This window comes from Vreelandella nanhaiensis (genome assembly GCF_003990185.1).
GTDB classification, from domain to species: domain Bacteria; phylum Pseudomonadota; class Gammaproteobacteria; order Pseudomonadales; family Halomonadaceae; genus Vreelandella; species Vreelandella nanhaiensis.
Window position 1 is genome coordinate 258,734 of record NZ_RZHF01000006.1, and the last position, 50,410, is coordinate 309,143.

Sequence of the window (50,410 nt, forward strand, 5' to 3'; positions counted from 1 at the left end):
CATCGAGAAATGATTCACGAGCGAACGTTTGCTGAATACCCAGCAGGGTATCGCTCAACGGCTGCCCCGAGGGGGCCCCGGTATGCGCCGATAGATACGCGTTTTGGAAGGTATACGGAGAATACAGCGGCTTTTCAGTATCCTCTAAAACGCTCTGCACGGGCGCTCGCCCGCTCAGAAACAGCCCAACGGCCGTTACCTCGCCACTGGCATGCGCCTGCCGGTAGCGATAACGCTCAATGTGATTCTCTTCATCAAAGGCGGCACTTAATGATAGGCGTTGCGCTTGCCCGAGCGCCTTAACATCAACGCTGTATTGCGCATCCAGCCATACAGCGACCGGATGGCCCAGCGCGCGCGCCATCAGGGCAGCATCCACGGCGGCATCGTCACCACAATGGCGGCCAAGCCCAGATGCCATGCGCCGTTCTGCTCCCTCGCTGGTATAAAGCGCTATTTGCTCCATTTCCAATGTCGTTAGGGCACTCAAATCCTGGCGCAGCGCTTCCGGCGTTGTGGTTTGTGTCCAAACCTCAAGGCGGTCGTTTCGATACTCGGCAACCACCCAGCCTTCGGCTTCCCCCCAGCGCATGCGGCTGGGCCAGCCGTAGTCGCGTTCATATCTGTCAGTGTGGCTACCTTCGACATCGGCTACGCCAGTTTTTTTGTTTGCTGGGGTCTTGCGGCTTTCTTCGTTTGTGCGTGTTTGCTGTGCTGGCGTAGCCGATAGCGGGTCGTGTGGCTGCCAGCTTAGGATCAGGCGCTTAGCGGCATCACGCGCGTTTTCAATACTGTTTGCCACGACCCCAACAAAATTGCCCTCAACTACAGCCTTTGCTTCATATGGTAATGCCTTCAGTGCCGACGTATCGATGTGCGCCAGCCGATCACACGTAAAATGTTCGCCGCTCCAGCGGTAGTGAGGCGGACGCACCACAACACCGTAGCGCACGTTCTCGAAACCGGTGGACAAGGCAGTCTGATAGGGCTGCACCGTAGAATGGGACTCAGTCATCAATGCCTCCCAACGCCGCAGCGTTGAGGGCGACAGCGCGATGGGCGGCATCCAGGATTTCCAGGTGCGTGCCACAACGACAAAGATGATGCTCCAGCGCCGCCCCTATCTGTCCAGAAGAGGGGGCGGAGGTGTGATTCAACAACGAACGGATGCTGATAATCATGCCATTCAGGCAATAGCCACATTGTGCTGCCTGCGCATCGATAAACGCCTGTTGGACGGGGTCCAGGCGGTCCTTATCGGCCAGCCCATCCAGCGTCGTCACTTCACGTCCAACCACCGAGGCGACTGTCAGCACGCAGGCTCTGGCAGCCATGCCATCCACCAGCACACTGCACGCACCGCATTCGCCCAGCCCGCAGCCATACTTCGGGCCGTTCAGCGCCAGGTCATTACGCAGTGCGTTGAGCAGAGGTGTTGTGGGCGGAATGGCCAGCTCAACGTTCTGTCCATTCACTTTTAGCTTCAGCGTCATAGGGAATTATCATCGTTATTGTTAAAGCAAATATTTTTAGAGTTTTTTATTAATCGGCAGTACTAAGGTAATTGTTAATTATTTTTAACCATATTTGATCTACCGGGGTCGCTCCACCTCTGATGCACCTGCCCGGTGCAGCCTGGCCCAACCCGCTTAAAAATAGTGCATACATTACAAATACACGACTATAAAACATATACCACTCTACTCTAACATCTCGCAAGTTTTTTATAAAAATAGCCGAAGAACATATAAATACCTATATCTTATAGAAGGTTACATAAAATCAAATAAAGATTAAAATTATCTTATGATTTCGGTTTATTTTTCCTTGACCAGAAAATAAATGGTGTATACGTTGTTTTATAACGTTTCAAATACCCTTCCAAAGGTTTGGCTATTGCCTCCCCTGTGCGTTATGCCAATAAAAACGAGGAAAATAACGTTATGAATAACAAACCCATCATCGCCGTGATTGGCGCAGGCCTTGGCGGCGCCGCTGCTGGCGCCTTGCTCCAGCAGGCCGGTTATCCCACCAAGGTGTACGAACAGGCCCCGGCATTTTCCCGCCTGGGCGCTGGCATCCACTTGGGTCCCAACGTGATGAAGGTAATGCGCCGCATCGGTATCGAGGACAAGCTCAATACTATGGGTTCGCACCCCGATCACTGGTTCAGCCGCAACGGTCTGACCGGCGAATACCAGTCACGCATTCCTCTTGGCGACTTTGCCCGCGAGCATTACGGAGCGGCATACATCACCGTTCACCGTGGCGACCTGCACGAGCTGATGGTCAGTACGCTCGACCAGGAAAATCTTTTTTTCGACAAGCGCCTAGTGGATGTCGACGACCAGGGCGGCAAAGTGCGCATGACCTTTGCCGACGGCACCACCGAGGAAGCGGACCTTGTAATCGGCGCCGATGGCGTCAACTCGCAAATTCGCGAAAAACTGCTGGGGTCCGAAGCGCCAATTTACAGCGGCTGGGTCGCGCACCGGGCGATCATTTCCGCCGAGAAGCTCAAAGCCTACGATCTAGATTTTGAGGCCTGCGTGAAATGGTGGTCGGAAGATCGCCACATGATGGTTTACTTCGTCACCGGCGACGAGAAGGAGTACTACTACGTCACCGGCGTACCAGAGCCCGAGTGGAATCACGGCACGTCCTTCGTTGACAGCTCCCAGGAGGAGATGCGTGAAGCCTTCAAGGGCTACCATCCCACCGTACAGGCATTGATTGATTGCACCGAGACGGTAACCAAGTGGCCGCTTCTGGAGCGCAACCCCTTGCCGCTGTGGCACGACAACCGCCTGGTACTGCTGGGCGATGCCTGCCACCCGATGAAGCCCCACATGGCTCAAGGGGCCGCCATGGCTATCGAGGACGCCGCCATGCTGGTGCGCTGCCTGGAAGAGGTCGGCGCTAACCACTACCGAGAAGCCTTTGAGCTCTACCGCACCAACCGCTTTGAGCGGGCCTCCCGCGTGCAGAAGGTCTCCCACGACAACACCTGGCTGCGCCAGGATGAGGACCCCGCCTGGGTCTTCGGCTACGACGTGTTCGAGACGCCGCTGAAGGCGCCTGAAGCCGTTAGCGAGGAGAGTCCCGCATGACCGATACGACCTTTACCAGTACGTACCGCTACGGCGCCAACGTCCACGCCAATAACATCCGCCAGCACTACCTGCGCTTTGGCGGCGAGGCGGCCTCCACCGGACAGCCGCTGGTGCTGATTCCGGGCATCACAAGCCCCGCCGTCACTTGGGCATTCGTCGCCGAGCGCCTCGGGCAACACTTTGACACGTACGTGCTGGACGTTCGCGGGCGCGGACTCTCCTCCACGGGGCCTGAGCTTGACTACGATATCGACACCTGCGCCGATGATGTCACCGCCTTTATCGAGGCGCTGGGGCTTGAAAACGTAATCCTCGCTGGCCACTCCATGGGGGCACGCTTTGCCCTGCGCGCCATGACCCGTGGCGCACGCGGCATCGACAAACTGGTGCTGATCGATCCGCCTGTCTCCGGCCCCGGCCGCCGGGAGTATCCCAGCAAGCTGCCCTGGTACGTGGATTCCATCCGCGACTGCGCCCAGGGTGCCGACCTCGACACCATGCGCACCTACTGCCCCACCTGGAGCGAAGAGCAGCTGCGCCTGCGCGCCGAGTGGCTGCACACCTGCTATACACCAGCCATCGTGCAGGCGTTTGAAGAGTTCCACAGTGTGGATATCCACCAGGATCTTCCTGCCATTGAGGTACCGACGCTTCTAATCTGCGCCGGCAAGGGAGGCGTCATCCAGGAAGAGGATCGCGAAGAGATCCAAACCCTGCTGCCATCGATTCGTATCACTACCGCCACGAATGCGGGCCACATGATTCCCTGGGATGACTTCGAAGGCTTCTTCACCGCCTTTGAAGACTTCCTCGGCACCCCACTTTGAGAGACCGATTGCCATGACGCTTAAAACCAAGACCTACCGCATCGGCCAGATCGTGCCGAGCTCCAATATCACCATGGAGACGGAAATTCCCGCCATGCTCACCGCACGGCAATTGATACGCCCCGAGCGCTTCACTTTTCACTCCAGCCGCATGCGTATGAAAACCGTGAGCAAAGATGAGCTGGCCGCCATGGATGGGGAATCCGACCGCTGCGCGCTGGAACTTTCCGACGCTGCCGTGGACGTCATGGGGTACGCCTGCCTAGTGGCCATCATGTCTATGGGCCCGGGCTATCACCGTGAGTCCCAGAAGCGCCTACGCAGCCGCACTGAAGAAAATGGCTGCGATACGCCGGTCGTCACCAGCGCCGGCGCCCTGGTAGATGCCCTACACGTAATGAAAGCCAAACGCGTAGTCGTGGTAGCTCCCTATATGAAGCCGCTGACTGAAATGGTGGTGGATTACATTCGTCAGGAAAACATCGAGGTGGTCGACTACCGGGCGCTGGAAATTCCCAACAACCTGGACGTGGCGCGTCATGACCCGGCCAAGCTGCCCGAAATCGTCGCCAGTCTAGACTTGAGCGATATCGATGCCATCGTGCTTTCGGCCTGCGTACAGATGCCCTCACTACCGGCCGTCGCCAAGGTCGAGGCGCTGACCGGCAAGCCGGTGGTGACCGCCGCCATCGCCACTACTTACGCCATGCTCAAAGCACTGGACCTGGAACCGGTGGTGCCCGGCGCTGGCGCCCTGCTCTCCGGCGCTTACTAGGAGCTTACCCATGGCGACTCATGATGCGACTCAAGACAGCTCGGCCCAGGAGAACTCGGCCCAGGAGAACTATCGGGGCGTCTGGGATGGGCGCATCGGCTTCGGGCGCAAGGCGGCGCTTTTGGTGGTGGACTTCATGCAGGGCTACGTGTTGAAGGAGTCGCCGCTCTACGCTCCAGGCGTTGTGGAGGCTGTGGCCAATATGCCACCACTTCTCGATGCTGCCCGCCAGAGCGGGACCCCGGTTATCCACACCAATATCCTCTACCACGCGCCGGATCAAATCGATGGCGGCATCTGGGTGAAGAAATCGCCGGTCATGCGCGCCATGGTGCCAGGCAACCCCTTCGCCGAGTTCTGCACTGAAGTGGTGCCGAGTTCAACGGAGCCGGTCATTACCAAACAGTACGCGAGCGCCTTCTTTGGCACCTCGCTTACCGCCATGCTGGTGGCGATGGGCGTAGACACGATCATCGTCACCGGCTGCTCGACCAGCGGCTGCATTCGTGCCACCGCCGTCGACGGCCTACAGCACGGCTTTCGCGTGATGGTGGTGCGCGACTGCGTGGGCGACCGCCATTCTGATCCGCACGAGGCGAATTTGTTCGATATCGACAGCAAGTACGGCGATGTCATCGACCGCCAGGCAGCGATTGATCATTTGCTGAACCATAGCTCTTAAGTACACAAGCAGGAAGAGCAACTAAGAGCCCCTTTTGCAAATCAAAGGGGCTTTTTGTATCAGGCCATCATATATTTCAGTTATTCACTGTTGGTGAACCAGGGTCTGCATTCATTTTCTCCAGCAGGTGCATCAGCGCGACGCGCTCAGCGGGGTTGAGGTTTTGCATGGTGGCATCACTGATCTTTTGGGCGTTGGGCACCATTGCCTCAACGATGGCGGCCCCGGCTTCGGTAATCACCACCATCACCTTGCGTTGATCATTGGGGTCAGTGGTCAGCGTGACCCATTCGCGGGCTTTGAGACGCTTGATCACACCTCGAACAGTGGCCGGATCAATAGCCGTGGCGTTAACGATGTCGGTCAAGGAGCTGGACCCTCGCTCCATCACAGTGCACAAGGTGACAAACTGAATGGCCGTTAGCTGCTTATCGCAGACGTGGCGCTGGAAAATGGCGATATGGCGCTGATAGGCCTTACGTAGCAAATGGCCGACCTGTTCTGAAAAATCGTACCCCTGCTCAGACGGCGTAGGGTGCTCATTCTTTTGGACGTCGTGGGAACGGTCCGATGTCATTCAAACTCCTTGCTGATGCGCAGTGATGTCATTCAAGTATGGCAGTGGAAAAAAGTTATGGAGAGCTTTACGTATAACGCGAGAATTACCGCTTGTTTCTCCGCTAATTTATGGCGTACACATTATAAATTTATATTAAACTCAAGCAACCTCTCGCTATAAATGAACGATCTGAGCATCTAAAAATAACCAAGGAGGCCACATGAGCGGCAAGAAATCCTATAATCGACAAGCCCTTCTACACGATCCTGACCTTCTTATCGTGTATCGGGACCCGATTACGCCTCCCAAGCCTGCGCCGGGACAACCGGGCACACATTCTAATTTTGTGCCTACTGAGCCTGAAATTTTCATTGCTATTCTGAGCACGGGCCAAGTGCTGGCATTCAACGGTCATGTGGATCTCGGCACTGGCATACGCACCGCGCTTACCCAGATCGTGGCTGAAGAGCTTGAGGTAGCGCTTGAATCCGTCACCATGATCCTGGGAGATCCGTTCGAAGTACCCAACCAGGGGCCAACAATTGCTAGCGCCACTATTCAGATTACTGCCGAGCCGCTTCGTCGTGCTGCCGCTCAGGCGCGTGAATATTTACTCTCCAGAGCCGCCCTTCATTTTGGTCTATCTCAACACCAGCTCTATTGTCGTGCAGGTCATATTACCCCGTTAGACGACACGTTACCCGCCATCAGCTATAGCGAACTGCTCGTCGGCGCCCGACATGCCCTGAAGCTTGCCGATGATGTGCCCCTCAAACCTGCCCATCAATACTGCCTGGTGGGCAAGGCAACGCCTCGCGTGGATATTCCCGGCAAGGTAACGGGCGCACTGACGTTCGTGCATGACATTCGCCTGCCGGATATGCTCTACGGCCAAGTAATTCGGCCTCCTTATAGTGGTTATGACCGGGGCGATTTTGTCGGTAATTCACTAATATCCATTGATGAAAGCTCAGTAGCTGGCATGGCAGGGCTGATCAGCGTTGTGACGATTGGCGATTTTGTCGGCGTTGTGGCTGAACGCGAAGAGCAGGCGGCGGCCATCGCCCGTAAACTCAACATCGTTTGGCGCAGGCCCGATACGCTGCCCCCCATGCATAACATTGAACAAGCACTGGATGAACTGCCGGTGCAACAACGCCTACTGCTTGAAGAAGGGCAGGTCGACAATGCCCTTAAAAGTGCTCAATATCGTGTTCGACGCGCTTATGTCTGGCCTTTTCAGCTGCATGGTTCAATTGGGCCGTCGTGCTCGGTTGCTCACTACTGTGACGATCAACTACACGTCTGGTCGGGCACGCAGAACCCTCACAGCTTGCGTGCCGAGCTGTCGCGCCTGATGCTGCTGGATGAAAGCGCCATTACCGTCACGCGTATGGAGGCCTCCGGCTGTTACGGCCGCAACTGTGCCGATGATGTGGGTGCTGATGCTGCTTTGTTATCAAGGGCTGTTGGTCGCCCTGTGCGCGTCCAGCTCACCCGCGAGCAGGAGCACCTCTGGGAACCCAAGGGAGCTGCCCAGCGGATGGATGTTGAAGCCGGTATCGATGCCGAAGGTAACCTGTCAGGCTGCCGTTTTGTTGCTCGCTACCCTTCCAACAATGCACCTACCCTGGCGCTTTTGCTGACAGGCGTGCAGCAACCCAGCGACGTACCTTTCCAGATGGGGGACCGCACGTCAGTTCCGCCTTATCGCTACCCACATCGGCGCATTGCCTGTGACGATGTGCCCACGCTCGTGCGCGCTTCATGGCTACGTGGCGTTTCCGCCATGCCGAACGCTTTTGCGCATGAAAGTGTCATCGACGAGCTGGCTTACTTGGCCGAGGAAGACCCCGTTGCCTTCCGAATTCGGCACTTGACCGACACGCGTGCCATAGAACTCGTCAAGGCTTTGGCCACACGCGCTCATTGGCAGACTCGAACAGCATACTCTCCCCCTCGTATCGAAGCCGGCTGGCATTACGGGCGGGGCTTTGCCTACGCGCAGTATGTGCATAGCAAATTCCCCGGGTTCGGCGCCGCGCTGGCGGCCTGGGTCGTCGAACTCAAAGTGCATCCCACCAGTGGCCGGATCATTATCGAGCGTCTATATGTGGGTCAGGATGCCGGACTCATGATCAACCCCGACGGCGTACGCCACCAAGTGCATGGTAACGTCATCCAGACGCTTAGCCGAACCCTGAAAGAACGGGTGACCTTCGAAAAGGGCTTACCCATGAATCGTGAGTGGGGCAGCTACCCCATCCTGCGCTTTTCGGAGCTTCCAGATATTCAGCTTCTAATGCTGGACCGAACGGACCAGCCGTCGCTAGGTGTTGGCGAATCCACGTCGCTCCCCGGCGCTCCGGCCATTGCCAATGCGCTGTTCGATGCGACAGGCGTGCGCTTTACACACCCTCCGTTTACCGCCGAAACCGTGCGTCGGCAGCTTGGGCAAGGCGATATACCCACAAAAAAACGCGCAGAGGTGACGCTGTAATGCAGCACCTTGATCTTCAGGTTATCGAGCGGGCCCTTCAGTGGGCTAACCAGGGCCATGTGGTCTGGCTGTGTACGGTACTGACGACCTTTGGCTCGTCACCCAGGGAACCCGGAGCCGTCATGGCTGCGTGCTCAAAGGAGCAGTTCATCGGTTCGCTATCAGGCGGGTGCATTGAAGAGAACTTTCTGGAACGCCTGGAAAAGGAGATTCATTCAGCCTCACCGGTTCAACTGATTCACTACGGTGGAGAAGATGATGACACCGTTCGCTTGCCCTGTGGCGGGCGTCTTAGTGTGCTGGTGGAACGGCTTGAACCCAGCGCCGACACATTGATCCATCTTGAAGTCGTGCATGCCACACTGATGGGACGCCGGCCATTGATACGTCATGTGTTACTGGACGGCTCGCGCAAGCGTTTCATCGTGCCCGAAGGGCCGGGGCCTGCCGTCACGTGCGATGAGCATGCCGCCTATCTTCGTATTGGCCCGTCGTTGCGCCTGATTATCGCAGGCATTTCCACTGTCGCCGTTCCCTGCGCCCAGTTCGCTCAGGCACTGGGGTTTGAAGTTATTGTCTGCGACCCACGCAAGGAGATGCGGCGCGACTTCAATATTCCTGGTGTCGAGGTACAGGCGGTGCTGCCTTCGCTGTTCATAGCCTCAGGAGCCTGCCACGCAGCCACGGCGATTGTCGCCCTTACGCACGACCCGCGTATTGATGATCTGGCGATGATCGAGGCTGTACGCACTGATGCTTTTTATATCGGCGTCATGGGGTCGACGAAAACTTCAGCGCAACGTGCCGAACGCTTACGGCGCTCAGGCGGTTTGACCGATACCGATATTGCACGGATCGTCATGCCGATCGGCCTGAACCTGGGAAGTAAAACACCAGCGGAGATCGCGCTGGCAACCATGGCCGATATCATGCGTACCTATCGAGGAAAGTGACATGGCAAGTGATAACAACACGATGATCAGTAACGTATCCAACGCTTTTGATGAAAGCACCCTTAACGTTTACTGACCTATAACAAAGATAATTCGACTTAAGTTAATCGTAAAACGGTCGTTATTAACTTTTGCACCAGTAATAAAAAAACGATCTCTTCGCCATAAAAAACTGAGTGGATCATGACCAGCCAGTAATGGCCAAATTCTTACCTACCGAGGCCTTCAATGAGCAAGTTTTCTCGTCTGTCGTTAACACAAAAATTACTGAGTGCAGTTGCTCTCCCCTTACTGATTGTTGCCGTCGTTCTCGGCATTATTGTCAGTCAACAACTCAACCGGGCCATCCCCTCACTGATCGACAATGCTGGTACACGACAGGTTGAGGCACGCGCTGACGAGATAAGCCGCTGGATCAACGGCTACCGTAGCTGGAATGCGGTGCTGGCGGAAGATGAGCGTCTCGCCGAAGATCTGCCTGTCGCTACGCATCTTGGCTGGCTCGCCAAACGCTACCCTCCGGGCGGCACCATCGAGTCGCTTTTCTTCTCTAATGCATCGGGCGACACGATAACCCATGCTGGCGTGCCGCTAGACATCTCGGAACGTTCCTACTTCAAGACACTCGTTACTGAAGGCAGCCAGGACAGCCTGCTTGTCGACCCGGTTATCTCCATGGTCAGTGGACTGCCGACAGCGCTGGTGGTCGATACCGTTTTCGATGAACGCGGCAACCGCGCAGGGCTTCTAGGCATCACCGTCTCCATGGCCGCGGTGTCTGACATCACCTCGGCTATCAATATCGGCGAGGGAAGTTACGGCTGGCTAATTGACAGTCAAGGTCAGGTTATTGCCCACCCGGTGGAAGAGTATCGTATGTCGCTGAACTATACCGATGCCGACCGCACTCAGGGGTATCAGGGGCTGGATGCGCTGAGTCAGTCGATTCTCGGCGGCGCCCCCGGTTCCGGTGAAATTACCATGCCTAGTGGCGAACGTACTCGACTTATGTGGAGTCCTGTGAAGGGTACCTCCTGGGTTGTCGGCGTAACCGTTCCCATGACCGCCTTTACCGCCGTGACCAACAGCTTGCTGAAGTCTCTTTTACTGGCAGGCGGGTTGCTGCTGGTATTGCTCCTGGTGGTAGTTGCCTACGCGGCACGCCGCTCTCTTGCGCCCATCAAGCATACGGCTAACGCCATGGCCGATATCGCTCAAGGCAAGGGCGATCTCACCCGCCGTCTGGAAGTCAAATCACAAGACGAAATCGGTGATCTTGCGCGTGGTTTCAATGCGTTCGTTGAGCGTATGCAGGCCACCCTTCAGGAAGTGCGCCATAACGCCCAAACGGTACTCGCCGGTGCCAGCGACATGGCGGATGGTACCCATGAGCTTTCCTCACGTACCGATCAGGCCGCCGCGAATATCCAGGAAACCTCCGCCTCCATGGAGGAGATCCACTCAACCGTAGCGCATACGTCGCAAGCATCCGAACAGGCCAATGGCCTGGCGATTGAAGCCGCAGGCGCCTCCAAGCGCGGCACTGAATCCATGACCCAGATGGAAAGCAAGATGGGCGCGATCAGTGAATCATCCAATAAGATCAGCGATATTATCGGCCTGATCGACTCCATCGCCTTTCAAACCAATATTCTGGCGCTTAACGCATCGGTCGAAGCCGCGAGAGCCGGCGAGCAAGGGCGCGGGTTTGCAGTAGTGGCCAACGAGGTGCGTACGCTAGCCAGCCGCTCGGCCACCGCGGCACAGGATATACGTGCGCTGATTGATGTGTCGGTCAATCATGCCAAAGAAGGCAACCATATCGTTAAATCCGCTGCCCAGCAGATGCAGGAAATCCATCGCAGCATCACTCAAGTGTCTGACGTGATTGGTGAAATCACCGCTGGCGCTCGTGAGCAAACCGCGGGTATTGAACAGGTGAATACTGCCGTTGCCGAAATGGATACCATGACGCAGCAGAATGCTTCCATGGTAAGCCAGAATGCTTCCCTTGCCGCGCAGATGCGTAAAAACGCCGAGCGCCTGGACCAGCTGATGAGCGAATTCGTGCTGGGCGACTCGCAGCCGCTGCCCATCTCCGCAAACGCTACCCCGCCAGCCCCCAGTAACCCGCGTTTACCGGCCGCATCCCCTGCGCCTTCAGCCCCCAAGGCTAGAAAGGCCGTCGCCGAGCCCGAATGGGAAGCGTTTTAAACCTTTCCTTCTGCCCTAAAAAAGCCCGCATCTTTCGATGCGGGCAAGGCTGGGTACATTAATATGTTCTTACTGCTTAAGCGCCCCTCCTGGGGCGCGTGGCGTTACGCCAGGTCAAAACGGTCGGCGTTCATCACTTTAGTCCAGGCGGCGATGAAGTCGTGGGTAAACTTCTCGGCGTGGTCGTCCTGGGCGTAGATTTCTGCATACGCGCGCAGGATCGAGTTGGAGCCAAACACCAAATCCACACGGGTAGCCGTCCATTTCACCTCGCCGGTTTTGCGATCACGAATCTCATAGTGATCCCTTGCAGGGTGCCAGGTATTGGCCATATCCACCAAGTTGACGAAGAAGTCGTTAGTTAATACACCTTCGCGCTCGGTAAATACGCCGTGCTTGGTGCCCGCGTGGTTAGTACCCAGTACACGCATGCCGCCTACCAATACAGTCATTTCCGCTGCGGTCAGGCCGAGCAGTTGGGTGCGGTCCAAGAGCATCTCTTCCGGGCTAACCACATAGGTCTCTTTCTGCCAGTTGCGGTAGCCGTCTGCCAGAGGCTCAAGCGCGTCGAACGACTCGGCGTCGGTCATTTCATCGGTTGCATCACCGCGGCCCGGGGCAAAGGGCACCGTCACGTTGAGGCCAGCGGCTTTTATCGCCTGCTCGATACCCACGTTGCCCGCCAGCACGATGGTATCGGCAAGGCTTGCGCCGCTTTCCTGAGCGATGGGTTCAAGCACTGCCAACACGCGAGCGAGGCGCTCAGGCTCGTTACCTTCCCACTGGTTCTGGGGTGCTAAGCGAATGCGTGCGCCGTTGGCGCCGCCGCGCATGTCAGAACCGCGGAAGGTACGCGCGCTGTCCCAGGCGGTGTTGACCATGTCGCTAATGGTCAGGCCGCTGGTGGCAATGCGAGCTTTCAGCGCGTCAACATCGTAGTCGGTGCGGCCTGCCGGCACCGGGTCCTGCCAGATCAGGTCTTCCTGAGGTACATCCGGGCCTACGTAACGAACTTTCGGGCCCATATCGCGGTGGGTCAGCTTGAACCAGGCCCGGGCGAACACATCATCAAAGTACGCCGGGTCCGCCATGAAGCGCTGGCAGATCTCGTTGTAAATCGGGTCGACCTTCATGGCCATATCGGCATCGGTCATGATCGGCATGCAGCGAATGGAAGGGTCTTCCACGTCTACCGGCATGTCCTCTTCTTTAATGTCGACAGGTTCCCACTGCGAAGCACCGGCGGGGGATTTTCTCAGCTCCCATTCATGGCCAAACAGCATCTCGAAGTAGCCCATGTCCCACTGCGTCGGGTTTTTGGTCCAAGCGCCTTCAATACCGCTTACCAGGGTGTCACGGCCAATGCCACGACCCTTGGTTTTCATCCAGCCAAGGCCCTGAAGCTCGGGGCCAGCCGCTTCGGGCTCCGGGCTTAGATCGCCGGGTGTGCCGTTACCATGGCACTTGCCGATAGTGTGGCCACCAGCAGTCAGGGCAACCGTCTCTTCATCGTTCATCGCCATGCGCTTGAAGGTTTCGCGCACTTGGGCGGCGGTCTTGAGCGGGTCGGACTGGCCGTTCACACCTTCCGGGTTCACGTAGATTAGACCCATCTGCACGGCGGCCAGCGGGTTATGCATGGTGTCGGGCTTTGCCACGTCGCCGTAGCGGCCGTCGGAAGGTGCCAGCCACTCTTTTTCAGCGCCCCAGTAGGTGTCCTTTTCCGGGTGCCAGATATCCTCGCGACCAAACGCAAAGCCGAAAGTTTTCAAACCCGCGACTTCATAGGCCATGGTGCCGGAGAGAATCATCAAATCGGCCCAGGAGATCTTGTTACCGTACTTTTTCTTGATCGGCCACAGCAGGCGGCGGCCTTTATCGGTATTGGCGTTATCCGGCCAGGAGTTCAGCGGCGCAAAGCGCTGGTTGCCGGTACCGCCGCCTCCACGACCGTCGGCCAGACGATAGGAGCCCGCCGCGTGCCAGGCTACCCGGGCAAACATACCCACGTAGCTGCCCCAATCGGCTGGCCACCACTCCTGGCTTTGGGTAATCAGTTGGCGAAGGTCCGCTTTCAGTGCTTCAACATCCAGCGTTTCCAGCGCTTCACGATAGCTAAAATCTTCACCCAACGGGTTCGTCTTGGTATCGTGCTGGTGCAGGATGTCTAGGTTCAGGGCGTTAGGCCACCAGTCAGTGTTGGACTTGCTGGCTGCTGTGTTACCGCCGTGCATTACCGGACATTTACCACTCATGCTGCATTTCCCCTTATAGTTCTTTACCTTGGCATCGCCAAGGAACCAACGGTGAGCGCCACTGACCCCGAAAGCCTGAACCCTGGCTGACCGGCGCTTCACTAACATGGCGTATTTTTAAAGCACTTTTTCGATAGTAACAATTTGCATTTAACGACTAAATTGATAGGAAATTACAATTAAAGAAAAGCAGTATTCAAAAAATACCGATGGCGGGCAAAAAATAGGGAAGGGAAGCAGAAGTCTGAAAAGCCAACAGGGCGCCGGGGCGCCCTGTTGGAAGTTACAACGGTCTTGGCAGGATTAGTCCACCAATGGTAGTAGTGCGTTCAGGCTATCGCGGGCATCGCCGTAGAACATCCGACTATTCTCCTTGAAGAACAACGGGTTTTCGATACCCGAATAGCCGGTGCCCTGGCCGCGTTTGCAGATAAACACCTGCTTGGCCTCCCACACCTTCAGCACTGGCATGCCGGCGATGGGGCTGTTGGGGTCCTCCTCGGCAGCCGGATTTACAATGTCGTTGGAGCCAATCACGATCACCACGTCAGTGGTGGCAAAATCGTCGTTGATTTCGTCCATCTCCAACACGATATCGTAAGGCACCTTGGCCTCAGCCAGCAGCACGTTCATGTGGCCGGGCAAGCGCCCCGCCACGGGGTGAATGCCAAAGCGCACGTTCTTGCCTGCCGCGCGCAGCTTGCGCACCAGGTCACTCACTGCGCTCTGGGCCTGGGCCACGGCCATGCCGTAACCCGGCACGATCACCACGCTGTCGGCATCGTTCAGGGCACTGGCCACACCGCTGGCATCAATCGCTACCTGCTCGCCTTCAATTTCCGCTGCTGGCCCAGTGCTTCCGCCAAATCCACCCAAGATCACGTTGACGAAGTTGCGGTTCATCGCCTTGCACATGATGTAAGAGAGAATCGCCCCGGACGAGCCCACAAGCGCCCCGGTCACGATCAAGAGATCGTTTCCGAGCGTGAAGCCGATGGCCGCCGCCGCCCAGCCTGAATAGCTGTTAAGCATCGAGACTACGACCGGCATATCAGCACCGCCAATTCCCATGATCAGGTGATAGCCGATAAAGAAGGCAAGCGCGGCGAGCACAATTAGCGTCCAGAAGCCTGCGCCGTTGAGGTACATGACCGCCAGCAGCAGCGAAAGCACCGCAGCAGCAGCATTGAGCAGGTGTCCACCAGGTAGCTGGCGTGGTTTCCCATCCACCTTGCCCGCCAGCTTGCCAAAGGCGATCACAGAGCCTGTGAAGGTGACCGCGCCGATAAAGATGCCTAACACTACCTCAATCTGCAAAAACGTCAGTTCATCAGGGGCCTTGGTGGCCACCAGGGCGGCAAACGCCGAAAACTCGTGCATGACGCCATCAGCCGCGCGCGCTGCCAGCACACGACGACGTTCCAGGTCCGCACTCCATGCAACAAATACGGCCGCCAGCCCCACAAAGCTGTGAAGGGCTGCCACCAGCTGGGGCATTTCGGTCATTTCGACCTTGCCTGCCATATAGGTACCGATCACTGCCCCGATGATCATCATTGGGATCAGCCACCAGTAGCCGCCAATGCCCGGCCCGAAGGCGGTAAAAAATACCGCAACCGCCATGCCCACAATGCCGTACCAAACAGCACGCTTGGCTTTTTCCTGGTTGCTTAAACCGCCTAACGACAGAATAAACAGCACGCTTGCCGCGATCGCCGCGGCAGATACGAATCCTTGACCTAACATATCGTCTCTCCGCCGCTCAAGATTTCTGGAACATGGCCAGCATCCGGCGTGTCACCAGGAAGCCACCCACAATATTGATGGTCGCGATCAGTACCGAAATAGCCGCCAGCACGCTTACCACTGCACTGCCCGAGCCAATCTGTAGGATTGCCCCCAGAATAATGATGCCCGAGATCGCATTAGTTACCGCCATCAGCGGCGTATGCAGCGAGTGGCTCACCTTCCAGATCACCTGGAAGCCGATAAAGCAAGCCAACACGAAGACGATAAAGTGCTGCATAAAGGACGCGGGCGCGACTTGGCCGAGCAGCAGCATCAGCGCGCCGCCGATGGCCAATATGCCTACCTGGCGTTTGGTCTGGGCCTTGAACGCTGATGCTTCTGTAGCTTTTTTCTCTTCAGGCGTCGGCTCTTTTTCTTTCTTTTTCGGCTTAGCCGCGGCAATCGCTTTTACTTTGGGCGGCGGTGGCGGAAAGGTCACTTCGCCCTGGTGGGTCACCGTCGCGCCACGGATCACGTCATCGTCCATATTATGGTTGATCACGCCATCCTTCTCAGGCGTCAGATCGGTCAACATATGGCGAATATTGGTGGCATACAGTAAGGACGACTGGGTCGCCATGCGCGAAGGGAAGTCGGTATAGCCGATCACTATCACACCGTTATCGGAAACGATACGCTCATCGGGCTGGGTTAAATCGCAGTTACCGCCTTTTTCAGCCGCCAGATCGACGATCACCGAGCCGGGTTTCATGGCCGCGACCATATCTTCCAGCCACAGCTTGGGCGCGGGCCTACCAGGGATCAGGGCGGTGGTGATAACAATATCTACATCGGGCGCCTGCTCGCGGAAGCACTCAAGCTGCTTTTCGCGAAACTCGGGACTTGAGGGCGACGCGTAGCCGCCGCTTTCAGAACCATCCTGGCTGTCCTCGAAATCGAGAAACAAAAACTCCGCGCCCATGGACTCGATCTGTTCGGAGACTTCCGGACGTACATCAAAGGCCCGCACCACGGCACCCAAGCTTGTGGCAGTACCAATGGCAGCAAGCCCGGCAACGCCTGCGCCAATCACCAGCACTTTAGCAGGGGGGACTTTACCTGCGGCAGTTACCTGACCGGTAAAGAAGCGGCCAAAGTTATTGCCTGCCTCTATCACCGCACGGTAACCGGCGATATTGGCCATGGAGGAGAGCGCGTCCATCTTCTGGGCGCGCGAGATACGCGGCACCATGTCCATGGCAATCACGCTGGCGCCCTGTGCCTTGCACTTTTCCAGCAGCGCTTCGTTCTGCGCTGGCCAGAAAAAGGCAATTAGCGTTTGACCTTGGCGTAATCGCGCGGCTTCTGTATCAGAGGGCTCACGGACTTTAATGACCACCTCAGCGTCCTGCCAGAGCGTGTCCGCACTATCCACCACGGTCACGCCAGCGTCACGGTAAGCGTCGTCATTAAAGCCCGCCGCCAGGCCAGCGCCTGTTTCAATCAGGCACTCATGACCCAGCTTCTGGATCTGTTTGGCACTTTCAGGGGTGAGCGCCACACGCGCTTCGCCCCGGCTAGTTTCCTTGGGTGCGCCTATTCTCACACGGGTACTCCCTACGGTTTAGAAGTGGACGATGGGCCTTAATTGTCTGTTTTAATTTAAAACACAGCCCGCTAAAAAGGCGGTTGATTCTCACCACCCCACCTTTCTTCAAACGTTGTAGATTCTCATGATGCTTTTAAGAAAAGCCATTCAACCTTTGATAGGTGATGGCATGGGCTTTCTTACAAGTCATCACACGGGAGGAGCAGTATGAGCAAAAAATAGGCGAGGTAATTATCTCAATGCGACCTGATTGTTAGCTGAACAAGGCGGGCGACCAGGGGACGTACGACCAAAATACATAGAAATGCGCAGGGCATGGCGATGCGGTAAGCCTGCCAAACCTGGCTGAAATAGTGTTCATTGATTCCCGCGTTGACGGCAGTAACCAGCAGCGTCATTAAAAACGCCATAATTGTTGACATGTAGAAAGCAAATACGACCGGCGTAAAGCGAGGATGCAGCTTGCGTGCCGCCAGCATGCGCTGTTCCGGGAATTGTCGTTGTGCCATATAAAGTACCTGTCGCGTGGTCATGAATAGTTAGTTAGCGAGCTACTTTACAATGCCCCCAAACCGCAGAGAAGCGGTCATGCAGAATATCGCCATTGAAAGCGCTGAAAAACTAAAAAATACACCCTCCATTACAAGTTACGTAATAAAGTAATCTTGTGTTATTTATCAACGCTTCAAGTCGCCATAACGCTCTGTAACATTCCTTCGGCATCGCCCTCGCTTACCCCGAGCATTAAAAGGATCTGGCGCTGGGTAGCCAGCAGCACATGCTGACGTTCCTCCTCACCGGGCAGACTTTTAGCAATCGCGACGGCGCCTACCAGGGAGGCTAAAATCACCCGTGACTTATCGGCAATGACACGGCGGTCGCTGGCAAAAGGCAGCTTTTTCAATTTGCTTAACGCTAGAAGGCGCGTTTCGAGCATTTTTTTCATGCTCATGTAAGAAGCCTCGAACATGGTGCGTATTTCGGCTTTCTCGCTGCCTATTTCATTAAACAGCACCGCTTCAGGTCCTGGCTGCTGCTTACGCTCAAGCTCCTGAAGGTTCCAGTAGTTAGACACCAGCTCGGTTAAGTGCTGCAAAGAGAGCGGTCCTTTGACCAATCTTGCCGCGCGGCTGCTATCCAGCGTCTTGCGTACTGAAGCGTCATAAAGCGCTTCTTTGGAGGCGAAGTGGGCATAAAAAGCGCCATGGGTCATCTTGGCAAGCGTCATTACCTGGCCAATGGAAACCTTGTTAAACCCATACCGGCTGAACAACTCAGTGGCTGAGGCCAGAATACGCTCTCGGGTTTTCGCCTTGTGGCTTTTGGGATAAGGCATGTTTACCTCGTCATGGCACTGCTAGATGGTGCCGCTAAATATTATCTTGATCATATAATGCGTGCTGCTAGCGTAGCCGTATTTAAAGCTTCGAGGAGCCGCTATGCACTCACCTATTGTTATCACCGGCATGGGTATGGTCAGCCCACTGGGATGCAACGTCAAGGCAAGCTGGGAAGGTCTGCTGGAAGGCCGCTCGGGTGTTAGCCAGATCACCCGTTTTGATACAGCGCAAATCCCCATCAAAATTGCCGGTGCGGTCCCCCACTCAATAGATGACCCGGTAGCAGGGCTATGCCTGGATGATATAGCGGATGCCAAAGAGCGCCGCAAGATGGACCTGTTCAGCCTTTACGCCATGGCGGCGGCAAAAGAAGCCCTGGAGCAGGCAGGTTGGCAGCCAACGGATGAAGCTCAACGCCGTGCCACGGCAACCATTATTGGTTCCGGCATTGGCGGGTTCCCGACGATTACCGAGGCCCAGCAAACGCTGCAGCAGAAAGGCTATCGCCGTGTATCACCATTTACCGTACCGGCGTTTCTGGCCAATATGGCCGCGGGCAACCTGTCGATTCGTTATGGCTTTCAGGGTCCGTTGGGATGTCCTGTCACGGCGTGTGCGGCAGGCCTTCAAGCCATTGGTGACGGTATGCGCTTAATCCGCAGCGGAGAAGCCGACGTTGCGTTAGTGGGCGGCGCCGAGGCGTGTATTGACCCATTATCTTTAGCGAGTTTCAACGCGCTCAAAGCGCTTTCCACCGAGCATGAGCAGCCTGAAAGTGCATCGCGCCCCTTCGACAGTACCCGTAACGGCTTTGTCATGGGTGAAGGCGCGGGTCTGCTGGTGATTGAGACCTTGGACCATGCGAAAGCGCGCGGCGCCACACCGCTGGCAATCATTAGCGGCTATGGCACCAGTGCGGACGCCTATCATATGACTGCCGGGCCTGACGACGGCAACGGTGCTGCCGCAGCGATTCATTCAGCGCTTAAAATGGCCGGGATATCCGCCGAGGAAATCGACTATATCAATGCCCACGCCACCTCCACCCCGGTGGGCGACCGGGCGGAAATTGCCGCTTTACGACGCGTTTTTGGTAACGCCCTGCCCGGCATCCCGATCTCTTCGACCAAGTCGGCAACGGGCCATTTGCTAGGCGCGGCAGGCGGTGTTGAGAGTATTTTTTCAGTACTTTCGGCCACCACCGGCCAGCTGCCGCCCACGCTTAACCTGACTCAGTGTGATGAAAGTATGCAGGATTTGGACTTTATCCCGCTAACATCACGCACCCAGCCCACCCAGCATGTGCTGTGCAACGGGTTTGGTTTTGGCGGCGTCAATGCAGCACTGATCGTCAGCCGCGTATAACGTCAGCTGTTATGCGCACGCCGATTGGCAAAATCGTCTGCCAATCGGTTTTTGCCAGCCGTTAGCGTATCCTCTTAGCCTGCTTTTTAGCGGCTGATGAACATGAAACGCTACGAACGGTTTGCCGAGGAAATTTCCGAGCTTATTCGCAGCGGCGTGCTGGCGCCGGGGGAGCGTGTGCCCTCCGTTCGCCAGGCAAGCCGCCATTACGCCATTAGTCCTTCGACGGTGTTCCAGGCGTATTACCTGCTGGAAAAGCAGGGGTTAATTGTTGCACGCCCACGCTCTGGCTACTTTGTACGCGAACAGGCGCAGCGGTTTCTCAACGAACCAGAGATGACCCAAGGCCACCCCGAAACGGCGGACATTGCGGTAAGCGAGCTGGCTTTCTCGGTACTGGGATCACTTCAAGATGTGGATACAGTACCCTTTGGCTCGGCCTTTCCAAGCCCTGAGCTGTTCCCACTGCAACGCTTGGCGCGCAGCATGACCAAAGGGCTTCGCGAGCTGTCCCCCAACGCCATTATTACTGACATGACCGCGGGCGATACGGATCTGCGCCGGCAAATTTCCCTGCGCTATCGACTGGCGGGCATGCACTTGCCGCCCCAGGAGCTGGTAGTTACCAATGGCGCCATGGAAGCGCTTAATCTGGGATTTCAGTGCGTGACGCAGCCCGGCGATCTTGTGGCAATTGAGTCCCCCGCTTTCTACGCAAGCCTTCAGGTACTGGAACGCTTGAAGTTAAGGGCAGTGGAAATCCCTGTACACCCGAGGGAAGGAATCGACCTGGACAAGCTGGCCGACAGCCTTGCCAAGCACCCCATCAAAGCCTGCTGGTTCATGAGCCATTTGCAGAACCCGCTAGGGGCAAGTTTGAGTGAGGCCAAAAAACAGGCGCTGTATGGGCTGTTGAAGCAGTATCAGGTACCACTGATTGAAGATGATGTGTATGCCGAGCTCTATTTTGGCGCCAAACCGCCCGTGCCCGTTAAGCACTTTGATGATGAAGGGTTAGTGATTCACTGCGGATCGTTTTCAAAGTGCCTGGCGCCTGGCTACCGGGTGGGCTGGGTAGCCGGTGGGCGCTATGCCGAAAGCATTTCCCGATTGAAACTGATGACGACCATTTCGCCCTCGGTTCCCGCCCAGGTAGCCATTGCCGATTACCTTCAACACGGCGGCTACGACCGGCACCTGCGCAAGCTGCGCCTGGCCTTGGAATCCCAGCAAGCCCAGATGTTGGCGGCAGCAGCACGCTATTTTTCCGCTGATACCCGGGCAACACGCCCTGCTGGCGGTTACTTTCTGTGGTTTGAATTCCCCAGGCAGGTGGACTCGCTGCGCCTGTTTCAGATGGCTTTAGCGCAGGGGATCAGTATCGCCCCCGGCCCTATCTTCTCCGCCACACAGGGCTATCGTCACTGCGCCCGGCTGAGCTGCGGCCACCCGTGGACATCGCGCAGCGAAGAGGCCATGGCGCTGCTCGGCCGGCTGCTGACGTCGTTTTAGTCACTTCTAGACGCCCTGGCCGTGCAAGCGTTGGCTACCGGCCGGTGTCTGGCGGGTGAGCTTTCCAATTTGATACAGATCGTGCAAGTACATATCAAACCGGAAAATGCCGTGAGAGATCACGATCAATACAAAGGTCAACAGCATCAGAATTACAGGCTCATTCAACCAGGCAAACGTCGCTGAGAACGGATACAAGAGTGTATAGATGCTCATGCCACCCAAAAACTGCGCCAGCATGCTGTTAACAATCACCAGCGAAATCATCAGCACGCGGGTATTCCATGTGGGCAGGCGGGTTTTCCAGAACGGCAGGTGGCGAACGCTTATCTCGCCATTAAAATCGAGACGCTCCCGGCGGCGTACCAGAGGAATAGCATAGGTACTTTGCTTCTCTTCAGAAAACGCCCGCAGCGCCAGCTCAGGGTCAAGCCCGGGACCTAAGATACGCGCGACCGCCTGATTGAAGGCGCTAGCGTCATTGGTTTGCCTAGCAACACCGGCCTTCTGGGCTAACTCGCTCAAATGCTCTTTATTAGCATTTGAAAGCTTCAAGTCATTGGCGAAGTTAATGTTGTAATTAACCTCGTAGACTTGGTACAGGGCAATGGTGACGCCCACAAAAATCATGAAATAGATAAAAACAGTTAACATTATCGGCCCCTTAAACGTTTTATCATTCTGCCCACGCGGCCCGACTAACCAGCGGTGCGCACTTAGCCAAGCCGGTACGACTATGCCTTGCCCTGCTTCCCCAGTACAGACACAGAAAGATGCAATAAATACATATCAGTCTAGAGACTGATCTGGCGCAAGCAATGCGCTTTCAGCACGACACTCGGTGGTTTGGCAATATCTTACGGTATTTAGTCGAGGTGAACCGGTGCTCAATAGGAAAGCGGCCCCTGACTAGGCTAACATAGCGCTCCCACGATTCTGCTCGCGCAAAAACAATAATTAGAGTTAAACAAAACCCAGCTCATAAGGAACCTGCCATGCCCCCACAAGAATCCAGTACGCTGATGGCTTCCCCACCGGCCAAGTCAGTGTATGCCAAGTACCTAGCGGCTCTCGGGCCCGGCTTTTTATTTGCAGGTGCGGCCATTGGTACCTCTCATGTTGTTCAATCAACGCGTGCTGGCGCTGAGTATGGTATCGGGCTTTTGGGCTTTATCCTGCTGGCAGTACTGCTTAAGTATCCGTCTTTCTTCTTTGGGCCGTTTTATGTCAGCGTGACAGGCAAATCGCTGGTTGAAGGTTACCGGCAGACGTTTGGTAAATCCGTGGTGGCCCTGTTTGCGTTGGTCCAGATACCCGTCACAGCGATCATCATTGCCGCCATTGCGATTACCACCGCGGGCCTGGCGGGTAGTATTGTGCCCTTGACGCTAAGCCCGCCCACGGTGGCCGTGATATTGATTGCGCTGTGTTGTGCGCTTACCTTTGTCGGTGGTTACAAGCTGCTCGACTGGGTCAATAAGGTTTTTATTGTCATCCTTAGTGTGACCACCGTGTTTGCAGCCATGGCCGCCGTACCCTTGGTCGATTGGACGCTTTATCCGGCAACCGCCGTCTCTCCGCTGTTTAGCACCGCCACGTTTATTACCCTGGTGGCCGTACTGGGCTTGATGCCTTCGGACATTACGCTTGCGATCATGAACTCGTTGTGGTCAGAAGCGCGCAATAAAAACCAGGGAATGCGCAGCGATACCGCCGCTGAAAAGATCGATTTCAACATTGGCTATATCGGGGCAGCAGTACTCGCCGCCTGCTTCGTGATCATGGGTGCGGGGGTAATGCACAGCCAGGGTATTACTCCCGCCGATGGCGCCGTGGGTTTTGCAAGTCAAGTGATTAGTCTTTACACCAACACCTTAGGCGAGTGGAGCGGCGTAGTCGTGGGCATTTCTGCGTTTACCGTCATGCTTACCACGCTGCTGACCGTGCTAGATGGCTTCCCGCGCATGATCACCGCCTCTTACTATACGTTTACACGCGAGGCCGAGGCGGAAGAAACTCGCACGCTTGAAGGCGGTCGAGCATTTTTGGTGTGCATGGTGGGTCTATCGCTGTTGGCGATTGTGATTCTGTATACCCTGATGGGCAGTTTCCGCCTATTCATGGACTTTGTGATGGTGGTGGCATTCTTGATCAGTCCTATTCTTGCCACCCTTAACCATCTGACAGCGAACGGTCCTACCGTGCCTTTGGCACTGCGCCCTTCACGCCTGATCAATGCGTGGAGCTGGCTGGCGATAGCCACCTTAACGCTGCTTTCACTGGGCTATATTTACGTACGCTTTATCTACTGATCTCTAGGTTAGACGTTCACATTAATGGCGTGCTGGATAACAGCACGCCATTTTTTATGCGGCTCTATTATTTTTATTCTGGCGTTTTAGCCTAAAGGGCCACCCAGGATGGTCTTTTTGATTCCCTCGCGCACGCCCTGGCCATCTTCGTGGCTTAATTCGTCATACCAGTTTTGGGTTAGCGCCGGGGTGTGGCCATGAATCATTTCAGCTCGCGTTCGCGCTCTTGCCACAATCTCCCCTACCCGCTTAACACGCGCTGAATTGTAATTATCCAGCGCCTGGCGCAGCGCATCATCTGGCGTTGGCGCATCCTCAAGGGACTTTTGAACCAATTGGGCCAATACCCAAGCGTCTTCCATGGCCTGGCAGCCACCCTGGCCCAAATCGGGCGCCATGCCGTGGGCGGCATCGCCCAGTAAGGCCACACGGGTATCGGTCAGGGTTTCCAGCGGTTCAATATCATGAATCTCGACCCGCGCCATGCGTGCCGGGTCAAAATGTTCGATCAGGGTGTGTACGGCGCCACTCCAGCCCGAAAAATGCTCGCGCAGCTCTTCCCGGTAGCGCGCTGGCTCGTTGGGCATGTCGGCGGGCAGCGGAACGTCAAAGAAGCAGTAAAACTCCTGCTCCGCGTCGGCATTGCCACCGGTGCCCATGGGCATTAGTGAGACGCGCTTACTCTCACCGACATACTGATCCCAGCTATCCAGCGGGGCGAGCTTAGTGGTGGCCGGGACGCGTACGTTCCAGTTCACGTAGCCTACATACTGACGCTCAACAGGACGCCCGATTATCTTGTTACGCAGCTTGGAGTGAGTGCCATCGGCCACAATCAGCAGGTCCGCCGTTACCTGCCTGCCATTGGAAAAAAAGGCGGTCACGCCATCGGCATCGCTTGCGTAATCTACGCAGTGCTGACCTAGCTCAATATGCTCGGCGCCTACGGCGTCAAACAGGATTTTCTGGAGTGCTGCCCGCGCAATGGGGCAGGCACGCTGCTGTACGTCGTCATACAGGGGCATTAAGGAAAAGTCGCTGAGCAGTTCGCCGTCGTGGCGAAGGTAGCGCATGCGCTGCATATCGCCACTCAAACGCTCGATTGTGGCGCCCAACCCCAATTGGTGCATCACCTTGACGCCATTAGACCAGAGAGAAATAGCCGCCCCTACGGGCCGAATATCTTCGACACGCTCCATAACAGTAACGCGATGACCCTGTTGCTGAAACGCCAGCGCAGCGCTCAACCCCCCCATGCCTGCCCCAATGACCAGAACATTTAGCGACATCGGCGAACTCCTTGCTGTTGTTATAAAGAGTAGTAATGAATGCGTTCAGTGTAATCCGATTAAGCGCGGTACCGACAACGCTTCAAAAAGCCCCGGGTTACCGAGCAAGATAGATGCCAGCCTTATCGTGCCGTCCCAATAGTGCACTTATGGTGTGCGTTCCCGCTATGCCTGCTCACTGAATGCTTTGGCAAAGGCGGTTAGCTGCTGATGCAACCAAACTGTGGAAGGCTCATTGGCATACAGCCCATGCTGAATCAGTGTCATATTGAGCGCCGGCAGCTCCTTAGGTGGCTCAACCAAGCGTACCGGCAGCATGGAGATGAATCGCTGGGCCATTTGCCTGGGCAACGTCATGATTGCTCCGGTCAGCGCCACTACCCTCGCCGCGGCGATATAGTTAAGGTTTTTGGAAATCACTCGCCGGGTTAACCCATGCTGCACTAAACAGTTATCAATATTACTTGGGCCCAGTCCGCTAATATCGGCAAGCTCCACATGCAGCGCATCGGCAAACTGTAAAATAGTCAGCGAATCGCCAATGTGGGTATTGTTCAAGGCCGCCAGACACACCAGCTCCTCCTGCATCCAAGGGGCTTTCAGCACGCCGCCAGGCAGCTCGATTTGGGTATCTAGCCCTACCACCATATCGATTTGACGCTGTTCCAGCCCTTCACTTAGTACCTCTGGTGTAATCAGCTCGATAGAAAAGCTGATCCCCGGCGCATAGGTTAATAACTGGCTGAGAAACGTCGGGTACATGACTTCTTCAAAGTAGTCGGTGGTGGCCAGGGTAAAGCGCCGTGTACTGCTTTCAGGTAAGAACGTTGCAGGAGGCGCCAGGCCCTCCTGCAGCATAGCCAACGCCTGCTGAACCACCGGCAATAAGGCAAGCGCTCGAGGTGTGGGTTGCATGCCCTGGTCTGTGCGCACCAGTAGCGGGTCATCCAGCGCTTCACGCAGGCGCTTAAGTGCATGGCTTATGGCAGGCTGGCTTAAATGCAGCTTTTCTGCCGCCCGTGTTACGTGTCGTTCATGCATCAACGTCATGAATACCCGCAGCAGATTTAAATCAAAATGGCGGAATACGTTCATAAATGGTCATCACCAGCCATTATTTATCTTGTGAATGATTTAATTCTAAACATTCATTTAATTTATCACTAAAAAGTATTTATTGTCGGCCTCCTTTCGCCCTAGTGCGATGCGCTTACTCCCTTTGTTTCTAAATTCAGGTTAGTCCCAGGAGACGCCCCACGGTGAGCCACCCACAAATTATGCCCAGCCTGTTTGGTGATGTTATCTCTACCTTTATGGGCGTGGCTAAAGCCAATGACCCCAAGGCAACCGATGCCGAGGTAGTGGTCAGCGGTGTACCGTTTGATCTGGCGTGTTCTGGCCGTGCGGGTACCCGTATGGGGCCGAATGCGATTCGCCAAAGCACCGCCAATCTCATCTGGGAAGGCAAGCGCTGGCCGTGGGATTTCGCCCTGGAAGATCGCTTACGCGTGTGCGATGCGGGCAACCTGGATTACGCTTACGGCGAGCCGGAAAGCCTGGTGGATAATCTGGAAAACCATGCCAATCGTTGGCTCAGTGCGGGTAAAAAGATGCTGACGCTGGGCGGTGACCACTATATTAGCCTGCCGCTGTTACGCGCCCACGCTCGCGAGCATGGCCCGTTGGCACTTATCCATTTTGATGCGCATACCGACACCTACGAGCAAGGCACCCGCTTTGATCACGGCACCATTTTTCACCACGCTCTTAAAGAAGGGCTGGTCGTGCCCGAGCACTCGCTGCAAATCGGCATTCGCACAAGCTATGACCGCCATAACCATCCTTACGAAGTGCTGGATGCCGATTGGGTGAACGACAACGGCCCTAAAGCGGTGCTCGAAAAAATTCGCGCCCGCGTGGGCCATCACCCGGCCTACATCAGCTTGGATATCGACGGCCTGGACCCTGCTTTTGCCCCGGGCACCGGCACGCCGGTATGTGGAGGTATGTCCACCGACCTGCTGCTAAAAGTCGTTCGTGGACTGGTGGGTATGGATCTGGTGGGCATGGATGTTGTTGAGGTTAACCCGGCTTACGATCACGGCGACATTACCTCGCTTGCCGCAGCGACTCTTGGGCTTGAGTTTTTGTATGTGTTGGCGGCGTCCAAGCGCGCTGTATAAACGTAAAATCCACTATTGAAGCAAAGATCACGCTGATATGTTCAGCGTGATCTCACGCCTTGTCAGGCTCCAGGGCCAGACATAGATCTCCCAGAAAGTCCGCAACACCCTTGGGCAGGGTACGCCCGGCAAGAGTTTGCACCTCTATAGTGCGTCCGCTCATCTCCCGATCCCGTATGGGGAGCGAAGTGATCTGGGCGGCATCACTTAAGTGGCGCACCGAAACGTCGCCAATTAGCGTAATTCCTCCCTGACACGCCGCAAAATGTACCAGCGTGGTGACGAAATTGCTTACCATAACAGGCTCAATCAACAGTCCCTGCCGGCTACAGCTCACATTGAACAGCTGTCGAATGGTGGTATTTTCCGTGGGTAACGCCAGCGGGTAGTGACTGAGCTGCGCCAGGGAGACATGCTTTTTGGTAGCCAGCAGATGGCTGCTGTGCATGACCGCATGGATAGGCGCCATGATCCGCTTTTCGACCTGGATGTTCTTCTCCGGTGCGGGCGAAATCGCCAGCCCAATATCCACCAGGCCCTCGCAGACCCGCTGCGTTACCTCGGTTGATGACATGACGGCCAGATCAAAATGGATGCCGTGATGTTTTTCGCGGTATTCGCTGATCACATGCGGCAGTAAGTAACTGGCCAGCCCCTCGATACTGGCAAGCCGCACCGTTCCCCGCTGTATTCCTTCGAGGCCAGTGATCTCTTCAATAACGCGGGCAGTTTCCAGGCGTGTTTTACGCGCATGGGCGGCCAGCAGCTCACCTGAAGGGCTCAGCTTCATACCGGATGAATGACGTTCGAACAGCTGGCTGCCCAGCTCGGCTTCCAGACGTGCAATTTGACGACTGACCGCAGAAGGGGCCACATGCAGCTGTTGTGATGCCTTATTGATCGACCCCTGCCGCACAATTTCCAGAAAATAGCGTAACGCCGAGTCAAGCAGAATGCGCTCGTTCATGCCGTTTCCTTCGCTTTTTGTTCGCAATCTGTATTGCCTAAAAGGCAATACAGCATTCGAAAAATACATCTAACGACACGACGTTGGCCAGCGCTAGTATCAAATACACAAGAATTTAACAGTGCATAGTGATCCGCTCCCTGTCCTGCTGTCATCCCACGTGATGCGGCGATCTAACAATATCAACGGAGATAACAACAATGCCTAAAAAAACGATGCTTAAACAACTAGCCACCCCCCGCTTTCAAAAAACAGCACTGCTCGCGGCACTGGGCATGGCAAGTGCTCTCTCTTTTGCGACTCATGTACAGGCCGACACGACCGTCAGCGCGGTTATGCATTCGGCACTTCGCTCATTGGACCCGGTATCAAGTAGCGCAACGATTGCGCGTAATCATGGTTATATGATTTACGATACGCTCATTGGCCTGGATGCCGACTTAAACCCGCAGCCGCAGATGGCCGACTGGGAAGTTTCTGAGGATGGGCGGATCTACACCTTCACACTGCGTGATGGGCTAACCTGGCATGATGGCAGCCCCGTTACCCCCGCCGACTGTATCGCCTCTTTAAAGCGCTGGGGTACTTTCGATGCCGGTGGCCAGCTGGTATCCAACCACACCGAAAGCTTAACGGCTCTGGATGAAAAGCGCTTTGCGCTGACGCTTTCAAGCCCTCTTGGCGATGTTATAGGCCTGCTTTCCAAACCCTCAGCGGTCCCGGCATTTATAATGCCCGAAAATGTTGCCTCTATTGAGCCAGGACAACCACTGCCTAATCAGATCGGTTCGGGCCCATTCCGTTTTATTGCAAATGAATTCCAGCCCGGCGTTAAGGCCGTTTACGAACGCTTTGATGCCTACCAGCCCCGTTCAGAAGCGCCTTCCGGCACGGCGGGCAGCAAAGAAGTGTTTGTTGATCGCGTTGAATGGATCCACATGCCTGATGTACAGACCACCATTAACGCCATCAACAGCGGCGATATCGACTACATCGAACGAACACCTTTCGACCTTCTGCCGCTTTTGGAAGGTAATCCCGAGATCACCACAGATGTTCTCGACCCCTTAGGCATGCTCACCGTTGCCCGTATGAACTTTCTGAACCCGCCTTTTAATGATGTCAGGATTCGTCGTGCAGCGCTCTTGGCAATGGGCCAGGAAGACGTATTGGCGGCGCTGGTAGGCGACCCGCGCTTCTACCAGACGTGCGCCTCCGTATTTGGATGTAATACAGCGATTTCTACCGAAGCAGGAGACGAGTCACTAACCAGTGGCGGTCGTCCTGATGAGGCACGCGCCCTGCTTGAAGAGGCGGGTTACGACCAGACCCCTGTGGTTTTACTCCAGCCCTCCGATGTTGCCACGCTGACCCCGCAACCGGTCGTTGTCGCTCAGGCCTTACGTAAAGCAGGCTTTAATGTCGAGCTTAAACAAATGGATTGGCAGACTCTGGTAAGCCAGCGCGCCAACCAAAGCCCTTCAAGCGAAGGTGGCTGGGACATGATTTTCACCAACTTCGGTGTCGACAGTTTTTGGTCGCCCACTATCAACATGCTATTGATTGCGACGGGAACGCAAGACAGCTGGTTTGGCTGGCCTTCCGACCCGTATATGGAAGAACTACGCACAGAATACGCCATGGCGGAAAGCGAAGAGCAGCGTAAAGCGCTCGCCGAGGCCGTGCAGGAACAGGCGATGGAGCAAGCAACGTTTATTCCCTTGGGCCAATTTCAAAACGTCGTCTCCTGGCGTAACGAACTAAGTGATGTTGTTGAAGGGCCAATTCCCGTTTTCTGGGGCATGCATAAAGCCGAGTAATGACGCGCCGCCGCTGTCCGCTGAAGCGGGCAGCACATGTCATCGAGGTTTTACATGCATGTTCCCACAACGCTTGGCTCTACTCACCCACCGAGGGACAACCCATGCTTGGCTATTTCATTCGCCGATTGCTGGCCGCCATTCCCGTTATGCTAGTTCTGGCGCTTTCCGTATTTCTACTTTTGCGACTTTCACCTGGCGACCCCGCCGTCATTATCGCCGGCGATATGGCAAGCCCGGAACAGGTAGCGAGTATTCGCACGGCCTTAGGGCTTGATCAGCCCATCTACACCCAGTTTTTTATCTGGATGGGCAATATGCTGCAGGGCGATTTTGGCACGTCGCTTATTTCTCAGACCTCAGTGATGACCATGATTACCCAGCGCCTGGAGCCCACGGTTAGCTTGGCGCTTGCCGCCATCGTATTCACCGTATTGATCTCTGTGCCGCTGGGCGTTATCGCCGCCTGGCGCCAGGGCAGTTGGGTCGACAATCTGGTGATGTCGGTGTCGGTGGTCGGCTTCTCGGTGCCGGTATTTGTGATCGGCTATATCGTGATTCAGGTTTTTGCCATCAAGCTTGGCTGGCTGCCGGTGCAGGGCTATCGCAGCCTGGATAACGGCTTTGGTGAGTTCGCCAGCCGTCTGGTGCTCCCAGCATTAACGCTTTCATCGGTATATATCGCCTTAATTGCACGCATGACCCGCGCCAGCATGCTGGAAGTGCTAAAGGAAGATTATATCCGTACGGCTCGCGCCAAGGGGCTTGGGGAACGTTTGGTGCTGTTTCGTCATGCGCTGCGCAATGCAGGTGTGCCGATTCTAACAGTTATCGGTACCGGGTTCGCGCTGATGGTTTCGGGCGTTGTGGTGACAGAGAGCGTGTTCAACATTCCGGGGTTGGGCCGCCTTATTATTGATGCGGTACTGGCACGCGACTATCCCGTTATTCAAGCCATCATTCTGCTGACGGCCGGTCTTTATGTCTTCATTAACCTGCTGATCGACCTTTCCTACGCAATAACTGATCCCAGGATTCGCTACTAATGCACACACACTCTCAAATGCATGGACTGCCTGCCAGATACAGTATTCACGGCTGGACCACCAAGCTACTCCGCCTGCGGCCGCGCACTACCACAATTATCGCCACTACCACGCTTGCCGCTATTGTCCTGATGGCAATCTTCGCGCCGTTGATCGCTACTCACGACCCCACCGAGCTTTCCCCTGCCAGCCGCCTGCAGGCAATGAGTGCCGAGCACTGGTTGGGTACCGACGCCTATGGCAGGGATCTGTTCTCGCGGGTGGTTTACGGGGCCCGTATTTCATTGACGGTTGGCCTGGGAGTTGCGTTTCTTACCCTATTAATTGGCCTGCCGTTAGGGCTTATCGCGGGTTACTTTCGCGCAATCGATGCCGTGCTGATGCGTTTTATGGATGGCCTGATGGCGATCCCTGGCATTCTCGCCGCTATTGCTATCGTGTCGCTGACGTCTGCCAACCTATGGATGCTGATGATCGCGATTACCGTACCCGAAATACCCCAGATCGTGCGTTTAGTGCGCTCCCAGGTACTAGCCACCCGTGAAGAGGCGTTCGTGGAAGCGGCCGTGTTGATGAGCACCCCAACGCGCACGATTCTGTGGCGCCATTTAATGCCCAATACGTTCGCCCCGCTTATCGTGCAGTGCACTTACGTTTGCGCTGCAGCGATTCTCACCGAGGCCACCCTGTCGTTTCTGGGTGTGGGGCTTAGCTCAGAAATTCCCACCTGGGGCAACATCATGTCGGATGGGCGCATCTATTTTCAGCTCAAGCCTTCGCTGATTTTCTGGGCGGGTGTGTTGCTTTCTCTCTGCATTCTATCGATCAACTTATTAGGCGATGCGGCCCGCGACGCGCTGGACCCTATCATGAAGCGGAAGGAGGGCTAATGAGCACTGACAATATCGTTCTGAGAGTCGAATCGCTGGTGGTTGAAACCGTCGATAAGTCGCCCAAGCCGATTTTGAAGGGCGTCTCTTTTGAGATACAGGCTGGCGAAACGCTTTGTTTAGTCGGTGAAAGCGGTTCGGGCAAATCCGTATCGTCACTAACCACGGTGGGGCTGCTGCCATCGGGTAGCTTGCGAGCCGTGAGCGGGCGGGTTGAGCTGGATGGCGAAAACTTGCTACAGGCCACTCCAAAACGCCTGAATGAGCTGCGCGGTAGCCGCATGGCAATGATTTTTCAAGAGCCCATGACGGCGCTGAACCCGGTGCTCAGCGTAGGCAAACAGCTTGATGAAGTACTTGCCTGCCATACTAAAACATCAACGGCTCAGCGGCGCACGCAGGTACTCGATGCCTTGGAGCAGGTGCATTTGCCGGATATTCAGCGCATGTACTCAAGCTTTCCTCATCAGCTTTCCGGCGGCCAGCGCCAGCGCATCATGATTGCGATGGCGCTGCTGCTGAAACCACGTCTGTTAATTGCCGATGAGCCGACCACGGCTCTGGATGTGACCACCCAACATCAGATACTTAAGTTAATCCGCGAACTGCAGCAAAAGCATGGTACAGCGGTACTGTTTATCACCCACGATATGGGCGTAGTGGTCGATATTGCTGACCGCGTTTGCGTGATGAAGACCGGCAAAATAGTGGAGCAGGGGCCGGTACGCCAGGTGCTTAGCACGCCTAAAGAAGCCTACACCCAGTGCCTGCTGACGGCAGTGCCCAGCTTGACACCACGTCCACCACGCCCTGCGCGTGGGCCGCGTCAGGTGCTTGATGTGACAGGGCTGGAAAAAGAGTTCGTGCCATCGCAAGGCTTATTGAGCTGGTTTCGGCGTGCCCAAGCAGGCACAAAAGCCGTTAACAGTGTGAGCTTTCAGCTTCAGGAAGGCCGCACGCTAGGCATTGTTGGCGAATCTGGCTCAGGAAAATCCACACTGGCACGCTGTGTGATGCGCCTCATCAGCCCTACCGGCGGGATTGTACGCATTAACGGCCAGGACATATCGGTCCTAAATTCTCGTAGCCTTAAGCCGCATCGCGGCTGTATTCAAATGGTTTTCCAGGATCCCTATCGCTCGTTAAATCCGCGTTTGACCATCGGTCAAAGTCTGATCGAGGGGCCGATGAACTACGGAAAACCGCGTAACACTGCCATGCTCAAAGCCAAGGAGCTTTTAGAACTGGTGGGCCTACCGCCGGATGCCATCGACCGGTTTCCGCATCAGTTTTCGGGTGGCCAGCGCCAGCGCATTGCCATCGCGCGGGCGCTGGCCATGGAACCCGACGTAATTGTCGCTGATGAAGCCGTATCCGCGCTGGATGTCTCGGTACAGGCGCAGGTACTCGCTCTATTTGACGACATTCAACAGCGTTTTGGCGTGGCCGTGCTTTTTATCACCCATGACCTGCGCGTGGCGGCACAAATTTGTGACGACGTGCTGGTGATGCAGCGCGGCCAGGTAGTCGAGTATGGGCCAGCACAACAGGTGCTGGGTAACCCGCAGGCAGCCTACACACGCCAGCTAATTGATGTAGCACCCGGCCGCTCCTGGGATTTCGCCGCGTTTGCACCTGCTAGCTAACTCGTTTTTATTAGGGGAATAATTACATGAATGCTTGTGACCTGAGTGCCGTTGAAGCACGCCGCTTAATGGCGTCCAAAAAGCTCTCTGCCGTAGAGCTGACCGACAGCTGTATTGACCGTTTCCATGCCGTTAACCCTGCCGTTAACGCCCTGGTCGCGCATGATTTAGACGCCATGATAAGTGCTGCCCACCATGCGCAGCGAGCCATTGACCGTGGCGATAAGCTGGGCGCGCTGCATGGCCTGCCGCTGTGTGTGAAAGATATGGTCGATGTTACGGGTTTGCCCACCACGTTCGGCAGTCAAATTTACGCGGACAATATCGCCAAGGGTGATGATCCCATGGTGGCCCAGCTACGCCAGGAAGGTGCGGTCATCATGGGCAAGACCAATAACCCGGAGTGGAGTGCGGGCGGTAATACCCGTAATGCGGTCTATGGCGTCACCGCCAATCCATTCGATGTAACCCGTTCGGCGGCGGGTTCGTCCGGTGGTTCGGCCGTCGCGCTTGCCTGCGGCATGGCACCTCTGGCAACCGGCTCGGATACTGGCGGCAGCCTGCGCAACCCGGCGGCGTTTTGTGGCGTGGTAGGCTTTCGCCCCTCACCCGGTGTCGTGCCCGGCCACAGCCGGGCGCTCGGCTGGCTGCCCATGTCACTTAACGGCCCCATGGCGCGCACCGTGGACGACGCTGCGCTGATGCTTTCAGCCATGATTCGCCCCGACCGCCGCGACCCCTGGACACCGGTGGTGGAAGACAAGCCTGTCTATGCGGCCGAGCCGTTTCGCCATTTGCCTCACTATGACCTGTGCAGCGCCCGCGTTGCCTTTACGCCGGACTTCGGCTTTACAATGACCGAGAAACTCATGGCCGATAGTTTTAGCGACAAGCTCAAACGCTTTGGCCATGTGTTTGGGGAATTAAACGACACTCATCCCGACTGCTTAAACGCTGACGATACCTTTGCGATTATCCGTGCCCTGTGTTTTTCTGGGCATCATCGTGACCTGCTTCAGCAGTACCCCGATAAAGTCGGCCCCAATGTACGCGACAACGTCCATGAAGGAGAAAGCTATTCAGCATTGGACGTAGTGCGCGCGCTTACCAACCAGTCCAAGTTGTACCGCCATTGGCAGGCGTTTTTCGAACAGCACGACTTTATTCTGGCGCCGACCACCACGATCAGCCCGCGCGACTGGCATGAGCTGTACCCTACCGAAATCGATGGCGAGGCCACGCACAGTTACTACCACTGGCTTTCCATGGCGTATGCCTCAACGCTTGCTGGGCATCCATCGGTGACGCTGCCTACCGGGCGCGATCAAAACGGTTTGCCGTTTGGCCTGCAGATCATCGGCCGTCGCGGCAGCGACCTGCAAACGCTGGCCTTTGCCCGTGAGCTGGAAACACTGTTTATCGGCGATGAGGCACTGGAACGCCCTCGGGTTGATATTGACTATTTGCGTTCCGAAAAGCCGATACGTGAAGCTGAAGGTTTTATGGGGTTCGCCTAAGGCTTATGGGTACCATCAGCACTTTACTGGTTCCATTTATTTACTCGTTGCCGATAGAAGGTAAACGCCATGACTACTTCTACGCTGTCACATTGGCTGGCAATTGCTGAGGCAGGTACTGATCCTATTATCGATGCGCTGAAACACAGTGAAGAAACACTGTGGCTGAATCCCAAACGCGCGCCTTTCACGAAGGTGCGCGGTGAGCTTCCGTTACAGTTTTCCGATATTGAGGATGCCGCCGCTCGTCTGCAGCGCTTCGCCACCTATTTTGCCAAGACATTTCCGGAAACGGTAGCCCTGGAAGGCATCATCGAGTCCCCGTTAAAACGCGCAGACAAGGCTGTTATAGCAGTGGCTGAATGGCTGGAAGTTCCTGCCCCGTCACAGCTGCTGATCAAGTGTGACAGTCAACTGCCGATTTCCGGCTCAATTAAAGCCCGCGGCGGCTTTTACGAAGTGCTGCTATATGCTGAAACCTTGGCGCTAGAACAGGGCCTGATCAAGCAAGAAGATGACTATGCCTGCTTTGCTTCCGAGCCGTTTCGCGCGCTCTTTTCCCAGTATTCGGTCGTTGTGGGCTCGACCGGCAATCTTGGCTTAAGTATCGGCATCCTTAGTGCCAAGCTCGGTTTCAGAGTGACCGTGCATATGTCCGCCGATGCACGCGCCTGGAAAAAAGCCCTGCTGCGGGAAAAAGGCGTGCAGGTGGTTGAGCACCAGTCCGACTACAGCGTTGCCGTAACCCAGGGTCGCGAAGAGGCGCTGCGTACGCCACGCTGCCATTTTGTGGATGATGAAGACTCCACCTCGCTCTTTCTCGGCTACGCCGTGGCCGCCTTGCGCCTAAAGCAGCAGCTGGATGATCAAGGCATCACGGTGAATGCCGAACACCCCTTGATCGTGTATCTGCCCTGCGGCGTGGGCGGTGGGCCGGGCGGCGTTGCGTTTGGCCTTAAGCATGTATTTGGCGATGCCGTACACTGCTACCTCGCCGAACCCACACCGTCCCCCTGCATGCTGCTGGGTATGCATACGGGGCTACATAACGCGATCAGTGTGCAGGATATAGGTCTGGATAACCTGACCTGTGCTGACGGCTTGGCCGTCGGCCGCGCATCGGTCTTTGTCGGTAAGGTCATGGAGCCGTTACTTGATGGTATCTACACCGTGAGTGACGACCATCTCTATGCGCTGGTAGCACTTGCCAAGGACAGCGAAGATCTGGATCTTGAGCCCTCTGCTGTCGCTGGCCTCCCCGGCTTTGCTCATTTGGCGAAGGCCTCCCAAGCGAAACGTGAATCTCTCGGCTTGCAGAACAGTTTGCCGGACGCTACGCATATCGTGTGGGCAACCGGCGGTGCGATGGTGCCTTCTGAGGATATGCAGGCCTACTACCGCCAGGGTAAGGCGCTGCTTTAGGCAGTGGCATCCCCATGCAGCATCCCCTCACGCCGTTCAACCGGCTTACGCAACCAAAGCGTTAACAGTACAACGGCCAACAGCACTTCAGCCAGGTCGCCGCCGTAATACATCAACTGGGCGGCGGCCTGCACCTCTTCGACAGAATGGCCGGTGCCACGTGGCCAGCCGTAGCCGTACATCAGCTTGCCCAGCAGACTATGGGTGGCAATAGACGCAAGCAGTACGCCCAACCGAAAACGCAGGCTCAGCCGATGGGGCGACACGTCGGGCTCGGCCAGAATCGCCCAGCAGAACAGATACCCCGCCACCAGAAAATGCATATGTATCCAATAGTGAAGCGCCTGATTATGTAAGGATGCGCTATACAGCGGTGTAAGGTACAGCACGTACATGCCGCCGATATTAAGCACCAAGGCGCTAACAGGATGGGAAACGAAGCGCACGAACCGGCTTCGCAACAAGGCAGCTACCCGCCTTCCACCTGCCTGGGGTAACGTGCGTAGCAGTAAGGTGATGGGGGCGGCCAAAACCCAGGCAAGCGGCGCCAGCATGCCAATCAATAAATGCAGGGCCATGTGACCCAACAGATCATGGTGTGCCCAGGCCATCAAAGGCGGTGCCACGGCGATGGCAAGCAGCAGGCTGCCCAAGGTAAAAAAGATACTTCGCCAGGCACTCCAACCTAGCGCATTATGGCGCTGGTTATAAGCGGCGCCAAGATACGTTATCGTGAATAAAACGATCAGTGTAAGTGGTAGCCAGTCAAGCAATGCCCCATGAACGGCATGGTCATGAACGTGCATGCTTAGCGGTACCCTAGACGCTTGGCACGGCGATAGAACCAGATGCCTACCAAAAGCAGCACTATTGCCGCACCATTCCACACCACGTCATAGAGCAGCGGATCGACCCCATAGCGAATCTGATGCAGACGCAAAATCTTGTGGTTGATCAGGCCGTCAAATAGCTGGAAACCGCCCATGCCCAAGAAAAAGCCCGCTTTGGCCCAGGGAATTGTCAGGCGCTTACGCTGGGAAAGATCAAGCAGCATGAACACGCCGGTCACGATGGCGAGTAGCTCAAAGGCATGCAGCAGGCCATCCGAAATAATCCCAAACGTTGGCGTACCAAAATCAAAAAAGTGGTGCCACTGAAGCAGTTGGTGAAAAACGATTTCATCGACGGCTGCCATCACGCCTATTCCAAGCAGTACCGCCGCCCATAACGAGCGTTTCGTATCAACACTTGAAGAGATGGGGTCATTCGCCATGGCATCCTTGCTCCTGAAGATTCTTCTTTAGGTTAGGCATGCCAAGCGTTAGACGCAAAGTGGTTGCCGCGTTTCAACGACGCGTTATCACCATGATGTCCACACCGCGCCATAACGCTTCTAGCGTTCACCTACGTTAAGAGGCTGTATTGTTTACTTCCCCCGCCTAGAATAGCCAGGTCGGTGTTCCTTCGGGAACCTAATAGAGAATCCGCCGCGGCTTGCCCGCCAACCGGAACTGCCCCCGCAACTGTAGGCGGTGAGCGACGCTCGATGATGCCACTGGACGTAACGTCTGGGAAGGTGAGCTAGCCATGACCCGTCAGTCAGGAGACCTGCCGACTCACGTAAAATCATCGAGCGGGTCAGCTCGGCCGACTGTCGGCTTGAGTGGCCCGTTCATCATGCACGGGAGTGTACATGATGTTGAGATTGACCACGGCGATTGCCGCCAGCCTGTTATTGAGTAAAACGGCCTACGCCGCCACTGACTACCCCTTAACGCTTGAAAGTTGCGGCCATGACATCAACCTGGAGCAGCCTCCTGAACGGGTAGTAAGCATCGGCCAGGCCCCCACCGAGATCCTTTACATGTTGGGCCTTGCCGATAAGGTGGCTGGCACCGCTCTCTGGATCAACCCGGTGCTTGAAGAGTTTGAAGCGGTGGATGCAAACATCGAGCGCCTTTCAGACAACGCTCCAAGCTATGAGAGCGTGGTAGCCAAAAAACCTGACTTGGTGGTTTCAGCGTACGAATGGATGATTGGACCGACAGGCGTGGTGGGCACCCCGGCGATGTTTGCCGATGTTGGCATCCCCAGCTGGACTCTACCTACGGAGTGCATGGGTAAAAGCAACCAGCACAGCATGGACGGCGCTCGTACGGCGCTGTTCGATACCGAGCTTATTTACGACAGTATTGCCACACTCGCTGACATCTTTGATGTTACGGAGCGCGGCGACCAGCTGATTGCGAACCTCAAGGCGCGGGAAGCCGCTGCCGTCGCGAAAGCCGAGTCCCTGGGTTTACCTGATGATATTACCGGCGTCTTCTGGTATTCCTCCGCCGACCTGGCTATTGACCCTTATGTGGCAGGAGTGAATAGCGTGCCCGACTGGCTGATGAGCCGGTTGGGGATCACCAACGTCGTGACCGCAGAAGAAGAGTGGCCGACCGTTGGCTGGGAAACGATTGCCAGGAGTAACCCGACCTTTATTGCCGCCGCGCAAATGAATCGACGACGCTTTCCAGCTGATGATATAGCGGCCAAGCGCGAGTTCCTGATATCCGACGCCGTTACCCGCGAGACTGAGGCCGTACAGCAGGACCGCATTATCGAAATTGATGCGCACGCACTGGATCCCTCGGTTCGAGCGATTTTTGCGCTAGAAGAGCTCGCCAGCCAGTTAGCGGAATTCGACCTATCACCGTAAGGCATTGCGCCACCGCATAGAGCGTGCCCTTTCGGGTACGCACCTCATTTTATGGTTTATGGATTTACTCAAATGAAGATGATTTTACGACTTGTCGTTCTATTGGGTTTGCTGCCAATGACCGCCCTGGCCGAAACACATACCGTCGAGATGCTAAACCGCAACGATAGCGGGCCAATGCCCTTCGCGCCTGACTATCTCGTTGTTCAGCCTGGCGACACGGTGAAATTTCTGGCCACTGCGCCCGGGCATAATGCGGCCACGATTGACGGCATGATCCCTGAAGGCGGCGACGCGTTTGTGGGCAATATTAACGAAGAGATTGAAGTAACACTGGATGCCGAGGGCGTTTGGGGCATCAAGTGTTCGCCGCACTACACCATGGGCATGGTAATGCTGATTCAAGTCGGCGATACGCCCGCCACGCAAGCTGACCTACCTGAATCGTTGCCGCCCGCCGCCCAAACACGCTTTCTGGAAATACTCAAGCGGCGTAACGGCTGACTTGTAAAGAGCGCCTGATAAAGCGAGGCGGCTTTCTCTGTGTGGTGCCTTAATCGCGCAGCCAGGTGTTGATTTCTTGAGCGACGAGCTCTGGGTGCGTCATATGAAGGCAGTGCCCTTCGCTTGCAAGCAGTCGCAGCGTGCTGCCCGGCATATGGGCATGCATGTAATGGCCGACATCAGGGCTGGCCAGGGAGTCTTGCTGGCTTTGCAGTAGCAACGCCTCATGCTTGGCTTGCGGCAATAGATGACGATAATCCGAGAAGAAGGTCGCTTTAGCGAATGCCTTGGCGACCACCGGGTCAGTCGAGCAGAAGCTGTCCGATAGCTCGCTCGTCAGCAACTCAGAATTCTCAAGCCCCATTACCAGCGGCGCCAAATAGTTAGCCCAGCCAATATAATTGCGATCCATTAAACCCAGAAGCTCTTCAATATCAGCGCACTCGAACCCGCCATAATAGTCTGGCGGCATATTTAAAAAGCAGGGCGAGGGGCAAATCATCACCTGACTTGCAAAAAGCTCAGGGTGGGCAATGGAGGCCAGCAGGCCTATCGTGCCGCTCACAGAATGACCTATAAGATGCACCTGCGTTAAATTTAGAGCTTGGCAGATCTCCGTTACATCCTTGGCATAGCCTTCCAAGGCACGGTAACGCGATTCGCTAAACGCCGATATCTGCGACTGACCAGACCCCACATAATCAAAAAGCACCAGCGTGTAGCGCTCTTTCAGGTGAGGGATCAGGTGCCGCCACATTTGCTGATCACAGCCGAAACCATGAGCAAGCATCAGTGTTTTTTCGCCAGATCCGACGATAGTCACATTATTACGCGCCACGACCTGTTCTTTAGTTAACACGCAGTTTTACTCCCTTTCCCTTTTTAAACGAATGAGTTTTTATATTTCTCCTGACACGCTTGCTGATACCACTCATCGATCCATGTTGGAAAGGCGCGAGCGGGCATCGGCTTTGCTATGTAGATCCCCTGGCCACACTCACAGCCAAGTTCAACCAGCCGTTGGCTATGCTGTAATGTCTCAACCCCCTCCGCGACCAAGCCATATCCAAACGCATGGGCAAAGCCGATAACGCCCTTCAGAATGGCCAAATCATTGTTACTGGTCAGCATGTTCTTGACAAAACTACGGTCAATTTTAAGTGTATCTACCGGCAAATCCCTGAGGTGGCTCAAAGAGGAGTAACCGGTTCCAAAGTCGTCCAGTGAGATGCGAATACCCATTAGCCGACAGGCATTGAGCACTGAAGACACATGACTTACATCCTCAATAGTACTGGTTTCAAGCACTTCAATCTCAAATAGCTGTTTAGGCAGGTTGGGGAAGTCAGAAAGGATGGCGCTTAAATCGCGCAGAAATTGCGGGTGCTGCAAGTGGTAGCCATCAATGTTGACGCTGACCTGTAGCTTCAGACCCTTCTGTAACCATATTTGTTGTTGGCAGAGAGCTGTCGTGATTACCCACCGTCCCAGCGCCAATCCGGTGGGCGTATTACTGAGTACAGGCAGGAAAGTGGCAGGCCCTTTTAGCCCTTCTACCGGATGGTTCCAACGTATTAAGGCCTCAACGCCAAACACCTTACCCGTACGCATATTGATCTTGGGTTGGTAGTAAAGCTCAAACTGGCCGAATTCCATCGCGGCTCTAATCGCTAACAGCTCTGAATGCTTTTCCTTCTGGACAACTTCATTATCTGTATTAAATAGGCAAACCTGGTTCTTTCCGGCAAGTTTTGCTTGATACATGGCCTGGTCGGCCTGGCGAATAAGCTGGCCTGGCTCTACGTCTTTCGCCTGGGGGTAAAGGGTAACGCCGATACTGGCAGAGAGATTTAACGGGAGAGTATCCACTTTAAAAGGTTCGGCAAGTTTACTGACCAGCCGAGTCAGCGACTCTTCTACCAAGCTTGCGCTGAAACAATCTTTTAAAAAAATTACGAACTCATCGCCTCCGAAACGAGCAACCATATCATCACTTTTAAGATTACCGGTCAGCCGCTCGGCCATTAACTGAAGCGTCTTATCGCCGACATGATGCCCATGGCGGTCATTAATCTCTTTGAACCCATCAAGATCAACAAACGCCACAGCAAACGCCATACCGTTACGCTTTCGGCTCAGCATTTCCTGGTCAAGATATTTGGTTAAGGCAGCCCGATTAGGTAAGCCCGTCAATGGATCTGTATCTTTCAAAGTACGCAGTAAGGAAACCTTCTGTTCAAGTAGACTTTTAGTTTCCGTTAATTTCTCAAATAATTGGTTAGACCGGCTAACGCTACTGATACTCCAAAAAATACGATCATAGACGCTATCGTGACGTGCACTAACCACGATAGGCATCAACTTTTCTGCTGATGTTACCAGCGTGAGGCGAATTTCGTCACAGCATCCCTCCCTTGCAATCAGGGGCACAATATATGCTTCATATATAATCTGTGACGCTTTGCTCAATAAGGAAAATAGATCGGCATCTACCAGCTCATGGGGTGAGTAGCCGAAATACTCCTCAATATAGCGATTGCTATACACAATATGTCGTTTATTGTCGGTAACCATGCATCCTACTGGGAAATCATCGAGTGAAAACAGAGTAGGAGTGGACATGACGTACCTTGGATGATGATAAATGACTTCTGCGTAATCGACCTTTACTTTTCGTATAGTCTCTTATAATGATCAAATTTGATGTTGATATAATGTAACAAATTAATACAGATAATAACAAAAGTGCTGGCGCTAAGCACGTGTTGGTAAGAAATGATCGCCAACTTAAACATCAAGGAGCAGTAGGCCGCTTGAACCAGTGCCCTCTTTAGTGAATTACCGACCTTTGCAGAGAAAAGCGCTTGCCAGTATATAAGCCTACTGCTCCAGCGTTAGGAGCTGGTTAGGGTGGTAGCTAAGGATTAATTTGTGTCCGATAGGTGGCCCTCGCCTCTCTATCATGGTCATTAACAACCGCAAAACCGTAAATAATAAATACTCTGAAGCTAAATCATTAAGAAAAAATGAAACACGCTGAAACCAACGCCGCTGAGCCGTCCCTATACCAGTGCTCTAGGCTCACTTCCATTAAACCCATGCACGGTAAACTCACCAGGGGCGGCGCGTCGGGTGCCTAGCGCCTCCAAGGCATGGCTCATATCCAAGCGACCTGCCTCCCATCGTTCGGTTAGCGAGGGGCGTGAAAAATCAAAGGCTCTCATTTCAGTATCGTGGGGCACGCCCGCATGGCTGAGCATAAGTAGCGTGGTGGCCCTGTCGGTGTGCGCCCCTTCTGCAAGGGCTGACGCCAAGGTAGGGTCTTTGCGCTGCTGTTCGGGGATCTGGTTGGCCAGTAGCTGCAACTGGCGACGCAACTCATGACGTTGGCGCAGGTTACGCAGCGCCCGCCAGCTCTGGGTCGAAAGAAGCAGCTCCAACTGCCGGTCCATCGCCTGTCCTACTGTCTTGAAGTCAGGCCCGCCGTGGCGGAATAAGTCCAGAGCAATACACAGCCGATCTTCTGTGCCAGCTTCATCCAAAGCAGCTTCCAAGGGGAGGTTTGAGGTCATCCCCCCATCCACCACTAGCTGGCCATCAATCTGCGTTGGCGGGAAAAAGGGAATAAACCCACAACTCGCCAGCAGGTGGTCTGCGTTGATGGGCGATTTGGCAGTATCGAAACGTATTTCCTCCCCGCTATTGGCATCCACCGCGACGATGACCAGTCTGATCTCACTATTATTCAGCCGATCCCAATCAACCAGCCGCTCCAAGCTTTCACGCAAGAAAGCGAGATCGTAGAGGCCGGTATCGGTAGGCATTGCCGGGAGCATGGATAAAACGCCTGGAAAACGGGCGTGATAGACAGCAGGACTGCCAAGAAGCAGGCTTTGTAGAGCGCGCCTGCGTTTACTGTCCCATGTGGTTGTCCAGGCAGGCCTAAAAGCCCAAGCCCCATCCTGTACGGCGGTATTCCAAAAGCGCTGCAGAGCATCAATACGCTTTTCTGGAGGATTGCCAGCGATCAGAGCCGCATTGACCGCGCCAACGGAGACGGCGAAAATTTGGTCAGGATGAAAGCCCTGCTCGTGCAGCGTTTCATACGCACCGCCCTGATAGGCACCCAGTGCGTTCCCGCCGGACAGAATGAGTATGCTTTGCTCAGCCATTGGATCTCCAAATCTGATCAGCCATATTCACGATAGGCGCGGGCATTAGCCGACAAACAGGCTTGTTGCCCGCTGAATAGCTGAATATAAGCGGCCCATCGTAGTGACCAAAAAAGCCGCATTACTTCGTATTCAGTGTGGTTAACGTTAGTCTATCGGGGAGGATTTTCCACAGCGCCATGAACCGGAACTTCCAATTACGGGCTCTTGATTATCGAAAGACCAACCCTTATTGCAGGCGAGCAGGGCCATCACGATACGCAGCCCGCCACTAGCTCAGTTGCCAAGCGTTACCCTGCGGCGATGCGCCATCACGATATTTCGGATAATACTCAGCCCAAGGTCGTACTCGATAGCGCTGGAGGGTGTTGATGCTTCGCCCTATACGTAAGGCTGCATGATGATAGCTGAGTGCTGGTCAGGGATACCGGGGTCGTCACCTTGGATCTCCATTTAGACCTAACGTCCTATCAGTCACAGTGCCAACTGAGCGTTACCTACATTGTGTAGGGTATTGACGATCAAGTTGTGCAACACCCGCCAAATACTGGCGGCGGGGACGGAAATAATCGCGACTGAGGACTCTGTTCAGAGGTATAACTAAGCCGCTTGAGTTAAGGCAGTAAGTTTTCTTTAATCTGGCGACTGGACTATAGGGACGAGCAGAAGAACAAACCGAGGGGCCTTCTGAACGGCAAAGCAAGGACGGGGATGGAGTGTGATGGCGAAGAGACGGTATTTTCTGCGTTTTGTTTAATTCAAGGGTTGACATCTAAGAAAGCTTAAACTCCTATTTACTCAGGGAACACTCTCTTGTATTAGCCGTGGTTGGTGCATTTCGATCATGAAGCCGCATCAGGCAGGCCGGAATTCTCTCTGGCTTACTTATCTGTACCTGTCGACTAATTGATCAAGGCGGTGGGGGCGTGACCAAACAGAAAATATAACTTTTTAAAATATATAACGTAGGGAATGATAATGGTCTCTGATATCGCTGCGCTGGATGCGCTCTACCCATTACCGCCTGCAGAGCTGTCTCGCCAATGGGTAATGTCAAAGCAGGCTGATATATTGCCTCCGGAATGGACACACTTAAGTAAGAATGGATGGCATATTGCAATACACCCTGACGCTAATGTGTGTCATCTTCAATCCGAATCAGGTGATAATATCGGATGGGTTATCGAACCGCTCGCTTATTTGGATAGTCGCGTTAATGTTGCCCCTCGAAACACGACGATTACCCTCCCCGTTGGTAGCGAATTTACAGAAGCTGAAATAGATCGCGCACTTTATGGCCGTGATGGTGATGGGTTGACTAATGGCAATGGGTTCGTAGGAAGTTGGACAGCCATACTGTTTTCGAAGGAACATATTCAGCGGATATATCTTGGGGTCGTCCATTCTATTGTCTATTCAGTAGAAAAGCAGGCTATCGCCACAAGTCACAATCTCATTCCAGGCCTGCAACGTGATACCGAACTCAGCAGGGCTTTTGACCCTATGGCGACTGCGTCTTACTACACATTCGGCCTGACCGCTTTTATTGGCTTGAAAAGATTACTCCCCAACCATTACTTGGATTTGCCTACCCTCCAAGAAAACCGGCACTGGCCAAAGACAGGCTTTAACAACCGTATTTCGGGAAGTAACGCGGCCGAAGTTATTGTTGAACACGCTCGGAAGGTCGTGGACGTGCTCGTTCAACAATATCCTAAGATTAGCCTGCCACTATCGGCGGGACGAGATTCACGTGCAGTGCTGGCCTGTCTGCGGCCCTTCGTAAACGATGAGCGAATCTCATTGATGCCGTTTACCTCATCACGGCCGAATATTGGCTCTGAAACAGATGTCCAAATAGCCGTACAGCTGGCACGTATTGCTCATCTTCCTCAGCACAAGGTACTTGAAGTTGTGCCGCGGCCGACGGATGTGGCAGATTTCCAACGTTCGTTTGTGAAGATTGGTGAGGCCAAGTGCACTCCTAACTTAGGCGCTCCAGCAAGGGAAAAAGTGCGCCCTCCGGTGGAGGTGATAGACTTCCCAGGCATGGCTGGAGAGACGGCACGGGCTTTTTATTGGGGCAAGAAAAAACCATCACCCGCCAGCCTGGAACCCGCAGCGCTTGCACGTTGTACTCATTCGCCTACAACCGACCACGTTCTAAGAGCTGCGGCCGAATGGCTTGAGCGTATACCAGCCTCCGTGCGGAACAATCCGGCAGACGTTCTAGACCTCGCCTACATCGAGCAGAGAATGGGCTGTTGGGAAGCGCCGGTACGCTATCTTTTCCCTGGGCCTGGACGCTCTAACCTAAGTCTTATGGCTACAGCATTAAGTGTTGAAACAATGCTGCGCCTTCCTGAAGATTACCGCGCTGCAGGCCATTTGCAACGGGATATGGTGGCCTACGGATGGCCTGAGCTGCTTGAGCTTCCCTTCAACCAGTCTATGGGGTTGCTTCGTGTCCGTCACTCGAGTCAAAAGCTGCGAAGGATGCCGAGAAAGCTGGCTGGTGCAGTATTCAGGCGACTGTTCCCAGCTAGAAGAGTTACCAAACCCAAAGGATCCTAAGACAGTTAAGATCAGATAGTCCATTTGCACGGTTCGTGGGCGTGGCTCAGCGCCTAGCCGATAACGATATTCTAACTGCCGATGAAGACCAGGAATTGCGCCTCTTATGAAGCCAGGTGATTTGGAGAGACTAGAGTCACCTGGCTTTATATCAACTGAGCCCACCGCCCTGGCTCAGACAGCTATAAGTAGCGTAATACTGAACTATTGCAACGTTTCTAAAGAGATAATTAGTCAGCCAGTTATAACACGTTTCTCTACTGCCGCATTTAATAGAGATACTCTGTTGCAACTTTCTGTTCAGGATAAATATCAGCAAATAATTTTAAAAGAATAACTTATATATACAACTTCCAAAGCATAGCCCTGAAAGGCAAATGGCCTCTGGCTTGCTTGAGTATCGGCAGGATTAAGCTGGACGCATGAGGTAAAATGAAAGCATAAAAATGCAAAAACCCCGCACTGGGCGGGGTTTCTAAGCTTACCGTTCTAGACGGTAGCCAATATTAAGGTATAAAGCTTAAGCTATAACCTTGATATTGGAAGCCTGAAGGCCTTTTTGACCCTGTGTGACGTCAAAAGAAACCTTCTGACCGTCTTGCAGGGATTTAAAGCCTTCCGCTTGAATTTCAGAGAAGTGTGCGAACAAGTCGTCGCCGCTAACTTCAGGAGAAATAAAGCCGAAGCCTTTAGTGTCGTTAAACCACTTTACAGTACCAGTTGCCATGATCGAAATCCTCAATTTAGCGAAATTAATGCCGGGAAACACCCGAATTACAGAGGGCAGAACAAGAAACTTTCACCAGGCTCAACGCTAAAGATGCTTCGATACTGCTGACAACGTTAGACTTGCTAACCAACTGCAAGCAGTTTGCGCTTGTATATCGCTTACGTCAACAGCTTGTACGAAAAATGTTTAGATAAGACCAATAAAGCTATTAATAAGAAGCCCTTATTTTAAGCGGAAAATTAAGCCATGCTTTTTTAAAAAATTATCCTTTAATAATAGCAGCTTATAACGAAATGAAACAATAAGGGCCTGCGGTTTCTCGCAGGCTTTATTTGTAAATTTTGGCGCGCCCTCTAGGTATTGAATCTGTAAACTTGTGTTTGGTTTAAGAGCTACGCTAGCCTACTTAAAAAAAGTTAAAACGGCCATAATGGGTTAGCTAACGCGGCTGTGCTGGCCAATGCTACATACTTGTTATGTAGCATTTATGATGATTAATATTATGCTGCTGGGATATAAAATTAACTCCTTGTAATTCGATAGATTAAGAGGATGTTGGCGTGCAGTATAATATTTCCGAACGCGCATGCTCGGTCATGCAATATCAGAACGTGCAGTTAAATACCTGTCGAGCACTATAAAAATGCGCCTCTGGTCGTTACACCCTCAGTATCTCGATCGCCTTGGCTTAGTCGCCCTGTGGCGGGAGGCTCTATTGGCACAGGCTGTTCTGCATGGAAAAACACGTGGCTATCGCAACCATCCACAGTTGGATCGATTTAAAGCCCATGCGGCACCACTTGCAGCCATTTCGCTGTATTTGAAAGATATTCATTCGGAGGCTATGGCGCGTGGCTATTCCTTTGACAAAAGTAAAATTGAGCCAGCCCAGCAACCAGTTGCACTTACAGTCACCACCGGTCAAATAAAATACGAATGGAAACATCTTCTAGCGAAGCTCAAAGTACGTAGCCCTTTAATATACCAGCAGTGGCAGACTATCGAACTGCCAGAGGTACACCCAATTTTCAGCGTGTGCCCCGGCAAAGTTGAGTCATGGGAACGTCAGTAAAAAGAGCGTTAAAACATCGTGCCAATTCAGACTGCCCGAATTTGCGCCGCTACGCTCTACAGCTTTAACTGATTACGTTAAACATTATATCAGCGTTCACCAGGATCGGTTGTTCAGTCAAACCTTGGGCGCGAGGCAGTACTCGTTCCAGAACACGAGACAAACGGCAAGGAGAAACATGAAAAGGTCTCAATAACAATTATCGTGACTAAGCCGTAATCTTACCGTCAGTTCGGCAGCGCTGAGCAATAGAGAATTGTCTCGTGATCTCCTCAGGTTCGATATCATACCTCGGTGCCGTTGCCCCCGGTACGAGGGCTTTCTAAATTAAGCTGCTTTTTCGGCAATGCTGTCTAACACTAGCTGCGCATATTCACCGCCTAATGTGGCTTCAGAAAGTGCTTCCTCAATTAATGCGCTGGTCACGGGATTCATTCTGTCGCCTTCATATCGACGAATATTTTCAAGTAACGCCAAAATTCGCTCAAAATGTCCCTGTTGCTGTTCAAAGTAGTTAATCATTGCTATCCCCTTCCTTTACTTAATTTTTAATTTTTTCGTGATGGCTTCACGGATCACTTCGTTTATACATATTGCTTATTATTGGAGCGGCTTCGGGTTTGCTTGCCCGATTTATGCCCGTCAAACTCTATGCCAGCCGCTCTGAGGCCACCCTTTTCGCTACCTTAACGTAACATAATGTAACATAATGAAACCAAAAGCATATGTAAAGTAATTTAAAAAGGCTAATAAAAACTCAAGCTACTCTCATCAGTTATACGCGAGTTAACTCGCACTTGAATTACGGGGTATCTCGCGCATAACTAATGAAGTTTGCTCGTAATTGCCCTTAAATTGACACACTTGACCTAACCGTATTACGCCACTTTTTTTGTGATGGCCTCTAAATCCACGTGCCTGGGCAATAGCGCTTTCAGTGTCTCCAGCATATCCGCCGTGGCAATGTGCTCCAGCATGTGATGGATATACGCGGCAGACTCCAAGTCATTGGCTTCTCGCCCTATGACTACTTTCAGTTCGTCTTCGCGACGCTGCACAATCCCAACGCTGATGAACTCAACACACTACTGCCCTGGCAGTTGAAAGAGACCTTAATTCGCTGCTCCTAGGCTTACCGGGTAAAGCGCATCGCTTGCTTCAACTCCCGCAAATTCCTCGAAGCTAATAAAGGATTGCTGCATAAAATAGGCAGAGGTCAGAAGATCCTAGCAATTGACTCATCGGGAGTTCGAAGAACACGACTAGGTTAGTGTGTCACGATTACCTATGGACTATGTCGATAAGGAACGTTTGCATGACCAGCCTGCCAGAATATGTTCTGCGAGACGAAGCGCAATGGGAAAGCCTTTTTTTTGATGTGGAAGGTATGACTTACCACACCAGACGCAGTTTTACTGCCTCAGCGCCGGGGATAAATCCGATCGTGCTGGTACATGGCTTGGGAATGTCCGGCGACTATTTAATGCCCACTGCAAAGCGACTCGCCGCAATGGGTGCCGCCGTTTACGTGCCCGATCTACCCGGCCATGGCAAAAGTGACACACCCGAATCGCCCTTGAACATGCTCGGCTTGGCTAATGCCCTGATCGATTGGCTGGATGCCATGGACATTGCACAAGCCGACCTAGTGGGGCATTCAATGGGTTGTCAGATAGCGTCTGATGTGGCTGTTCGTTTCCCCACTCGGGTAAGACGCTTGGCCCTGATAGGGCCGACAGTCGACCCTTCACATCGCAACATCCACGCTCAGCTGCTTCGGGCGCTCTACGCCTGTACCTTCGAGCGCCCCGGGTTCTTCCTGCATGTCATGGCTGATTATTGGCGCATGGGAACGCGCCTCTGGCCCGAAGCGATCGCCATGCTCAATTATCCTATCGAAGAGAAGCTTTCTTGCATTGAGCAGCCCGTGTTACTGGTTCGTGGCCAGCGGGATAAGATAGCGCCACAACGCTGGCTCGACCAAGCGAGCCAAATGACTGGTGCGGAGCGGGTAGTGACCATCCCTAACTGGGGTCATAATGTCATCTACAGTGCGCCTGATGCGGTAGTGGCTGAGCTATGGTCATTCTTGGGTTAGAGGCTACCTCTTTTGGCCTCCACTTAGCG

Annotated in this window: 41 protein-coding genes, 1 pseudogene and 1 riboswitch (1 of these 43 only partly in view); of the genes and pseudogenes, 22 read left to right on the top strand and 20 right to left on the bottom strand. The window is 54.4% G+C overall.

Going from position 1 to position 50,410, the window contains the following annotated elements; genetic code table 11:
- Together ELY38_RS06505 and ELY38_RS06510 are read right to left on the bottom strand one after the other, a co-directional pair.
- A protein-coding gene (locus tag ELY38_RS06505; protein ID WP_127060692.1) for a c-type cytochrome crosses the window boundary here: on the bottom strand, nucleotides 1–1,015 show its 5' portion. It extends 2,009 nt beyond the left edge of the window; the window shows 1,015 of its 3,024 coding nt (coding positions 1–1,015); it begins with the start codon at nucleotides 1,013–1,015; its stop codon lies beyond the left edge, outside the window.
- Complete coding sequence (locus ELY38_RS06510; protein ID WP_127060693.1) at nucleotides 1,008–1,493, bottom strand: (2Fe-2S)-binding protein; 486 nt, start codon at nucleotides 1,491–1,493, stop codon at nucleotides 1,008–1,010. Before ELY38_RS06510 ends, ELY38_RS06505 begins: the two co-directional genes overlap by 8 nt.
- A 450-nt stretch (nucleotides 1,494–1,943) precedes the next feature.
- Between ELY38_RS06510 and ELY38_RS06515 the strand changes: the two genes are divergently transcribed.
- The 4 genes from ELY38_RS06515 to ELY38_RS06530 all read left to right on the top strand — a co-directional run bounded on the left by ELY38_RS06515 (nucleotide 1,944) and on the right by ELY38_RS06530 (nucleotide 5,397).
- Nucleotides 1,944–3,110, top strand: coding sequence for an FAD-dependent monooxygenase (locus ELY38_RS06515; protein ID WP_127060694.1), 1,167 nt, complete (start codon nucleotides 1,944–1,946; stop codon nucleotides 3,108–3,110).
- A 113-nt stretch (nucleotides 3,111–3,223) separates the two neighbouring features.
- Nucleotides 3,224–3,940 carry an alpha/beta fold hydrolase gene (locus ELY38_RS06520; RefSeq protein ID WP_281274318.1) on the top strand — a complete coding sequence of 239 codons (717 nt, stop codon included), beginning with the start codon at nucleotides 3,224–3,226 and terminating at the stop codon, nucleotides 3,938–3,940.
- A gap of 13 nt (nucleotides 3,941–3,953) precedes the next feature.
- Nucleotides 3,954–4,715 carry a maleate cis-trans isomerase family protein gene (locus ELY38_RS06525; protein ID WP_127060696.1) on the top strand — a complete coding sequence of 254 codons (762 nt, stop codon included), beginning with the start codon at nucleotides 3,954–3,956 and terminating at the stop codon, nucleotides 4,713–4,715.
- 10 nt (nucleotides 4,716–4,725) lie between these two features.
- A complete protein-coding gene (locus ELY38_RS06530; RefSeq protein WP_127060697.1) occupies nucleotides 4,726–5,397 on the top strand; it encodes an N-carbamoylsarcosine amidohydrolase in 672 nt (223 codons plus the stop codon).
- A 76-nt stretch (nucleotides 5,398–5,473) separates the two neighbouring features.
- Here the strand turns inward: ELY38_RS06530 and ELY38_RS06535 are convergent, their stop codons facing one another.
- Entirely contained in the window at nucleotides 5,474–5,974 is a 501-nt protein-coding gene (locus ELY38_RS06535) for a MarR family winged helix-turn-helix transcriptional regulator (RefSeq protein WP_127060698.1), read from the bottom strand.
- A 202-nt stretch (nucleotides 5,975–6,176) separates the two neighbouring features.
- Between ELY38_RS06535 and ELY38_RS06540 the strand changes: the two genes are divergently transcribed.
- The 3 genes from ELY38_RS06540 (at nucleotide 6,177) to ELY38_RS06550 (ending at nucleotide 11,623) form a co-directional block, all read left to right on the top strand.
- Complete coding sequence (locus ELY38_RS06540) at nucleotides 6,177–8,456, top strand: xanthine dehydrogenase family protein molybdopterin-binding subunit (RefSeq protein WP_127060699.1); 2,280 nt, start codon at nucleotides 6,177–6,179, stop codon at nucleotides 8,454–8,456.
- Entirely contained in the window at nucleotides 8,456–9,409 is a 954-nt protein-coding gene (locus ELY38_RS06545; protein ID WP_127060700.1) for an XdhC family protein, read from the top strand. Before ELY38_RS06540 ends, ELY38_RS06545 begins: the two co-directional genes overlap by 1 nt.
- Before the next feature lie 228 nt (nucleotides 9,410–9,637).
- Nucleotides 9,638–11,623: a methyl-accepting chemotaxis protein gene (locus ELY38_RS06550; RefSeq protein ID WP_127060701.1), complete on the top strand. Its 1,986-nt coding sequence runs from the start codon at nucleotides 9,638–9,640 to the stop codon at nucleotides 11,621–11,623.
- Nucleotides 11,624–11,727: 104 nt separating this feature from the next.
- On the opposite strand, the gene katG is transcribed toward ELY38_RS06550, so the two are convergent.
- From katG to ELY38_RS06575, 5 genes are all read right to left on the bottom strand, one after another.
- Nucleotides 11,728–13,878 (bottom strand): catalase/peroxidase HPI, encoded by a 2,151-nt coding sequence (gene katG / locus ELY38_RS06555; protein WP_127060702.1) that lies wholly within the window; start codon nucleotides 13,876–13,878, stop codon nucleotides 11,728–11,730.
- Between the two features lie 303 nt (nucleotides 13,879–14,181).
- The gene (locus tag ELY38_RS06560; RefSeq protein WP_127060703.1) at nucleotides 14,182–15,624 is read right to left on the bottom strand and encodes an NAD(P)(+) transhydrogenase (Re/Si-specific) subunit beta; all 1,443 of its coding nucleotides are present in this window, start codon (nucleotides 15,622–15,624) and stop codon (nucleotides 14,182–14,184) included.
- Between the two features lie 16 nt (nucleotides 15,625–15,640).
- Complete coding sequence (locus tag ELY38_RS06565) at nucleotides 15,641–17,212, bottom strand: Re/Si-specific NAD(P)(+) transhydrogenase subunit alpha (RefSeq protein WP_127060704.1); 1,572 nt, start codon at nucleotides 17,210–17,212, stop codon at nucleotides 15,641–15,643.
- A 239-nt stretch (nucleotides 17,213–17,451) separates the two neighbouring features.
- A complete protein-coding gene (locus ELY38_RS06570) occupies nucleotides 17,452–17,724 on the bottom strand; it encodes a DUF2798 domain-containing protein (RefSeq protein ID WP_127060705.1) in 273 nt (90 codons plus the stop codon).
- Between the two features lie 176 nt (nucleotides 17,725–17,900).
- Entirely contained in the window at nucleotides 17,901–18,551 is a 651-nt protein-coding gene (locus tag ELY38_RS06575) for a TetR/AcrR family transcriptional regulator (RefSeq protein ID WP_127060706.1), read from the bottom strand.
- A 103-nt stretch (nucleotides 18,552–18,654) separates the two neighbouring features.
- Between ELY38_RS06575 and fabF the strand changes: the two genes are divergently transcribed.
- On the top strand, nucleotides 18,655–19,920 hold the full coding sequence (gene fabF / locus ELY38_RS06580; protein WP_127060707.1) for a beta-ketoacyl-ACP synthase II: 1,266 nt from the start codon (nucleotides 18,655–18,657) through the stop codon (nucleotides 19,918–19,920).
- A gap of 102 nt (nucleotides 19,921–20,022) precedes the next feature.
- Nucleotides 20,023–21,432 carry an aminotransferase-like domain-containing protein gene (locus tag ELY38_RS06585; RefSeq protein ID WP_127060708.1) on the top strand — a complete coding sequence of 470 codons (1,410 nt, stop codon included), beginning with the start codon at nucleotides 20,023–20,025 and terminating at the stop codon, nucleotides 21,430–21,432.
- A 6-nt stretch (nucleotides 21,433–21,438) separates the two neighbouring features.
- Here the strand turns inward: ELY38_RS06585 and ELY38_RS06590 are convergent, their stop codons facing one another.
- Nucleotides 21,439–22,086, bottom strand: a complete 648-nt coding sequence (locus ELY38_RS06590; protein WP_127060709.1) for a hypothetical protein — start codon at nucleotides 22,084–22,086, stop codon at nucleotides 21,439–21,441.
- 341 nt (nucleotides 22,087–22,427) lie between these two features.
- Between ELY38_RS06590 and ELY38_RS06595 the strand changes: the two genes are divergently transcribed.
- A complete protein-coding gene (locus ELY38_RS06595; protein WP_127060710.1) occupies nucleotides 22,428–23,744 on the top strand; it encodes an NRAMP family divalent metal transporter in 1,317 nt (438 codons plus the stop codon).
- A gap of 86 nt (nucleotides 23,745–23,830) precedes the next feature.
- On the opposite strand, the gene hpxO is transcribed toward ELY38_RS06595, so the two are convergent.
- A complete protein-coding gene (gene hpxO, locus ELY38_RS06600; RefSeq protein ID WP_127060712.1) occupies nucleotides 23,831–25,033 on the bottom strand; it encodes an FAD-dependent urate hydroxylase HpxO in 1,203 nt (400 codons plus the stop codon).
- Between the two features lie 165 nt (nucleotides 25,034–25,198).
- On the bottom strand, nucleotides 25,199–26,128 hold the full coding sequence (locus ELY38_RS06605; RefSeq protein ID WP_127060713.1) for a LysR family transcriptional regulator: 930 nt from the start codon (nucleotides 26,126–26,128) through the stop codon (nucleotides 25,199–25,201).
- Between the two features lie 182 nt (nucleotides 26,129–26,310).
- On the opposite strand from ELY38_RS06605, the gene speB reads away from it, so the two are divergent.
- The gene (gene speB, locus ELY38_RS06610; protein ID WP_422822315.1) at nucleotides 26,311–27,216 is read left to right on the top strand and encodes an agmatinase; all 906 of its coding nucleotides are present in this window, start codon (nucleotides 26,311–26,313) and stop codon (nucleotides 27,214–27,216) included.
- 52 nt (nucleotides 27,217–27,268) lie between these two features.
- On the opposite strand, the gene ELY38_RS06615 is transcribed toward speB, so the two are convergent.
- Entirely contained in the window at nucleotides 27,269–28,183 is a 915-nt protein-coding gene (locus ELY38_RS06615) for a LysR family transcriptional regulator (protein ID WP_127060717.1), read from the bottom strand.
- A gap of 200 nt (nucleotides 28,184–28,383) precedes the next feature.
- On the opposite strand from ELY38_RS06615, the gene ELY38_RS06620 reads away from it, so the two are divergent.
- The 6 genes from ELY38_RS06620 to ELY38_RS06645 all read left to right on the top strand — a co-directional run bounded on the left by ELY38_RS06620 (nucleotide 28,384) and on the right by ELY38_RS06645 (nucleotide 36,524).
- Nucleotides 28,384–30,003: an ABC transporter substrate-binding protein gene (locus ELY38_RS06620; RefSeq protein WP_222845111.1), complete on the top strand. Its 1,620-nt coding sequence runs from the start codon at nucleotides 28,384–28,386 to the stop codon at nucleotides 30,001–30,003.
- 104 nt (nucleotides 30,004–30,107) lie between these two features.
- Nucleotides 30,108–31,049: an ABC transporter permease gene (locus ELY38_RS06625; RefSeq protein ID WP_127060719.1), complete on the top strand. Its 942-nt coding sequence runs from the start codon at nucleotides 30,108–30,110 to the stop codon at nucleotides 31,047–31,049.
- Nucleotides 31,049–31,939: an ABC transporter permease gene (locus ELY38_RS06630; RefSeq protein ID WP_222845112.1), complete on the top strand. Its 891-nt coding sequence runs from the start codon at nucleotides 31,049–31,051 to the stop codon at nucleotides 31,937–31,939. The genes ELY38_RS06625 and ELY38_RS06630 overlap by 1 nt, the downstream gene beginning before the upstream one ends.
- Complete coding sequence (locus tag ELY38_RS06635) at nucleotides 31,939–33,585, top strand: ABC transporter ATP-binding protein (protein WP_127060721.1); 1,647 nt, start codon at nucleotides 31,939–31,941, stop codon at nucleotides 33,583–33,585. The genes ELY38_RS06630 and ELY38_RS06635 overlap by 1 nt, the downstream gene beginning before the upstream one ends.
- Nucleotides 33,586–33,611: 26 nt before the next feature.
- Complete coding sequence (locus tag ELY38_RS06640; protein WP_127060722.1) at nucleotides 33,612–35,102, top strand: amidase; 1,491 nt, start codon at nucleotides 33,612–33,614, stop codon at nucleotides 35,100–35,102.
- 69 nt (nucleotides 35,103–35,171) lie between these two features.
- A complete protein-coding gene (locus ELY38_RS06645; protein ID WP_127060724.1) occupies nucleotides 35,172–36,524 on the top strand; it encodes a D-serine ammonia-lyase in 1,353 nt (450 codons plus the stop codon).
- On the opposite strand, the pseudogene ELY38_RS06650 reads toward ELY38_RS06645, so the two are convergent.
- Together ELY38_RS06650 and ELY38_RS06655 are read right to left on the bottom strand one after the other, a co-directional pair.
- Nucleotides 36,521–37,192, bottom strand: a pseudogene (locus ELY38_RS06650) (cytochrome c oxidase assembly protein); the annotation flags it as partial. The gene ELY38_RS06645 and the pseudogene ELY38_RS06650 overlap by 4 nt on opposite strands.
- A gap of 140 nt (nucleotides 37,193–37,332) precedes the next feature.
- Nucleotides 37,333–37,797, bottom strand: a complete 465-nt coding sequence (locus ELY38_RS06655; protein WP_127060727.1) for a DUF2243 domain-containing protein — start codon at nucleotides 37,795–37,797, stop codon at nucleotides 37,333–37,335.
- 164 nt (nucleotides 37,798–37,961) lie between these two features.
- A riboswitch (cobalamin riboswitch) is annotated at nucleotides 37,962–38,154 on the top strand.
- Between the two features lie 63 nt (nucleotides 38,155–38,217).
- Here ELY38_RS06655 and ELY38_RS06660 point away from each other — a divergent pair.
- Both ELY38_RS06660 and ELY38_RS06665 read left to right on the top strand, forming a co-directional pair.
- Nucleotides 38,218–39,231, top strand: a complete 1,014-nt coding sequence (locus tag ELY38_RS06660) for an ABC transporter substrate-binding protein (protein WP_127060728.1) — start codon at nucleotides 38,218–38,220, stop codon at nucleotides 39,229–39,231.
- 72 nt (nucleotides 39,232–39,303) lie between these two features.
- Nucleotides 39,304–39,735 carry a pseudoazurin gene (locus tag ELY38_RS06665; protein ID WP_222845113.1) on the top strand — a complete coding sequence of 144 codons (432 nt, stop codon included), beginning with the start codon at nucleotides 39,304–39,306 and terminating at the stop codon, nucleotides 39,733–39,735.
- 49 nt (nucleotides 39,736–39,784) lie between these two features.
- On the opposite strand, the gene ELY38_RS06670 is transcribed toward ELY38_RS06665, so the two are convergent.
- From ELY38_RS06670 to ELY38_RS06680, 3 genes are all read right to left on the bottom strand, one after another.
- Nucleotides 39,785–40,594: an alpha/beta fold hydrolase gene (locus ELY38_RS06670; protein ID WP_127060730.1), complete on the bottom strand. Its 810-nt coding sequence runs from the start codon at nucleotides 40,592–40,594 to the stop codon at nucleotides 39,785–39,787.
- A gap of 23 nt (nucleotides 40,595–40,617) precedes the next feature.
- The gene (locus ELY38_RS06675; protein WP_127060732.1) at nucleotides 40,618–42,357 is read right to left on the bottom strand and encodes a sensor domain-containing protein; all 1,740 of its coding nucleotides are present in this window, start codon (nucleotides 42,355–42,357) and stop codon (nucleotides 40,618–40,620) included.
- 440 nt (nucleotides 42,358–42,797) lie between these two features.
- A complete protein-coding gene (locus ELY38_RS06680; RefSeq protein ID WP_127060733.1) occupies nucleotides 42,798–43,907 on the bottom strand; it encodes a patatin-like phospholipase family protein in 1,110 nt (369 codons plus the stop codon).
- Nucleotides 43,908–44,885: 978 nt separating this feature from the next.
- Between ELY38_RS06680 and ELY38_RS06685 the strand changes: the two genes are divergently transcribed.
- Complete coding sequence (locus tag ELY38_RS06685; protein ID WP_127060735.1) at nucleotides 44,886–46,481, top strand: hypothetical protein; 1,596 nt, start codon at nucleotides 44,886–44,888, stop codon at nucleotides 46,479–46,481.
- A gap of 520 nt (nucleotides 46,482–47,001) precedes the next feature.
- Here the strand turns inward: ELY38_RS06685 and ELY38_RS06690 are convergent.
- Nucleotides 47,002–47,208 (bottom strand): cold-shock protein, encoded by a 207-nt coding sequence (locus tag ELY38_RS06690; RefSeq protein ID WP_127060737.1) that lies wholly within the window; start codon nucleotides 47,206–47,208, stop codon nucleotides 47,002–47,004.
- Between the two features lie 589 nt (nucleotides 47,209–47,797).
- Between ELY38_RS06690 and ELY38_RS06695 the strand changes: the two genes are divergently transcribed.
- A complete protein-coding gene (locus tag ELY38_RS06695; RefSeq protein WP_246009079.1) occupies nucleotides 47,798–48,283 on the top strand; it encodes a pyrimidine dimer DNA glycosylase/endonuclease V in 486 nt (161 codons plus the stop codon).
- A gap of 327 nt (nucleotides 48,284–48,610) precedes the next feature.
- Here ELY38_RS06695 and ELY38_RS06700 read toward each other — a convergent pair whose 3' ends face one another.
- Together ELY38_RS06700 and ELY38_RS19020 are read right to left on the bottom strand one after the other, a co-directional pair.
- Nucleotides 48,611–48,805 (bottom strand): hypothetical protein, encoded by a 195-nt coding sequence (locus tag ELY38_RS06700; protein ID WP_127060738.1) that lies wholly within the window; start codon nucleotides 48,803–48,805, stop codon nucleotides 48,611–48,613.
- Nucleotides 48,806–49,161: 356 nt separating this feature from the next.
- A complete protein-coding gene (locus tag ELY38_RS19020) occupies nucleotides 49,162–49,341 on the bottom strand; it encodes a hypothetical protein (protein ID WP_185858922.1) in 180 nt (59 codons plus the stop codon).
- A gap of 257 nt (nucleotides 49,342–49,598) precedes the next feature.
- Between ELY38_RS19020 and ELY38_RS06705 the strand changes: the two genes are divergently transcribed.
- Entirely contained in the window at nucleotides 49,599–50,381 is a 783-nt protein-coding gene (locus ELY38_RS06705; protein WP_185858923.1) for an alpha/beta fold hydrolase, read from the top strand.
- Nucleotides 50,382–50,410: the final 29 nt, after the last annotated feature.

Excerpts from the sequence above, each read along its gene's own strand:
- ELY38_RS06510 (WP_127060693.1), bottom strand. The coding sequence starts at position 1,493 with ATGACGCTGAAGCTAAAAGTGAATGGACAGAACGTTGAGCTGGCCATT.
- ELY38_RS06515 (WP_127060694.1), top strand. The coding sequence starts at position 1,944 with ATGAATAACAAACCCATCATCGCCGTGATTGGCGCAGGCCTTGGCGGC.
- ELY38_RS06525 (WP_127060696.1), top strand. The coding sequence starts at position 3,954 with ATGACGCTTAAAACCAAGACCTACCGCATCGGCCAGATCGTGCCGAGC.
- ELY38_RS06530 (WP_127060697.1), top strand. The coding sequence starts at position 4,726 with ATGGCGACTCATGATGCGACTCAAGACAGCTCGGCCCAGGAGAACTCG.
- ELY38_RS06535 (WP_127060698.1), bottom strand. The coding sequence starts at position 5,974 with ATGACATCGGACCGTTCCCACGACGTCCAAAAGAATGAGCACCCTACG.
- ELY38_RS06540 (WP_127060699.1), top strand. The coding sequence starts at position 6,177 with ATGAGCGGCAAGAAATCCTATAATCGACAAGCCCTTCTACACGATCCT.
- ELY38_RS06545 (WP_127060700.1), top strand. The coding sequence starts at position 8,456 with ATGCAGCACCTTGATCTTCAGGTTATCGAGCGGGCCCTTCAGTGGGCT.
- ELY38_RS06550 (WP_127060701.1), top strand. The coding sequence starts at position 9,638 with ATGAGCAAGTTTTCTCGTCTGTCGTTAACACAAAAATTACTGAGTGCA.
- katG (WP_127060702.1), bottom strand. The coding sequence starts at position 13,878 with ATGAGTGGTAAATGTCCGGTAATGCACGGCGGTAACACAGCAGCCAGC.
- ELY38_RS06560 (WP_127060703.1), bottom strand. The coding sequence starts at position 15,624 with ATGTTAGGTCAAGGATTCGTATCTGCCGCGGCGATCGCGGCAAGCGTG.
- ELY38_RS06570 (WP_127060705.1), bottom strand. The coding sequence starts at position 17,724 with ATGGCACAACGACAATTCCCGGAACAGCGCATGCTGGCGGCACGCAAG.
- ELY38_RS06575 (WP_127060706.1), bottom strand. The coding sequence starts at position 18,551 with ATGCCTTATCCCAAAAGCCACAAGGCGAAAACCCGAGAGCGTATTCTG.
- fabF (WP_127060707.1), top strand. The coding sequence starts at position 18,655 with ATGCACTCACCTATTGTTATCACCGGCATGGGTATGGTCAGCCCACTG.
- ELY38_RS06585 (WP_127060708.1), top strand. The coding sequence starts at position 20,023 with ATGAAACGCTACGAACGGTTTGCCGAGGAAATTTCCGAGCTTATTCGC.
- ELY38_RS06590 (WP_127060709.1), bottom strand. The coding sequence starts at position 22,086 with ATGTTAACTGTTTTTATCTATTTCATGATTTTTGTGGGCGTCACCATT.
- ELY38_RS06595 (WP_127060710.1), top strand. The coding sequence starts at position 22,428 with ATGCCCCCACAAGAATCCAGTACGCTGATGGCTTCCCCACCGGCCAAG.
- hpxO (WP_127060712.1), bottom strand. The coding sequence starts at position 25,033 with ATGTCGCTAAATGTTCTGGTCATTGGGGCAGGCATGGGGGGGTTGAGC.
- ELY38_RS06605 (WP_127060713.1), bottom strand. The coding sequence starts at position 26,128 with ATGAACGTATTCCGCCATTTTGATTTAAATCTGCTGCGGGTATTCATG.
- speB (WP_422822315.1), top strand. The coding sequence starts at position 26,311 with ATGCCCAGCCTGTTTGGTGATGTTATCTCTACCTTTATGGGCGTGGCT.
- ELY38_RS06615 (WP_127060717.1), bottom strand. The coding sequence starts at position 28,183 with ATGAACGAGCGCATTCTGCTTGACTCGGCGTTACGCTATTTTCTGGAA.
- ELY38_RS06620 (WP_222845111.1), top strand. The coding sequence starts at position 28,384 with ATGCCTAAAAAAACGATGCTTAAACAACTAGCCACCCCCCGCTTTCAA.
- ELY38_RS06625 (WP_127060719.1), top strand. The coding sequence starts at position 30,108 with ATGCTTGGCTATTTCATTCGCCGATTGCTGGCCGCCATTCCCGTTATG.
- ELY38_RS06630 (WP_222845112.1), top strand. The coding sequence starts at position 31,049 with ATGCACACACACTCTCAAATGCATGGACTGCCTGCCAGATACAGTATT.
- ELY38_RS06635 (WP_127060721.1), top strand. The coding sequence starts at position 31,939 with ATGAGCACTGACAATATCGTTCTGAGAGTCGAATCGCTGGTGGTTGAA.
- ELY38_RS06640 (WP_127060722.1), top strand. The coding sequence starts at position 33,612 with ATGAATGCTTGTGACCTGAGTGCCGTTGAAGCACGCCGCTTAATGGCG.
- ELY38_RS06645 (WP_127060724.1), top strand. The coding sequence starts at position 35,172 with ATGACTACTTCTACGCTGTCACATTGGCTGGCAATTGCTGAGGCAGGT.
- ELY38_RS06655 (WP_127060727.1), bottom strand. The coding sequence starts at position 37,797 with ATGGCGAATGACCCCATCTCTTCAAGTGTTGATACGAAACGCTCGTTA.
- ELY38_RS06660 (WP_127060728.1), top strand. The coding sequence starts at position 38,218 with ATGATGTTGAGATTGACCACGGCGATTGCCGCCAGCCTGTTATTGAGT.
- ELY38_RS06665 (WP_222845113.1), top strand. The coding sequence starts at position 39,304 with ATGAAGATGATTTTACGACTTGTCGTTCTATTGGGTTTGCTGCCAATG.
- ELY38_RS06675 (WP_127060732.1), bottom strand. The coding sequence starts at position 42,357 with ATGTCCACTCCTACTCTGTTTTCACTCGATGATTTCCCAGTAGGATGC.
- ELY38_RS06680 (WP_127060733.1), bottom strand. The coding sequence starts at position 43,907 with ATGGCTGAGCAAAGCATACTCATTCTGTCCGGCGGGAACGCACTGGGT.
- ELY38_RS06685 (WP_127060735.1), top strand. The coding sequence starts at position 44,886 with ATGGTCTCTGATATCGCTGCGCTGGATGCGCTCTACCCATTACCGCCT.
- ELY38_RS06690 (WP_127060737.1), bottom strand. The coding sequence starts at position 47,208 with ATGGCAACTGGTACTGTAAAGTGGTTTAACGACACTAAAGGCTTCGGC.
- ELY38_RS06695 (WP_246009079.1), top strand. The coding sequence starts at position 47,798 with ATGCTCGGTCATGCAATATCAGAACGTGCAGTTAAATACCTGTCGAGC.
- ELY38_RS06700 (WP_127060738.1), bottom strand. The coding sequence starts at position 48,805 with ATGATTAACTACTTTGAACAGCAACAGGGACATTTTGAGCGAATTTTG.
- ELY38_RS06705 (WP_185858923.1), top strand. The coding sequence starts at position 49,599 with ATGACCAGCCTGCCAGAATATGTTCTGCGAGACGAAGCGCAATGGGAA.